At 54.8% G+C, this 56,026-nt stretch carries 56 protein-coding genes, 2 pseudogenes, 1 riboswitch and 1 other annotated feature (2 of these 60 cut by a window edge); of the genes and pseudogenes, 33 read left to right on the plus strand and 25 right to left on the minus strand.

Annotated features, from left to right (window positions below; all coding sequences use genetic code 11):
* The 14 genes and pseudogenes from ABLV12_RS20155 to cobO all read left to right on the plus strand — a co-directional run.
* Window positions 1–866 carry the 3' portion of a recombinase RecT gene (locus ABLV12_RS20155; protein WP_348867286.1) on the plus strand. 46 nt of this gene lie to the left of the window's left edge, so the window shows 866 of its 912 coding nt (coding positions 47–912); its start codon lies off the left edge, out of view; its stop codon occupies window positions 864–866.
* Window positions 859–1,341: a siphovirus Gp157 family protein gene (locus ABLV12_RS20160; protein WP_064349284.1), complete on the plus strand. Its 483-nt coding sequence runs from the start codon at window positions 859–861 to the stop codon at window positions 1,339–1,341. Before ABLV12_RS20155 ends, ABLV12_RS20160 begins: the two co-directional genes overlap by 8 nt.
* A gap of 8 nt (window positions 1,342–1,349) precedes the next feature.
* Window positions 1,350–1,643 carry a sigma-70 family RNA polymerase sigma factor gene (locus ABLV12_RS20165; RefSeq protein ID WP_348867287.1) on the plus strand — a complete coding sequence of 98 codons (294 nt, stop codon included), beginning with the start codon at window positions 1,350–1,352 and terminating at the stop codon, window positions 1,641–1,643.
* Window positions 1,640–2,593 (plus strand): DNA cytosine methyltransferase, encoded by a 954-nt coding sequence (locus ABLV12_RS20170; RefSeq protein WP_348867288.1) that lies wholly within the window; start codon window positions 1,640–1,642, stop codon window positions 2,591–2,593. The genes ABLV12_RS20165 and ABLV12_RS20170 overlap by 4 nt, the downstream gene beginning before the upstream one ends.
* Entirely contained in the window at window positions 2,590–2,811 is a 222-nt protein-coding gene (locus ABLV12_RS20175) for a TraR/DksA family transcriptional regulator (protein ID WP_348867289.1), read from the plus strand. The genes ABLV12_RS20170 and ABLV12_RS20175 overlap by 4 nt, the downstream gene beginning before the upstream one ends.
* Window positions 2,811–3,149, plus strand: a complete 339-nt coding sequence (locus ABLV12_RS20180; RefSeq protein WP_348867290.1) for a hypothetical protein — start codon at window positions 2,811–2,813, stop codon at window positions 3,147–3,149. The genes ABLV12_RS20175 and ABLV12_RS20180 overlap by 1 nt, the downstream gene beginning before the upstream one ends.
* A gap of 35 nt (window positions 3,150–3,184) precedes the next feature.
* Window positions 3,185–3,442, plus strand: a pseudogene (locus tag ABLV12_RS20185) (DNA polymerase III subunit theta).
* Between the two features lie 18 nt (window positions 3,443–3,460).
* Entirely contained in the window at window positions 3,461–3,727 is a 267-nt protein-coding gene (locus ABLV12_RS20190; RefSeq protein WP_348867291.1) for a hypothetical protein, read from the plus strand.
* Between the two features lie 59 nt (window positions 3,728–3,786).
* The gene (locus tag ABLV12_RS20195) at window positions 3,787–4,161 is read left to right on the plus strand and encodes a hypothetical protein (RefSeq protein ID WP_348867292.1); all 375 of its coding nucleotides are present in this window, start codon (window positions 3,787–3,789) and stop codon (window positions 4,159–4,161) included.
* 32 nt (window positions 4,162–4,193) lie between these two features.
* Window positions 4,194–4,361, plus strand: coding sequence for a hypothetical protein (locus ABLV12_RS20200; protein WP_348867293.1), 168 nt, complete (start codon window positions 4,194–4,196; stop codon window positions 4,359–4,361).
* Between the two features lie 39 nt (window positions 4,362–4,400).
* Window positions 4,401–4,625: an excisionase gene (locus ABLV12_RS20205; protein ID WP_348867294.1), complete on the plus strand. Its 225-nt coding sequence runs from the start codon at window positions 4,401–4,403 to the stop codon at window positions 4,623–4,625.
* The gene (locus ABLV12_RS20210; RefSeq protein WP_348867295.1) at window positions 4,594–5,664 is read left to right on the plus strand and encodes a phage integrase Arm DNA-binding domain-containing protein; all 1,071 of its coding nucleotides are present in this window, start codon (window positions 4,594–4,596) and stop codon (window positions 5,662–5,664) included. The genes ABLV12_RS20205 and ABLV12_RS20210 overlap by 32 nt, the downstream gene beginning before the upstream one ends.
* 147 nt (window positions 5,665–5,811) lie before the next feature.
* Entirely contained in the window at window positions 5,812–6,573 is a 762-nt protein-coding gene (locus tag ABLV12_RS20215) for a YciK family oxidoreductase (protein ID WP_004112423.1), read from the plus strand.
* A complete protein-coding gene (cobO, locus tag ABLV12_RS20220; RefSeq protein WP_004101381.1) occupies window positions 6,570–7,160 on the plus strand; it encodes a cob(I)yrinic acid a,c-diamide adenosyltransferase in 591 nt (196 codons plus the stop codon). Before ABLV12_RS20215 ends, cobO begins: the two co-directional genes overlap by 4 nt.
* Here cobO and ABLV12_RS20225 read toward each other — a convergent pair.
* The 6 genes and pseudogenes from ABLV12_RS20225 to rnm all read right to left on the minus strand — a co-directional run bounded on the left by ABLV12_RS20225 (window position 7,132) and on the right by rnm (window position 14,807).
* Window positions 7,132–8,106 (minus strand): AraC family transcriptional regulator, encoded by a 975-nt coding sequence (locus tag ABLV12_RS20225; protein ID WP_004101380.1) that lies wholly within the window; start codon window positions 8,104–8,106, stop codon window positions 7,132–7,134. The genes cobO and ABLV12_RS20225 overlap by 29 nt on opposite strands.
* Before the next feature lie 26 nt (window positions 8,107–8,132).
* Window positions 8,133–10,481 (minus strand): glycoside hydrolase family 3 C-terminal domain-containing protein, encoded by a 2,349-nt coding sequence (locus ABLV12_RS20230; RefSeq protein ID WP_064398388.1) that lies wholly within the window; start codon window positions 10,479–10,481, stop codon window positions 8,133–8,135.
* A gap of 18 nt (window positions 10,482–10,499) precedes the next feature.
* Window positions 10,500–11,861, minus strand: a complete 1,362-nt coding sequence (locus tag ABLV12_RS20235) for an MFS transporter (protein WP_004101378.1) — start codon at window positions 11,859–11,861, stop codon at window positions 10,500–10,502.
* A gap of 165 nt (window positions 11,862–12,026) precedes the next feature.
* The gene (gene rluB, locus ABLV12_RS20240) at window positions 12,027–12,914 is read right to left on the minus strand and encodes a 23S rRNA pseudouridine(2605) synthase RluB (protein ID WP_004101377.1); all 888 of its coding nucleotides are present in this window, start codon (window positions 12,912–12,914) and stop codon (window positions 12,027–12,029) included.
* A gap of 392 nt (window positions 12,915–13,306) precedes the next feature.
* Window positions 13,307–13,928 (minus strand): annotated as a pseudogene (locus ABLV12_RS20245) (L-threonylcarbamoyladenylate synthase).
* Window positions 13,929–13,937: 9 nt separating this feature from the next.
* A complete protein-coding gene (gene rnm, locus ABLV12_RS20250) occupies window positions 13,938–14,807 on the minus strand; it encodes an RNase AM (RefSeq protein WP_004112415.1) in 870 nt (289 codons plus the stop codon).
* A gap of 227 nt (window positions 14,808–15,034) precedes the next feature.
* Window positions 15,035–15,130 (plus strand) — a sequence feature (Trp leader region).
* Between the two features lie 36 nt (window positions 15,131–15,166).
* On the opposite strand from rnm, the gene ABLV12_RS20255 reads away from it, so the two are divergent.
* The 5 genes from ABLV12_RS20255 to trpA are packed head-to-tail and all read left to right on the plus strand — an operon-like array spanning window position 15,167 to window position 21,698.
* Window positions 15,167–16,729 carry an anthranilate synthase component 1 gene (locus ABLV12_RS20255; protein ID WP_024274052.1) on the plus strand — a complete coding sequence of 521 codons (1,563 nt, stop codon included), beginning with the start codon at window positions 15,167–15,169 and terminating at the stop codon, window positions 16,727–16,729.
* Window positions 16,729–18,324, plus strand: coding sequence for a bifunctional anthranilate synthase glutamate amidotransferase component TrpG/anthranilate phosphoribosyltransferase TrpD (gene trpD, locus ABLV12_RS20260; RefSeq protein ID WP_004101369.1), 1,596 nt, complete (start codon window positions 16,729–16,731; stop codon window positions 18,322–18,324). Before ABLV12_RS20255 ends, trpD begins: the two co-directional genes overlap by 1 nt.
* Window positions 18,325–18,327: 3 nt before the next feature.
* On the plus strand, window positions 18,328–19,686 hold the full coding sequence (gene trpCF / locus ABLV12_RS20265; RefSeq protein WP_325905795.1) for a bifunctional indole-3-glycerol-phosphate synthase TrpC/phosphoribosylanthranilate isomerase TrpF: 1,359 nt from the start codon (window positions 18,328–18,330) through the stop codon (window positions 19,684–19,686).
* Window positions 19,687–19,695: 9 nt separating this feature from the next.
* Window positions 19,696–20,889 (plus strand): tryptophan synthase subunit beta, encoded by a 1,194-nt coding sequence (gene trpB, locus ABLV12_RS20270; protein WP_004101367.1) that lies wholly within the window; start codon window positions 19,696–19,698, stop codon window positions 20,887–20,889.
* On the plus strand, window positions 20,889–21,698 hold the full coding sequence (gene trpA / locus ABLV12_RS20275; protein WP_004101366.1) for a tryptophan synthase subunit alpha: 810 nt from the start codon (window positions 20,889–20,891) through the stop codon (window positions 21,696–21,698). Before trpB ends, trpA begins: the two co-directional genes overlap by 1 nt.
* A gap of 584 nt (window positions 21,699–22,282) precedes the next feature.
* Here the strand turns inward: trpA and ABLV12_RS20280 are convergent.
* Complete coding sequence (locus ABLV12_RS20280; protein WP_004101365.1) at window positions 22,283–23,137, minus strand: helix-turn-helix domain-containing protein; 855 nt, start codon at window positions 23,135–23,137, stop codon at window positions 22,283–22,285.
* 342 nt (window positions 23,138–23,479) lie between these two features.
* Here ABLV12_RS20280 and ABLV12_RS20285 point away from each other — a divergent pair, with 342 nt between their 5' ends.
* Both ABLV12_RS20285 and ABLV12_RS20290 read left to right on the plus strand, forming a co-directional pair.
* Window positions 23,480–24,100 carry a LuxR C-terminal-related transcriptional regulator gene (locus tag ABLV12_RS20285; RefSeq protein ID WP_064398396.1) on the plus strand — a complete coding sequence of 207 codons (621 nt, stop codon included), beginning with the start codon at window positions 23,480–23,482 and terminating at the stop codon, window positions 24,098–24,100.
* Between the two features lie 205 nt (window positions 24,101–24,305).
* Complete coding sequence (locus ABLV12_RS20290; RefSeq protein ID WP_004112403.1) at window positions 24,306–24,551, plus strand: YmjA family protein; 246 nt, start codon at window positions 24,306–24,308, stop codon at window positions 24,549–24,551.
* Window positions 24,552–24,672: 121 nt separating this feature from the next.
* Here the strand turns inward: ABLV12_RS20290 and ompW are convergent, their stop codons facing one another.
* Window positions 24,673–25,311, minus strand: a complete 639-nt coding sequence (ompW, locus tag ABLV12_RS20295) for an outer membrane protein OmpW (protein ID WP_004101362.1) — start codon at window positions 25,309–25,311, stop codon at window positions 24,673–24,675.
* Between the two features lie 312 nt (window positions 25,312–25,623).
* Here ompW and ABLV12_RS20300 point away from each other — a divergent pair, with 312 nt between their 5' ends.
* The 5 genes from ABLV12_RS20300 (at window position 25,624) to yciA (ending at window position 31,376) form a co-directional block, all read left to right on the plus strand.
* Window positions 25,624–26,367 (plus strand): YciC family protein, encoded by a 744-nt coding sequence (locus tag ABLV12_RS20300; RefSeq protein ID WP_004101361.1) that lies wholly within the window; start codon window positions 25,624–25,626, stop codon window positions 26,365–26,367.
* 51 nt (window positions 26,368–26,418) lie between these two features.
* A complete protein-coding gene (locus ABLV12_RS20305; protein WP_004101360.1) occupies window positions 26,419–26,958 on the plus strand; it encodes a septation protein A in 540 nt (179 codons plus the stop codon).
* A 93-nt stretch (window positions 26,959–27,051) separates the two neighbouring features.
* Window positions 27,052–27,113: riboswitch (Fluoride riboswitch) on the plus strand.
* Between the two features lie 79 nt (window positions 27,114–27,192).
* Complete coding sequence (locus ABLV12_RS20310) at window positions 27,193–28,509, plus strand: voltage-gated chloride channel family protein (protein WP_024274049.1); 1,317 nt, start codon at window positions 27,193–27,195, stop codon at window positions 28,507–28,509.
* A gap of 183 nt (window positions 28,510–28,692) precedes the next feature.
* A complete protein-coding gene (locus ABLV12_RS20315) occupies window positions 28,693–30,876 on the plus strand; it encodes a TonB-dependent siderophore receptor (protein WP_032734309.1) in 2,184 nt (727 codons plus the stop codon).
* Between the two features lie 101 nt (window positions 30,877–30,977).
* On the plus strand, window positions 30,978–31,376 hold the full coding sequence (gene yciA, locus ABLV12_RS20320) for an acyl-CoA thioester hydrolase YciA (protein ID WP_004101357.1): 399 nt from the start codon (window positions 30,978–30,980) through the stop codon (window positions 31,374–31,376).
* Between the two features lie 34 nt (window positions 31,377–31,410).
* On the opposite strand, the gene ABLV12_RS20325 is transcribed toward yciA, so the two are convergent.
* A complete protein-coding gene (locus ABLV12_RS20325; RefSeq protein ID WP_004112393.1) occupies window positions 31,411–31,947 on the minus strand; it encodes a YniB family protein in 537 nt (178 codons plus the stop codon).
* A 129-nt stretch (window positions 31,948–32,076) separates the two neighbouring features.
* On the opposite strand from ABLV12_RS20325, the gene hxpB reads away from it, so the two are divergent.
* The 4 genes from hxpB (at window position 32,077) to ABLV12_RS20345 (ending at window position 35,863) form a co-directional block, all read left to right on the plus strand.
* The gene (gene hxpB / locus ABLV12_RS20330) at window positions 32,077–32,745 is read left to right on the plus strand and encodes a hexitol phosphatase HxpB (protein ID WP_049593231.1); all 669 of its coding nucleotides are present in this window, start codon (window positions 32,077–32,079) and stop codon (window positions 32,743–32,745) included.
* Between the two features lie 148 nt (window positions 32,746–32,893).
* Complete coding sequence (gene kduD / locus ABLV12_RS20335) at window positions 32,894–33,655, plus strand: 2-dehydro-3-deoxy-D-gluconate 5-dehydrogenase KduD (RefSeq protein ID WP_004112387.1); 762 nt, start codon at window positions 32,894–32,896, stop codon at window positions 33,653–33,655.
* Between the two features lie 91 nt (window positions 33,656–33,746).
* Window positions 33,747–34,337, plus strand: coding sequence for a metal-dependent hydrolase (locus ABLV12_RS20340; protein ID WP_004101351.1), 591 nt, complete (start codon window positions 33,747–33,749; stop codon window positions 34,335–34,337).
* Window positions 34,338–34,471: 134 nt separating this feature from the next.
* Window positions 34,472–35,863 carry an L-cystine transporter gene (locus ABLV12_RS20345; protein ID WP_348867296.1) on the plus strand — a complete coding sequence of 464 codons (1,392 nt, stop codon included), beginning with the start codon at window positions 34,472–34,474 and terminating at the stop codon, window positions 35,861–35,863.
* 74 nt (window positions 35,864–35,937) lie between these two features.
* Here the strand turns inward: ABLV12_RS20345 and cedA are convergent, their stop codons facing one another.
* Window positions 35,938–36,177, minus strand: a complete 240-nt coding sequence (gene cedA / locus ABLV12_RS20350) for a cell division activator CedA (protein WP_024274048.1) — start codon at window positions 36,175–36,177, stop codon at window positions 35,938–35,940.
* A 196-nt stretch (window positions 36,178–36,373) separates the two neighbouring features.
* On the opposite strand from cedA, the gene katE reads away from it, so the two are divergent.
* On the plus strand, window positions 36,374–38,632 hold the full coding sequence (gene katE / locus ABLV12_RS20355; protein WP_016808509.1) for a catalase HPII: 2,259 nt from the start codon (window positions 36,374–36,376) through the stop codon (window positions 38,630–38,632).
* Between the two features lie 38 nt (window positions 38,633–38,670).
* On the opposite strand, the gene chbG is transcribed toward katE, so the two are convergent.
* The 7 genes from chbG to osmE all read right to left on the minus strand — a co-directional run bounded on the left by chbG (window position 38,671) and on the right by osmE (window position 44,617).
* Complete coding sequence (gene chbG / locus ABLV12_RS20360) at window positions 38,671–39,429, minus strand: chitin disaccharide deacetylase (protein WP_064372501.1); 759 nt, start codon at window positions 39,427–39,429, stop codon at window positions 38,671–38,673.
* A gap of 12 nt (window positions 39,430–39,441) precedes the next feature.
* The gene (locus tag ABLV12_RS20365; RefSeq protein WP_004101344.1) at window positions 39,442–40,788 is read right to left on the minus strand and encodes a 6-phospho-beta-glucosidase; all 1,347 of its coding nucleotides are present in this window, start codon (window positions 40,786–40,788) and stop codon (window positions 39,442–39,444) included.
* 102 nt (window positions 40,789–40,890) lie between these two features.
* Entirely contained in the window at window positions 40,891–41,730 is an 840-nt protein-coding gene (gene chbR, locus ABLV12_RS20370) for a transcriptional regulator ChbR (protein WP_071530309.1), read from the minus strand.
* A 12-nt stretch (window positions 41,731–41,742) separates the two neighbouring features.
* Window positions 41,743–42,090: a PTS N,N'-diacetylchitobiose transporter subunit IIA gene (chbA, locus tag ABLV12_RS20375; RefSeq protein WP_004101342.1), complete on the minus strand. Its 348-nt coding sequence runs from the start codon at window positions 42,088–42,090 to the stop codon at window positions 41,743–41,745.
* Window positions 42,091–42,144: 54 nt separating this feature from the next.
* Window positions 42,145–43,503, minus strand: coding sequence for a PTS N,N'-diacetylchitobiose transporter subunit IIC (gene chbC, locus ABLV12_RS20380; protein ID WP_064398406.1), 1,359 nt, complete (start codon window positions 43,501–43,503; stop codon window positions 42,145–42,147).
* A gap of 168 nt (window positions 43,504–43,671) precedes the next feature.
* Window positions 43,672–43,992, minus strand: coding sequence for a PTS N,N'-diacetylchitobiose transporter subunit IIB (chbB, locus tag ABLV12_RS20385; protein ID WP_004101340.1), 321 nt, complete (start codon window positions 43,990–43,992; stop codon window positions 43,672–43,674).
* A gap of 286 nt (window positions 43,993–44,278) precedes the next feature.
* Window positions 44,279–44,617 (minus strand): osmotically-inducible lipoprotein OsmE, encoded by a 339-nt coding sequence (osmE, locus tag ABLV12_RS20390; protein WP_004101339.1) that lies wholly within the window; start codon window positions 44,615–44,617, stop codon window positions 44,279–44,281.
* Between the two features lie 230 nt (window positions 44,618–44,847).
* On the opposite strand from osmE, the gene nadE reads away from it, so the two are divergent.
* A complete protein-coding gene (gene nadE, locus ABLV12_RS20395; protein WP_004112373.1) occupies window positions 44,848–45,675 on the plus strand; it encodes an ammonia-dependent NAD(+) synthetase in 828 nt (275 codons plus the stop codon).
* 103 nt (window positions 45,676–45,778) lie between these two features.
* The gene (cho, locus tag ABLV12_RS20400; protein WP_032728115.1) at window positions 45,779–46,639 is read left to right on the plus strand and encodes an excinuclease Cho; all 861 of its coding nucleotides are present in this window, start codon (window positions 45,779–45,781) and stop codon (window positions 46,637–46,639) included.
* Window positions 46,640–46,819: 180 nt separating this feature from the next.
* On the opposite strand, the gene ABLV12_RS20405 is transcribed toward cho, so the two are convergent.
* The 8 genes from ABLV12_RS20405 to ABLV12_RS20440 all read right to left on the minus strand — a co-directional run.
* Window positions 46,820–48,862 carry a DUF2207 domain-containing protein gene (locus ABLV12_RS20405; protein ID WP_224239637.1) on the minus strand — a complete coding sequence of 681 codons (2,043 nt, stop codon included), beginning with the start codon at window positions 48,860–48,862 and terminating at the stop codon, window positions 46,820–46,822.
* A 4-nt stretch (window positions 48,863–48,866) separates the two neighbouring features.
* Window positions 48,867–49,409: a LemA family protein gene (locus ABLV12_RS20410; protein WP_023329575.1), complete on the minus strand. Its 543-nt coding sequence runs from the start codon at window positions 49,407–49,409 to the stop codon at window positions 48,867–48,869.
* 222 nt (window positions 49,410–49,631) lie between these two features.
* Entirely contained in the window at window positions 49,632–50,114 is a 483-nt protein-coding gene (gene spy, locus ABLV12_RS20415; protein WP_004101331.1) for an ATP-independent periplasmic protein-refolding chaperone Spy, read from the minus strand.
* Window positions 50,115–50,466: 352 nt separating this feature from the next.
* A complete protein-coding gene (gene astE / locus ABLV12_RS20420; RefSeq protein WP_004112364.1) occupies window positions 50,467–51,429 on the minus strand; it encodes a succinylglutamate desuccinylase in 963 nt (320 codons plus the stop codon).
* Between the two features lie 9 nt (window positions 51,430–51,438).
* On the minus strand, window positions 51,439–52,764 hold the full coding sequence (gene astB / locus ABLV12_RS20425; protein WP_016808499.1) for an N-succinylarginine dihydrolase: 1,326 nt from the start codon (window positions 52,762–52,764) through the stop codon (window positions 51,439–51,441).
* Window positions 52,761–54,239 (minus strand): succinylglutamate-semialdehyde dehydrogenase, encoded by a 1,479-nt coding sequence (gene astD / locus ABLV12_RS20430; RefSeq protein WP_064398411.1) that lies wholly within the window; start codon window positions 54,237–54,239, stop codon window positions 52,761–52,763. Before astD ends, astB begins: the two co-directional genes overlap by 4 nt.
* Window positions 54,236–55,270: an arginine N-succinyltransferase gene (gene astA, locus ABLV12_RS20435; protein ID WP_004112343.1), complete on the minus strand. Its 1,035-nt coding sequence runs from the start codon at window positions 55,268–55,270 to the stop codon at window positions 54,236–54,238. The genes astD and astA overlap by 4 nt, the downstream gene beginning before the upstream one ends.
* Window positions 55,267–56,026 carry the 3' portion of an aspartate aminotransferase family protein gene (locus ABLV12_RS20440; protein WP_004112342.1) on the minus strand. It continues 461 nt past the right edge of the window, so only the last 760 of its 1,221 coding nucleotides appear in the window; its start codon lies beyond the right edge, outside the window; it ends in the stop codon at window positions 55,267–55,269. Before ABLV12_RS20440 ends, astA begins: the two co-directional genes overlap by 4 nt.

Here is a 56,026-nt window from a genome sequence, read left to right on the forward strand (position 1 = left end):
GCGGCGCATTAACAGACCAGAGCGTAACGTGGGCCAAGGAAAGCCAGTTTGCAATTCAGTACTTCCAGAAAAATGACTTTCTGGCAAAAACAGCGCTGGGAAATCCAACTAGCGCGCAGAACGCCATTATCAACGTGGCAGCCATTGGCATCACGCTTAACCCGGCCAGCAAGCTCGCTTATCTGGTACCTCGTGACGGTATGGTGTGCCTAGATATCAGTTATATGGGCCTTTTACACCTGGCTCAGTCAGCTGGCGTCATCAAGTGGGGGCAATGCAAGTTGGTTCACGCCAGCGACGCGTATGAAAATCTCGGCCTTGATAAAGCCCCGGCGCATAAATACAACCCATATGCCACGCCTGAAGACCGTGGTTCAGTTATAGGTGGATATTGCACAGTTAAAACTGCCGATGGTGACTACCTAACAGAAGAGATGAGCCTCGCAGAGATTGAGGAAATCAGAAAAGTAAGCAAGGCAGGCACCTCACCAAAAGGCCCTTGGGTAAATTTTTGGTCTGAGATGGCTAGAAAAACCATCGTGAAGCGAGCTTATAAATACTGGCCTCGTTCTGAAAGGCTGGACAATGCAGTAAATATCCTGAATGAAACTGAAGGCGTTTTCCCGGAACCGGTGATGCCACATAAATCAGAGGAAGATATTCGGGAAGATGAGCGCCGTCGCCAGCAGGAGATTATCGATCATGTACAGAAACTCTGTGATGACATGGCTCAGGCAGAAACCATGGATGACCTCAAGCGGGTATTTGCCGATGCTTATAAGCGCACATCAGGAATGAAGTTGCAGCAGAACGTGCAAGCCATTTACGCAGAGTGCAAGGCAAAACTGGAGGTAACCAGTGAGTAAGCTTTACGAAATAGCCAATGACTACGCGAAGTTACTGGATGAAGACCTGGAGCCTGAGCTGATTGCCGACACTCTGGAAGGAATGGAAGGCGAGTTAAAAGATAAAATTGAGCAACTGCTTGCCATCTGCAAAAACGAAACCGGGTACGCAGAACGCCTCAAGGAAGAGGCTAAGTCACTCAATGAGAGGGCAGCGGCAACCCTGAATCGAGTAGAGAGAATTCAGGAATACATCTCCCTCGCTCTATCAACTGCCGGCCTTAAGAAAATCAGAGCCGGGATTCATCAGGTGACAATCAGATCGCCAGCTGAATCTGTAGAAATTGTAGATTCAAGCGCCCTACCAGCTAAATTCGTCGAATACGAAACCACCATCAAACCCGACAAACTGGCAATTAAGCATGAGCTTAAAGCAGGGCATCAAATCCCCGGCGCGCAATTAAAAATTGGCAAGCCTTCTCTCCTCATTAAGTGATTGTCGCAATGCAAAAACAAAATATCTCACCGGAGGAGCTTCGCAGCGTCTCCGGGAAAATGGTTGCGTGCCGCGCAGCTGAGAAACTTGGAATAACCGTTGCTCGCTTCTACTACCTTGCGCAAAGGCACCAGGTTAGTACCGCCTATGTCCGGCCGCTGTGGAGTGATGGCGAAACGCAGAGGCTGATTACAATGCGCAAGGGCGGCATGACTGTTAAGCGCATAGCCACAGAACTGAACCGTACCGAGTGGGCCATCAAAAAGAAATTGGGCTATTTGCGAAAGGATGGGCTGATATGAGTGCTTACTACAACGAAATCGACCCATACGCAGCGCAATGGCTGCGTAACCTCATAGCCGCCGGGCATATCGCCCCGGGAGAAGTTGACGAACGGAGTATTGAAGATGTCACACCTGACGACCTCAGAGGATTTACCCAGTGCCACTTTTTCGCCGGAATTGGCGTCTGGTCTCATTCCCTACGCCTCGCCGGATGGCCAGATGATCGCCCGGTCTGGACTGGTTCCTGCCCGTGCCAGCCTTTCAGCAAGGCAGGCAAAGGAGATGGGTTTGCTGACGAGCGGCACCTTTGGCCCCACTTCTTCCACCTCATCAGCGAGTGCAGACCTCAGCATGTCTTTGGCGAACAGGTTGCAGCAGGTAACGCAAACACATGGTTCGACCTTGTACAAGCAGACCTGGAAGGAGTGGGATACGCATTCGGGCTTGTGCCGTTTACGTCAGCGGGCATCGGTGCGCCGCACATCAGAGAGCGGGCTTACTGGGTGGCCCACGCCAGTAGTGGGAGATATGACAGGCGGACCGAGGCCGCCGGACAAGAAGCGCGGGCCGGCGCCGGGATTGCAATCGGCATCGGCATTGGCGGGCTGGGTAACGCCAACGTCGCGCGACTGGAAAGACTCGGTGGGAATGACTGCGCAGCGGGAAGGAAAGGACAGACTCGATCAGCTACCGCGCCAGGCATACACATGCGGGCCCTTGAGGTTAACGGTTTTTGGCGAGATGCGGACTGGCTCTTATGTCGAGATGGAAAATGGCGTCCAGTTGAACCCGGCCTTGAGCCGCTGGTTGATGGGGCTACCGCACGAATGGGACGAGTCGAGCCCGGGGTGGCAAGAGTGGCAAGCAGCAACCGCGCCGGCCGCCTGAAAGGGTACGGCAATGCCATAAACGCACAGGCAGCAGCCGAGTTTATTCGTGCTTACATTGGAGTTACGGAGGCAGCATGAACGCAGATATTTCAGACCAGGCCAGCGAGCTTGAAGAGCTTCTCCGCAATAACGCTATACAGGCCCACCGCATTAACCACAACGCAGTATCAGCAACACACTGCTGTGATTGCGGTGATGACATTCCAGAGTTGCGCCGGGTTAAAGTGCCAGGCTGCCAGCGATGTGCCAGCTGCCAGGGTGATTTTGAGTTGTTGAAGAGACAAGGGAGGATGTGATGGATTACAGCAAACTGAGTGATGGTGAAATTAGCGTAAGACTTGCGTACTTTCTAAAACCCAAATACACCGCAACAATTAATCCCTATGACGATTCTGGCGCACAGCTTTCATGGAACTGTCTTAATTCGGTACAGACCACCGGCTACTTTCCATTGAGACGCGCAGGAGAACTTTTCCCTGCATTGAAGAAGCTCAGAATAGCCATTGAGCCAGCAGGGAAAACGGTATGGAAAGCAAGTCATGAATCTGGCGCTAACGCCACTCACAGAAATCCACTTCGAGCTTTAGCTATTGTCTTCCTAATGATTCAGGAAGCCAAGCTATCATCCTCCTGATGTATACTCCCCTTCATAAACCGAGAGGGGGATTTATGTCACAGTGGAACATTGCAGCCAAATAGAAAGAAGAGCAGGACAAGGTCAACGTTGATCTTGCCGCGTCCGGAGTCGCTTACAAAGATCGCCTGAACATGCCGGTAGTCGCGGAAGTGGTAGCCAGAGAACAGCCAGAAGACCTGCGTGAGTATTTCATGGAACGCGTGCGCTACTATCGCGAGCAGAGCATCCAGCTACCGCGGGCAAGTGACCCTCGGTATATTGAAATGGCTGAGCAGAACGCCAAGAAGTAAATAACCGGGGGAGACACAATGAATCACGTACTTGTTTTTGGTGGTGGTTACAAAGGAGCCAAACGCTCAACACGCTTTAGTGCAGGTGAAACAATGGAACTGGCATCGCACCCGGTACAGTCTGCAGGAGAGCCTGTATACCAACCTATAAACTATCTGTTCTCATTACATCGATTTGCACATGAAGACGGCAAAGAATACCTGATTGCCATTCATGGAGATGAACCAGATGCTGCATTGATAAAAGATTGCATCTTCAGGGAAAAGCCTGACCCTTTGAATTAATCACCAACCATCGAATGAACATAACCCGCCGAGTGCGGGTTTTTTATTGGGAGTAAATCATGAGTGATTTAGCCATGAAGGTTATGCAGTGGCAAGCAAGCGGTCATGTGGGAGTCAGTAGTGCAACAATGGCATCTATTGCGCTTGGGCTTAAAAGAAATATCTATGGTTCACGCTTTGATGCGCCAAGTGACCCGTCTGACTTAAAGCGCTGCATGTTGCTTGTTGAAGAAATACCGGAAATAAAAGACGCATTCCCGGCAATAGCTGAAGAGTGCAAACAATTCGCGCCAATTATTGACGAATGGGACTCTCTTATATCTCTACTAAAAAAGGAAATAAGTCTCGATACAGGGAGGGCACCTGAAACATATAAGCGCATGAAGGAGTTGCTCGGTCATTCTGGCGGCCCTCGCATTGTATTTGGTCAATAGCCGCCTCCGGGCGGTTTTTAGTGGAGACAGACATGAAATTTAGAGTGACTGGTGAATGGAATGGAGAGCCGTTCAATCGCGTCATTGAGGCAGAAGACTGGAATGACTGCCATGACCACTGGATGATGTGGGCGCAAATCGCACATGCAGATGTGACAAATATACGCATTGAAGAAATTAAATCTGAAGCCGCCCGCTGAGGCGGTTTTTTTATTGCGTGATATTGCGGAGGTAAAAAGATGTACTTAACGCTTCAGGAGTGGAATGCCCGGCAGCCAATCCCGCGCAGCCTTGAAACTGTCCGGCGCTGGGTGCGGGAGTGCCTGATATATCCAGCCCCGAAGAAGGTTGGTCGTGATTATGTGTTTCATGAGAAAGCAAGGCGTGTTGAAAGACCAGCTAAAGCCAACTCAATAATTAAGAGAATAAACGATGGGAAGAAGAAGGAGCTACGAAAGGCGTGATTTGCCACCTAACCTCTATGTTCGCAAAAATGGCTACTACTCATACCGTGACCCGCGCTCAGGGAAAGAGTTCGGGTTAGGCCGCGACAGGAGGGTGGCAATTACGGAAGCAATACAGGCCAATCTTGAGTTTTTCAAAGGAGAGGAAAGACAGCCGTTATCCACTCGCATAGCTGGCATTGACAGCATCACTTTTCATCAATGGCTGGTTCGATATGAGGTCATTATCGCGGGGAGAGGACTGAAGGAGAAAACACTCAGGGATTACGCCAGCAAGATAAGAACACTCCGCGAGAAAATTGATGATTTACCGCTACCGCAAATCACTACGCGATTTATAGCATCACTTCTTAATGACTATGCTGATGAAGGGAAAGCACCTATGGCGAGGCTTCTACGCTCCACGCTGAGCGACATTTTCCGCGAGGCAATAGTTGAGGGGCATATCAGTGAAAACCCCGTCACAGCTACGCGCACAGCTAAATACACGGTAAAGCGCTCACGACTTACGTTTGATGAATATCAGGAAATCAGAAAGGCAGCAGACAAATTTCCGGCATGGGTTGGAGTAGCTATGGATTTGGCTTTGGTTACAGGTCAAAGGCTGGGCGACCTGGTAGAAATGAGGAGGCCGAATATCAGTAATGGGCTGTTGCACATCGAGCAAGGCAAGACCAGCTCAAAGGTCGCTATTCCGCTCAAAATAAAACTGGCTGCTGCTAACCTATGCCTGTCTGATATAATAGAGCGCTGCGTGAAAAGCCACTCAACAAACCAACTACTCACCTCTCAAAAGGGAGAGTCAGTATCAGCAAAATCGCTGTCCAGATACTTTCTACTGGCAAGAGAGGAAAGCGGGTTGAAGTTTGATGGCGTCCCGCCCTCTTTCCATGAGATAAGAAGCCTGTCAGCAAGGATGTACGATAAGCAGGAAGGTAAGGACTTTTCCCGAAGATTGCTGGGCCATAAGTCAGATACAATGGCTTCTCAGTACCGGAATGACCGAGGAAGGGAGTGGGATGTTATAGATGTGGGGTAGTGAAATTGTTTAGGATTATTTTGAACCCTTCCCGCTAACTTAATGAGAAATAAGGTTAATTTTAGATTGTCGCTTTCAGGCATAAAGCGCAAAAGTGAGATACCGAACAGCAAGCGCGATCGTCAGCAGATCGCCCGAGGAGTCGCCGTGCACTATCAACCGCAACGTCACCTGTTACAGGACCGCATCATCCTGGTTACTGGCGCCAGCGACGGCATTGGCCGTGAAGCCGCCCTGACCTATTCCCGCTATAGCGCCAGCGTTATTCTGGTCGGACGCAATGAAGAGAAACTGCGCGGCGTCGCGCAAGAGATTGAGCAGGCTGGCGGCATTCCCGCCCGCTGGTTTACTCTCGACCTGTTAACCTGCACGCCGCAGGAGTGCCAGCAGCTGGCGCAGAAAATAGCCATCCACTACCCGCGCCTCGACGGAGTGCTACATAACGCGGGTCTGCTGGGCGACGTTTGCCCGATGGATCAACAAAAGCCGGAAGTGTGGCAGCAGGTGATGCAGGTGAACGTGAACGGCACCTTTATGCTCACCCAGGCACTGCTTCCTTTATTACTCAAATCCGAATCGGGTTCGCTGGTCTTTACCTCTTCCAGCGTCGGCCGCCAGGGACGTGCGAACTGGGGCGCTTACGCCGCGTCGAAATTTGCTACCGAAGGCATGATGCAGGTGCTGGCCGAGGAGTATCAAAACCGCCATCTGCGGGTCAACTGCATTAACCCAGGCGGCACCCGCACCAAAATGCGCGCCAATGCGTTCCCGACGGAAGATCCGCAAAAATTGAAAACCCCCGCTGATATCATGCCGGTATACCTGTGGCTGATGGGCGACGACAGTCGTCGTAAGACGGGAATGACTTTTGACGCCCAGCCGGGCCGCAAACCAGGAATCGCACAATGAGTGATGAACGCCACCGCGAACGCCAGCAGCGGGTAAAAGACAAAGTTGACGCTCGCGTCGCCGCCGCGCAGGAAGAGCGCGGTATCGTGATCGTTTTTACCGGCAACGGTAAGGGTAAAACGACTGCCGCCTTCGGTACCGTCACCCGCGCCGTCGGGCACGGTAAGAAAGCTGGCGTCGTGCAGTTTATTAAAGGCACCTGGCCGAACGGCGAGCGCAATCTGCTCGAACCCCACGGCGTCGAGTTTCAGGTGATGGCGACCGGTTTTACCTGGAATACGCAGGATCGCGAAAGCGATACCGCCGCCTGCCTCGCGGTCTGGGAGCACGGGCGCCGCATGCTGGCCGATGAAAGCCTCGATCTCGTTTTACTGGACGAGCTCACCTATATGGTGGCCTACGACTATCTGCCGCTGGAAGAGGTGCTTACCGCGTTACGCAACCGTCCGGCGCAGCAGACGGTGATTATTACCGGACGCGGCTGCCACCGTGAAATTACCGAACTGGCCGATACCGTCAGCGAACTACGTCCGGTGAAACACGCGTTTGATGCCGGTATCAAAGCGCAGATGGGGATCGACTACTAGCCACCAGCCGCTCAAGCAGCGCATGGTTGAGCGGCAGACACAGGCAATCCTCCCCCGGCGCCAGTTCGCTTTCGACAATATTTTGCCGTGAAACGAAGCGCTTGCGATATTCAGTCGGCGTAACGCCGCAGTATTTATTAAAGGCGGCAATCAGGTATTTATGCTCCTGAAATCCGCAGCTGTGGCTAATCTCGGTAATCGGCGTACGGGTATCGCGCAACAGCGTGCGGGCTTTGTTTAGCCGCACCAGCGTCAGATACTCTTTAAAATTATAGCGACTCACCTTTTTAAACAGCCGCGAAAACCAGGAGTAGCTCATCCCGCTATGGCAGGCGACCTCGCTCAGCGTCAGCGGCTGGTCAAAGTGTTGATTGATAAAATCTATGCCTTTTTTGATCATCGCCTCGTCGCGCAGCGAACTTTCGCCGCGCTGCGTCGGCTTGCCGGCGGAGACTAATGCATCCAGTAACAGATAAATGGCGGCGATACGCTGAAACGGCGCAGGGTTGTCGATCAGCTGTTTCAGTAACCCCGCCAGCCGCTGATGCACTTCACTGTCCGCCGCAGTGTAAGATCGTCCGCAGGTACTCCATTCCAGCTGCGGCGAGGGGTGAAGTTCGTCAAACAGGCCGGGCGAAAACTGAACGGTGACCAGTTGGCTGCCCGCCGCCTCCGCGTTGAGGGAATGAACCTCTTCCGCATTGATGTACAGCATGTCCCCCTGCGCCAGCTCCAGGCTCTGCTGGCCGACGGCGAGCGTAAACCGCCCCGCCAGTACGGTAATCAGCTCAGGAGCCGGATGCCAGTGCGGCTCGCAGTAGCGAACCTCCGCGGCAAACACGTTCAGCTTCTCGGCATCGAAGGCAATCAGCTCGTAGCCGCTGTTCGCCGTCTGTCGTCCGCTCTGCGTGAGCGAACCGGGGTGAGTCACTGAAAAAGGAAACATGCGCACTCTCCTGTCATTGGCAACGCTCAGCGCCCTGTCAGCACGGCGTTAAGTTCGTCGCGCTCAATATCCAGCGCCAGAAACTCGGTCAGCGCAATCAGCAGCCCGCAGAACAAATCCGGCGCCAGGCGGATCAGTTTTTCACGGACCTGTTCCGCAGGCATCTGGCTCTTATCGGCAATCAACTTGACTACCCGGGCAAAAGCTTCCGGCTGCTGAATCAGCTGCTGCAGCGAATTATCATCGCGAAGCGGGACGTACCGCTGCGGGCAGTCCACTTCGATTTCCGCCGTCAGCGGCAGATCCCGCGATGAGCCGCCGACTCGGATCTGCCAGAGCCCCGGCGTCACGACCCAGTCGCCGAGGCCAGGATGATAGCAGGCCAGGTCGCCGATGGGCAGCTGCAGGCTGACCCGGCGGCACTCCCCTGCGGCCAGCGCCACTTTACTGAAGGCTTTTAATGACTGCACTTCGCGAATCAGCTCTCCCTGAGGCGCGCTCACGTACAGCTGAACTATCTCCTTGCCTGCATACTCTCCGCAGTTGGTCAGATCGAACGAAACGGTAAGCGTCTCGCTTGCGCCTACACGGGAGGCTGAGAGCGCAATATTATCGTAAGCAAACCGGGTATAACTTAAGCCAAAACCGAAGGGAAACTGCGGCGTCAGACAACGCTTGTCGTAATAGCGATAGCCGACAAAAAGCCCTTCTCCGTAATGATGGCGCAGGTTTTCGCCCGGATAGTGCAGCCAGGCCGGCGTTTCCTCCAGCGTATTGGGCACCGTCACCGTCAATTTACCGCAAGGGTTGCGCTGGCCGAAGAGGATTTCCGCAACCGCGCGCCCCATTCCTTGTCCGGCAAAAAACGTTTCCAGCAGCGCCTTGCACTCGCCAAGCCACGGCATCACCACCGCATCGCTATTTGCCAGCACCACTACGATATTCGGCTGGACTGCCGCCACTTCGCGAATCAACCGTTCATGCACCGGCAGAATATTCAGATCCTGACGATCGCCATTTTCACCATCTTCACCCACGGCGGTACTGACGAAAATCACCGCCACGTCGGCTTCCTGAGCGACCCGGCAGGCCTGCGCAAGCGCCTGTTCATCGCTGCGCAGATCGTCCGGCGCGCCTACGGCCCATGAGACGCTAAAATCGTCCCCGGCGAGATCGAAAATTTCATCCAGCGGGCGGTCGAGCAGATACGGCACCGTTGTCGCGCATCCGGACCCCTGGATCACCGGCTCCTGGGCTGGTTTACCCAGCACCGCAATACGCGGTGTTTTCTCCGGATGCAGCGGCAGCAGACTATCTTCGTTTTTCAGCAAGACAATGGATTCGCCGGCCAGGCGCTGCGCCAGCGCGTGGTGCGCCGGGAAATCGGCTCGCGTTTCCGGGCGGCGATGGCGCTGAACCTTGTCGAGCAGTTTCAGCATGCGTAGACAGGCGCGGTCTACCACCGCCATCGGCACCTCTGCGGATTCAATAGCCGCCAGCAGAGTTTGTTTATCGCGGCGGGTTTCCGGCATCGCCAGATCGTTACCTGCCATCAGCGATGCCGGGCGATCTTTAATACCGTACCAGTCGGACATGACCAGGCCGTCATATCCCCACTCATCGCGCAATACCTGAGTGAGTAAAAACGGATCCTGCGAAGTTTGTACGCCGTTAAGACGATTGTACGAAGACATGACCGTCCACGGCTGGGATTTTGTAATCGCCCGCTGGAAACCCGCCAGGTAGATTTCCCGCAGCGCCCGTTCTTCAATAATCGAATCCATTTCCGTACGGCGGTACTCGGAGTTGTTCGCCGCAAAGTGTTTCAGGCTGGCGCCGACGCCCTCCTGCTGCAGACCGTTGATCAGCGCAGCAGCAATGTCGCCGCTGACCACCGGGTCTTCGGCATAATATTCATAGCCTCGACCAGCCAGCGGCGTACGGCGGATGTTAATGCCCGGTCCGAGCAGAATCCCAACCCCCATATGCTGGCACTCTCTTCCCAGCGCCTGCCCCATCTGATGCACCAGTTCCACGTCCCAACTACAGGCCAGGCTGGAACCGTTAGGAAAGCAGGTCGCCGGGAGCGACGTGCTGAAGAGCGCCTCGCTTCCCCCTTTCGCGGTAGGTTCTTCCGCGCTGGCCTGGTCTGCTGTTTGGGTGATGACCGAAATAAAATCATCCATGCTCCACTTTTCCCGGCCATCAATCTGCGCGCTGCTGTAGCGAACGCCATAGGTACCGTCGGTCATAATGATATCTTCGATACCGTGCTGCGGCAGCGATGCGGTACGCCACAGGCCGCTGCCGGTCAGTAGCGCCACTTTATCTTCGATGCTCATCGCGGCGAGGGTGGTATTAAAATCGTTATTCATCTCTCTGGCTCCCTGAGGTTAAAGCGCGTTCTGTTTACGCAGGCTGATTTTTTGCACAATATCGCGATAGGTTTTTTCATCCAGCGAATAGCACGCGACAAATATGGCGCTGAGAGCAAACATCGCGCCGGGGAATAGCGTCATCAGTACGTTAATACCGTTAATTGCGCTGGCAGTAATGTTACCCGCGTCATAGTGATAATAGTCCAGCATCCATCCCGCACAGCCGCCGCCGATAGCCATTGCTATTTTGGTGATAAAATTAAAGAAGCCGTAGATGGCGCCTTCGGTACGCACCCCATGGTGCCACTCGGCATATTCCACGGTATCGGCAATCATTGACCACATGGAAACAAAGCCCATCCCCAGCGTAATGCTGTACAAGCATACCCCAGTCATAATCAGCCAGATATTGTCGCCAGCGATAAAATATTGCATAAGTACGCCGACAATGCCGATCAACAGCGCCACCAGAGTCATTTTCTTTTTACCTATCAGCGCAATGATTTTTTCCGAAATAACGGTGCCGACAATATACGCTGCGGACTGAATCATAAAGAAGGTCGACGTAAAACCTTCGCTGCCAATAATGTATTTAATGAAGTAAATAGCAATCGCCATCCACACGGTATAGGCAATATAAAAAAAGACGGTAAACATCGAGAGGTTAATAAGCGGCGCATTGCCTGCCACCGCCTTCAACATTTCCCGCAGCGTCGGCGCGGGAGTTTCCTCTTCCTCGCCAACGCGCTCTTTGGTCATTCCGAAACAGGCAAGGAACAAAAAGGTCGCCAGCAGCGCAAAGCAAGAGACCGCAAAGACGTAGCCCAGTTGCTTATCACTAAACGGGGAAATCAGCATATCGGCAGTAGTGGAAACAATCAGATAGCCAACAATCGCCAGCACAAACCGGTATACCGATAGCGATGAGCGGGAGGCTTCATGCTGGGTCAGACGATTAGTCAGCGCCGAATAAGGCGTATTCACCGCCGTATACGCCAGGCAATAAATGGTATAGGAGATCAGCGCAAAATAGAATTTTGCCTCACCGCCGAATGGCACAAAGCAGAGCACCGTTAAAAAGCCGAGCGGAATTGAGCCATATAACAACCACGGGCGTAGTTTACCGTAACGGCTGTGGGTTTTATCGATGGCAAAGCCAATCAGAATATTAAAAGCGGCATCAACCACGCGCGCAATAACAAAAATCAGGCTCGCCTGTACGGCGCTAATGCCGTAAATGTTGGTATAGAAAAAGAGTAAGAACAGAGAAACAAAACCGAACGATAAATTAGAGGCAAAATCACCAAAGCCATAACCTATTTTTTCTTTAACGCCGATAACCACATAGCTTGCCGATAGTTTTCCTGCTGTATCCATTTTAGGCTACCTGTTTTTGTAATCAGTGGCCTCAGTATATGGCGTTGCCTGGCGCACCGCTTTGCGTTATTTGTCCGGGGATTTCCTGTTTTTTGTCTTTATGCAGAAGTGTGAAAGGAGTCACAGGAGGAAGAATTCCGGCGGTAACCGCCGGAACTGAAATTATTAACCGTTACCGTTATTACGGCTGCTGGAGCGACGGTTGTTATTATTATTGCCCATCTGACTGTGGCGCTTAACCGCACGGCGAATCTGGTTCGCTTTCATACGGCGACGGTCTTTTTCAACCGCAACCTTAGAGCTGGTTTCCGGCGCAAGTTCGACCAGCTCGCGCAGGTAGTTGGTCTGCGCCAGGTCCAGCTCGGTATAGCCGCCGCGCGGCAGGCCTTTCGGCAGCAGAATATCGCCATAGCGCACGCGGATCAGGCGGCTGACCTGCACACCAACGGCTTCCCACAGGCGGCGAACTTCGCGATTACGGCCTTCCGTAAGGGTGACGTTGTACCACTGGTTGATCCCCTCGCCGCCGGTGAACTTGATAGTTTTAAACGCCGCCGGGCCGTCTTCAAGCTGCACGCCGCGAGCCAGCTGGCGCAGCTTGTCATCATCGATCTGCCCGAACACGCGCACCGCGTACTCACGTTCCACTTCGCGGCTCGGGTGCATCAGGCGATTCGCCAGCTCACCGTCGGTGGTAAACAGCAGCAGACCGCAGGTATTAACGTCCAGTCGGCCGACGGCAATCCAACGCGCGCCGCGCAGCTTTGGCAGGCGATCGAACACCGTCGGACGTCCTTCCGGGTCATTACGGGTACAGAGTTCGCCTTCCGGCTTATAGTAAGCCAGCACGCGACAAATCTGTTCCGCAGACTCTTTCACCGAAATCAGGTGACCGTCGATGCGAATTTTTAAACCCGGGACAATTTCAACGCGATCGCCAAGGGTGGCGATTTTGCCATCGACGCTGACGCGGCCAGCTTCGATTTTGGCTTCGATTTCACGGCGGGAGCCGTGGCCAGCGCGGGCCAGCACTTTTTGTAATTTCTCGCTCATTGAGCTTCCTTAAGGTGTCGCCTTCCCAGGCGTCTGGTATACTTCGAAAAACAGGGAGTCGGATAGAATTCAACCTAACACCCTGTTCTGTAAATAAATGATGCATCGGCTCGTGTCGTTTTTTTATGTCACCGCAGCAGACATAACAGAGACACGCCTCTCGCGTGGCCGAACATGGTACACGAACTTGAGGATGAATGCTTCTTTGCATTACGCACATAGCACAACTTACCACGCGCCTCGGTGCAGGCGCATGGCAAGCAGACAGATGCCAGGCGGCATCATAGCTTCTTTTAAAGTGGATAAAACATCAGGCAGCGCTGAATGTCAGTATAAAGCAAACGGCAAAATGGTGTTCGCTGTATCCCCTTCCTTCCCTGGAAACAGGGCCATTACAGGAACGGCGTCACGTCACCCACGCCTTCACGCACCACCACCGGTACGTCTTCAGTAAGATCGATAACCGTGGTCGGCTGTTGTCCCAGATAGCCGCCGTGAATAATCAGGTCTACCTGCTTCTCCAGACGATCCTTGATCTCTTCCGGGTCGGATTCGGTAAAATCACTGCCCGGCAGCATCAACGAGGTGGAAAGCATCGGCTCGCCGAGCGTTTCCAGCAGCATCTGGGCAATCGGATTTGACGGTACGCGCATACCGATGGTTTTACGCTTATCCTGCAGCAGACGGCGCGGGACTTCTTTGGTGCCTTTAAGGATAAAGGTGTAATTACCCGGCGTATTATTTTTTAATCAGACGGAAGGCGACGTTATCGACGAATGAATAGGTCGACAGCTCGGACAGATCGCGGCACATCAGGGTAAAGTTGTGGCCGTTTGGCAGATTACGAATTCGGCAAATCCGCTCCATCGCGCCTTTATCTTCAATTTTGCAGCCTAAGGCGTAGCCGGAGTCGGTCGGATAGACGATAACCCCGCCTTTACGCACGATGTCCACCGCCTGGTTAATCAACCGCGCCTGTGGGTTTTCCGGATGGATATAAAAAAACTGGCTCATACTTCCCTCTCAATTTTGTTCTACGGCCACTTCCCAACTGCGCCAGATCCCTTCTACGCCAGCGGGTAGCCAAAGTTTGCGGCCCAGCTCGATCCACGGACAGGGCTGATGAAAATCAGACCCCTGCGAGGCATGAAGGCCATACTGCACGGCGTAAGCGGCAAGCTGAGCCCGCTCGTGCGGCGCCTGCTGACACTGGGCGACTTCCATCGCATCGCCTCCCTGCTCGCTAAAGTGGGCCAACAGTCGTTTCAGCCACTTGGCAGAGAGGTCGTAGCGTCCTGGATGGGCAATGACCGCTTTACCGCCGGAATGATGAATGACATCAATCGCTTGTTTTATTGTACACCACTGAGGCGGAACGTAACCGGTTTTCCCGCGCGCCAGATACTTCTTAAAAACGTCAGCCATATTGTTGGCATAGCCGGCCTCCACCAGAAAGCGGGCGAAGTGGCCGCGGGTTACCGCGCCGCCGTCAGCCAGCTTCAGCGCCCCTTCCCAGGCACCAGGGATCCGCGCTTTTTCCAGCCGCTCTGCAATCTGCTGTCCCCGCATCTGGCGGCGCGCTTTCTGCTCATCGAGCAGCGCGGTCATCGCCGGATGGGCGATATCAATATTCAGCCCGACAATATGGATTTCATGGTTTTCCCACAGCGTGGAGATTTCCACTCCGGATATCAGCGTCAACGGTAAACCGGCGCGTTCAATCTCCGCCCGGGCCGCGGGGATCGCCGCCACGGTATCGTGATCGGTTATCGCCAGGGTGCCGACGCGCATCTGATGCGCGCGATGGACAAGTTCTTCTGGAGTCAGTCGCCCGTCAGAGGCGATGGTATGGCTGTGCAGGTCGTAAATTACTGCGTAGTTGGTGTTGCTCAAGATGACTCCTGCTGGACATGAACCTGTACCCGTCATACTTTAAGTCACAAGCAGATTGACTGATGTTCTGCAGCTTAAGGGATTAAGGATAGTAATAAGCGCATCATCATACCGACTGATAGAGAAAATCTGCAAACGGGGGTTGACTTTAATCTCTCGGACTAGTTAACTAGTACGCAAGTTCACATGAAGGGGTATCATCAATGAAAACGCAACTCATCACTCTGCACGGCTGGTGGCGCACCTCCTGTTATCGGGCGGCGTGATCGCGTTTTGCACTCAGCATACAGATACCCGGCCCGCCAATGAGCGGGCTTTTTATTGGACAAATTATTACAGCGAACAGGCGACAACAAACAATGCAAACATCAAAACCGGCACTCGAGCTTCTCACCAGCGACGCCATCTATCGGGAAAACCCGACGGCGCTATTCCACCAGCTATGCGGCGCGCGTCCCGCCACCCTGCTGCTGGAATCCGCGGATATCGACAGTAAGGATGATTTGAAAAGCCTGCTGCTGGTGGATAGCGCGCTGCGTATTACCGCACTAGGTGACACTGTCACTATTCACGCACTTTCCGCCAACGGCACGGCGCTGCTGGAGCTGTTGGACAGCGCTCTGCCTTCAGGCATTAATAACCAGCGTCAGCCAAACGGTCGGGTATTAACTTTCCCGCCGGTCAGCGCGCTGTTAGATGAAGATGCCCGTCTGTGTTCACTGTCGGTATTCGACGCCTTTCGCCTGCTGCAGGAACTGATTACCGTACCGCAGGACGAACGCGAAGCCATGTTCTTCGGCGGTCTGTTCGCCTATGACCTCGTCGCCGGCTTTGAAAACCTACCGCCGCTGGAAAGCGACACTGCCTGCCCGGATTACTGCTTCTACCTGGCGGAAACGCTGCTGGTTATCGACCATCAGACTAAAAACACACGCATTCAGGCGAGCCTGTTCACCCCGCTGGAAAGCGAAAAGCAGCGTCTGCTGCAGCGCATCGCTCAGCTTCGTCAACAGCTGAACGAGCCGCCGGCGCCGCTGCCGGTGACGACGGTAGCCGAGATGCGCTGCGATTGCGACCAGAGCGACGAAGAGTACGGCGCCGTGGTGCGTAAAATGCAGCGCGCCATCCGCGCTGGCGAGATTTTCCAGGTGGTACCTTCGCGCCGTTTCTCGCTGCCCTGCCCGTCGCCGCTGGCCGCTTATGATGTGCTGAAAAAGAGCAACCCCAGTCCGTACATGTTCTTTATGCAGGACAACGACTTCACCCTGTTCGGCGCTTCGCCGGAAAGCTCGCTCAAGTACGATGCCAGCAATCGTCAGATTGAGATCTACCCGATTGCCGGTACCCGTCCGCGCGGCCGCCGCGCCGATGGTTCGCTGGATCGCGATCTCGACAGCCGTATTGAGCTGGAGATGCGCACCGACCATAAAGAGCTCTCCGAACATCTGATGCTGGTTGACCTTGCGCGTAACGACCTCGCGCGCATCTGTACGCCGGGAAGCCGCTATGTTGCCGACTTAACCAAAGTCGACCGTTACTCCTTCGTGATGCACCTTGTCTCCCGCGTGGTTGGCGAGCTGCGCAGCGATCTCGACGTTCTGCATGCTTATCGCGCCTGTATGAATATGGGCACCCTCAGCGGAGCGCCGAAAGTGCGCGCCATGCAGCTCATTGCCGCTGCCGAAGGCAAGCGCCGGGGCAGCTACGGCGGCGCGGTGGGCTACTTCACCGCCCATGGCGACCTCGATACCTGCATCGTCATTCGTTCTGCCTATGTGCAGGATGGCGTTGCCACGGTGCAGGCCGGTGCCGGTATCGTGCTCGACTCCGTTCCCCAGTCAGAAGCGGATGAAACCCGCAATAAAGCTCGCGCGGTGCTGCGCGCTATCGCCCAGGCCCACCACGCGAAGGAGATTTTCTAATGGCCGACATTCTGCTGCTCGATAATATCGATTCTTTCACCTATAACCTGGCAGACCAGCTGCGTTCGAACGGCCATAACGTGGTGATTTATCGCAATTCCGTCCCGGCGCAGGCGCTGATTGAGCGCATCGGCACCATGGACAATCCAGTACTGATGCTCTCCCCGGGCCCGGGGACCCCGAGCGAAGCGGGCTGTATGCCGGAGCTGCTGACCCGCATGCGCGGTAAGCTGCCGATTATCGGCATCTGCCTCGGTCACCAGGCGATTGTTGAAGCCTACGGCGGCTACGTCGGCCAGGCCGGTGAAATCCTTCACGGCAAGGCTTCAAGCATTGAACACGACGGCCAGGCGATGTTTGCCGGTCTGAGTAATCCTCTGCCGGTCGCCCGCTACCACTCGCTGGTGGGCAGCAATATCCCGGCCGGACTAACGATCAACGCCCACTTTAACGGCATGGTCATGGCGGTGCGTCACGACGCGGATCGCGTCTGCGGCTTCCAGTTCCATCCTGAATCGATTCTGACCACCCAGGGGGCGCGTCTGCTGGAACAGACTCTGGCCTGGGCGCTGCAGAAGCTGGAACAGACGAATACCCTCCAGCCGATTCTGGAAAAACTGTATCAGGCAGAAACCCTGAGCCAGCAGGAGAGCCACCAGCTGTTTTCCGCAGTGGTGCGCGGCGAAGTGAAGCCTGAGCAGCTGGCCGCCGCGCTGGTCAGCATGAAGGTACGCGGCGAGCATCCGCAGGAGATCGCCGGCGCCGCTACCGCGCTGCTGGAAAACGCCGCGCCGTTCCCGCGTCCGGATTATCCGTTTGCCGATATCGTCGGTACCGGCGGCGACGGCAGCAATAGTATCAATATTTCAACCGCCAGCGCGTTTGTGGCTGCCGCCTGCGGCCTGAAGGTCGCCAAACACGGCAACCGCAGCGTGTCGAGCAAGTCCGGTTCTTCCGACCTGCTGGCAGCATTCGGTATTAATCTCGATATGAATGCCGATAAATCTCGCCAGGCGCTGGATGAACTGGGCGTTTGCTTCCTGTTTGCGCCGAAATACCACACCGGTTTCCGTCACGCGATGCCGGTACGCCAGCAGCTCAAAACCCGTACCCTGTTCAACGTGCTCGGGCCGCTGATCAACCCGGCGCATCCGCCGCTGGCGCTGATTGGCGTCTACAGTCCGGAACTGGTGCTGCCGATTGCGGAAACCCTGCGCGTGCTGGGCTACCAGCGAGCCGCCGTGGTACATAGCGGCGGTATGGATGAAGTATCGCTGCACGCGCCGACGGTGGTCGCGGAGCTTAGCAACGGTGAGATCAAGAGCTACCAGTTGACCGCCGCCGACTTCGGCCTGACGCCGTATCATCAGGAGCAGCTGGCAGGCGGCACGCCGGAAGAAAACCGTGACATTCTTACGCGCTTACTACAAGGTAAAGGTGAAGCCGCTCACGAAGCCGCCGTTGCCGCCAACGTCGCCATGTTGATGCGTTTACATGGACACGAAGACCTGAAGGCCAACGCGCAGCAAGTCATCGATGTGCTGCACAGCGGAGCGGCCTATGACAGAGTGACCGCATTAGCGGCAAGAGGGTAAATAATGCAGACCGTTTTAGCAAAAATCGTGGCCGACAAAGCGATTTGGGTAGAAGCCCGCAAACAACAACAACCGTTAGCCAGTTTTCAAAATGAAGTGGTACCGACGCAGCGCAATTTTTACGATGCCCTCGCCGGCACCCGCACCGCATTTATTCTTGAGTGCAAAAAGGCCTCGCCATCGAAAGGCCTGATTCGCGAAGATTTTGACCCAGCGGCCATCGCCGGCGTCTACAAGCACTATGCCTCGGCTATCTCAGTGCTTTGCGATGAGAAGTATTTCCAGGGCAGCTTCGATTTTCTGCCGATGGTCAGCAAGGTCGCGCCGCAGCCGATTCTGTGTAAGGACTTTACTATCGATCCTTATCAAATCTACCTGGCGCGCTACTACCAGGCTGATGCCTGTCTGCTGATGCTTTCGGTGCTGGACGATGAGCAGTATCGTCAGCTCTCCGCCGTCGCGCATAGCCTGAACATGGGCGTGTTGACCGAAGTGAGCAATGAAGAGGAACTGGGGCGCGCAATTGCGCTGAAGGCTAAAGTGGTCGGCATCAACAATCGCGATCTGCGCGATATGTCGATTGACCTCAACCGCACCCGCACCCTGGCACCCCGCCTCGGTCATGGCGTCACGGTCATCAGCGAGTCCGGCATCCATACTTATGCTGAAGTGCGCGAATTAAGCCACTTTGCCAACGGCTTCCTGATTGGTTCTGCCCTGATGGAGCATGACGATCTGAACGCCGCCGTAAAACGCGTGCTGCTCGGTGAGAATAAGGTCTGCGGCCTGACCCGCCCCCAGGATGCCCAGGTGGCATATGAATCCGGCGCGATCTATGGCGGATTGATTTTCGTTCCGACGTCGCCGCGAGCGGTGAACGAGGCTCAGGCGCAAGCGGTAATTGCCAGCGCGCCTCTGAGCTATGTCGGCGTGTTCCGCAATTCGCCGGTGGCGGAAGTGATTACCCGCGCGAAAAATCTGAGCTTAGCCGCTGTGCAACTCCACGGTAGCGAAGACCAGGCCTATATCGACGCCCTGCGCGCCGAATTACCGGGCAAGGTACAAATCTGGAAAGCCCTCAGCGTTGGCGAAACGCTACCGCCGCGCAATCTGAATCATGTCGACAAATACGTTCTCGACAATGGTCAGGGCGGCACCGGCCAGCGTTTCGACTGGTCTCTGCTGCAAGGCCAGGATCTGCGTAACGTTCTGTTGGCTGGCGGCCTCGGCGCCGATAACTGTGTGGAAGCCGCGAAAAGCGGCTGTGCCGGACTCGATTTTAATTCAGGCGTAGAGTCACAGCCGGGTATTAAAGATGCCAGCAAGCTGGCCTCGGTGTTTCAAACGCTGCGCGCATATTAAGGAGCAACAATGAGTACTTTACTGAATCCCTATTTCGGCGAATTCGGCGGGATGTACGTTCCGCAGATCCTGATGCCTGCCCTGCGCCAGCTGGAAGAAGCCTTCGTCAGCGCGCAGAAAGACCCGGCATTCCAGGCCGAATTTAGCGACCTGCTTAAAAACTACGCCGGTCGCCCGACGGCGCTGACCCAATGCCGTAACCTCACCGAAGGTACGCGCACGACCCTGTATCTGAAGCGGGAAGATCTGCTGCACGGCGGCGCACACAAAACTAACCAGGTGCTCGGCCAGGCGCTGCTGGCAAAACGCATGGGCAAAACGGAAATTATCGCCGAAACCGGCGCCGGTCAGCACGGCGTTGCCTCAGCCCTTGCCAGCGCCCTGCTCGGCCTGAAGTGCCGCATCTATATGGGCGCCAAAGATATCGAACGCCAGTCGCCGAACGTCTTCCGCATGCGCCTGATGGGTGCGGAAGTGATCCCGGTACATAGCGGCTCATCCACCCTGAAAGATGCCTGTAACGAGGCTTTGCGCGACTGGTCAGGCAGCTATGAAAAAGCCCACTACATGCTCGGCACCGCCGCTGGCCCGCATCCGTTCCCGACCATCGTGCGTGAATTCCAGCGGATGATTGGCGAAGAGACTAAAGCGCAGATCCTGGAGAAAGAAGGACGCCTGCCGGATGCGGTTATCGCCTGCGTTGGCGGCGGCTCCAACGCTATCGGCATGTTCGCTGACTTTATCGACGACACCGCCGTTGGCCTGATTGGCGTGGAGCCCGCCGGACATGGGATCGAAACCGGCGAACACGGGGCGCCGCTTAAGCACGGCCGCGTGGGCATCTACTTCGGTATGAAATCGCCGATGATGCAGACCGATGAGGGGCAGATTGAGGAGTCCTACTCCCTCTCCGCCGGTCTGGATTTCCCGTCCGTTGGCCCGCAGCATGCTTATTTAAACAGCATTGGTCGCGCCGATTACGTGTCGATTACCGATGATGAAGCGCTGGATGCTTTTAAAGCGCTCTCCCGCCATGAAGGGATTATTCCGGCGCTGGAATCCTCCCATGCCCTGGCGCACGCGCTTAAAATGATGCGCGAAAACCCGGAAAAAGAGCAGCTGCTGGTGGTTAACCTCTCCGGCCGCGGCGATAAAGACATCTTCACCGTACACGATATTTTAAAAGCGCGAGGGGAAATCTGATGGAACGTTATGAGACACTGTTTGCACAACTGAAAGCTCGCCGGGAAGGCGCGTTTGTTCCCTTCGTCACCCTCGGCGACCCTAATCCTGAGCTGTCGCTGAAAATTATCGATACGCTGATTGAAGCCGGTGCCGACGCGCTGGAGCTGGGCATTCCTTTCTCCGACCCGCTGGCGGATGGCCCGACGATCCAGGACGCCACCCTGCGCGCTTTTGCCGCCGGGGTGACGCCCGCGCAATGCTTCGAGATGCTGACGGCGATTCGCCAGAAGCACCCGACGATTCCAGTCGGGCTGCTGATGTACGCCAACCTGGTGTTCAGCCCCGGTATCGATGAATTCTACGCCGCGTGCGAACGCGCTGGCGTCGATTCAGTGCTGGTGGCCGATGTGCCGGTTGAAGAGTCCGCGCCGTTCCGCCAGGCCGCGCTGCGCCACAACATCGCGCCGATTTTCATCTGCCCGCCGAATGCCGATGACGACCTGCTGCGCCAGATCGCCTCTTACGGGCGCGGCTATACCTACCTGCTGTCGCGGGCGGGCGTAACCGGTGCGGAAAACCGCGCCGCGCTGCCGCTGCATCATCTGATTGAAAAGCTGGCCGAGTACAACGCCGCCCCGCCGCTGCAAGGATTTGGCATCTCGGCGCCGGAGCAGGTTACCGCCGCGATTGACGCAGGCGCGGCCGGGGCGATTTCCGGCTCTGCCATCGTCAAAATTATCGAGCGCAACGTGAACGACCCGCAGGCCATGCTGGCAGAATTAAAGACCTTCGCCCGCAGTCTGAAAGCCGCCACTAAAGCCGCCTGATGATGCTTTCCGTCCGGCCCTGGGCCGGGCGGTTATTTCAGCGGTAAGCTGTCGGCGTATTTACGCGTCAGACGAAACCGCGCCATCACCTCTTCTTGCGGCCATCCGGCCAACATCATAGCTATCGGCCGTTTTTGCGCCCGAGAGACATCCTTTTATGAACGGGACGGCTTCAAGGGGGATAGCAGCCTGTAAATGCCCGATGAACACCTCAATGTAAAAAGATCGCTGCCGCACAAAAATTGGGGTTGATATCTTAAATGAGAAATATTATCTTTCTCATTACCGAATAGTTGAGTAAACAACTCAGGTATTCGGTACGACATTGCTCACATTGCTTCCAGTATTTTTGCCCGCACTTGTGCGGGCTTTTTTTATGGCCGACATCCAGTATGTCCCTCCCGATAGCGCGCCGGACGCGGCCTCCAGCCGCGATCCGAAACACCTATTACCAGGAAAGCTGTCAGCCTACCCTCCAACTCTGTACGAATGTGGATAGCTGTGGTCTCTCGTGTCAATGCAGGGTCTGACTGGGTCATACCTTGCGGGCACCACTAGTGGCGGCAGAGAGCGTGAGCCAATCGCTAAAGATAGGCCACCGGGACAAAATACTGGATGGTGTAATAAGGCCGATCGTTTCCTGACGTCACGTTTTGCGGCTGAACGAAACGTTCGATATCGTAGCCCTCGCGGCGATACAGCCCGAGCTCAGGAAGATGTTTCATATAAACATTATTTGACAGTAAAACATAATCCTCCCAGCTACCGCTAAATTCCATGCCCAGGTATAAACCCCGCTTAGCGACCCTTATCTCGCGGAAAGGGCGTTCCCGTGAGCTTACTGGTGCACCAATAAAACTGCCGATGGTCACTTTATAGAGATTATCGGCGGCAGGTGAGAATTCAGAGAGGATATAGATGTCTCGCTCGCCGCCCGGCATTTCCGCCGCGATTTTCCGCCTGGTGACATTTTTCCTGGCGCAGATACCCTCGGCCAGGGAGAGCGTATAGGTGAAGCCGTATCCAGAAAAGGTTTGCTCTTCGAGAAAACAAAGCCAGGGTACAGGCAGTCTGTCGCCCTGCGGCCCCACCTTCTGATAGAGCGCCGACATATCCCAGTATGCTGAATGTCGATACTGGCTGGGGCAGCGACCAAAGGCTTTTTTAAACTCGCGGGAAAAGGTTTGATGAGAGTCAAAATGCAGTGAGCAGGCTATAGATGAAATAGGTTGGTGAGTCAGCCTGAGTTTACCGGCAGCAAGCGTCATGCGGCGCATTCTGATATACTTGCCGACAGGCAGTCCGGCATATTCATGGAATATATTATAAACTGAACGCCGCGAATATCCCACGCCACGGGCGATATCTTCGACCGATGGATTTATTGTCAGGCGAGACTCAATCCATTCAACTATTTCATTAAAAACATTTTCTTTCATTGCGGTAAATGACATCCATATCAAATTTTAGCCCGTTGGTATTTTACCAGTAATTAAGTATTGACACTAAGCTTTTTGTGCATAATAAAAATTTATCGCGGAGCACATTCACAAAAATGGAGCCTGTAAACCCCAGCTATATGAAAAATAAGATTTTTCTTATAAAAAATATCTCAAATCTCATTTTGCAGACAAATGTTGCTTTTTTTGCAGACCTACAATATCTTATTTTAAACTTTAAAAGCAGATCGCGACTATTAAGCTCACTTTTTTAACAGCTATATTTTTACCGGCATTCTTTTAAATCAGAGTGCATATATTAATAACTATGTGAATCTATGTATGCTTAATATTTTGATCAATACCAAAAACGTCTACTCAAAACACGCTATAAAACAAATGGTTATGGACTCCATCACCACAGACGAAAACGTTATCTTTGAAGATAAGTACACTCAAAGCAACATTGCACAAGCACATATCATATTCACCGAAATGGAACCTGGAGAGATCTTTTTGTGCCATGATGAGTTGAAATATAAAAAAGAAAAAAGCTTGCTATTTATTCTTCAAGAGAAAAAAAGCGTATCTTCCAAAAGTGAAATCCCTAACTGCACAAAAGATTGTTTATTTTTATACAAATCCGATTCAATTCCTGTGATTACGGGGAAAATATACATTCATATAAATTTATTTTTATTAAGAGGATATGAAGATATTGCACCAAAGGTAAATCTTTGTATCAACTGCCCATGTAGATCAATAACCCATGCGCAGTCAAAAGTAATACATGCTCTCAGTCTTGGATTGAACCAAATGCAAATAGCCCGTGAGTTAAAAGTCAACTATAAAACCGTGTACTCGCATAAAAAAAACGTTATGCATGATTTTAAAATAAAAGGCATTCAGGATCTTAATAAATTCATGCATGTATTGAATAAAAGAAAACAATTTATTTCTTAGCTATCCACTTATCTGAGGGATCTTTGCAAAACCTGTAGCCACTAATAAGAGATCGTCAATACCGCTACGCCTGCCGTCACAGGCCGGCCAGGCCCGGTGCCGGCTATACAGTCTTTTTTCAGCGCGCTCCCGAGATAAAGCCCTACAGGAATGATAGTATTCAATGCAGTAAACGCAGGCACAACCTCTATCCCGGGAGCGATTTATGCACGAAGAAGTACCACTGAAATATTACGACATTGCGGATGAGTATTCGACGGAGTCCGCCGAGCCCGTCAGCGAGTCAGAACGTGAGCCCCTGGCGCGCTATTTTCAACTGCTGATTACGCGGCTGATGAATAACGAGGAAATCAGCGAGGAGGCGCAGGGAGAGATGGCCATACAGGCGGGGATTGATGAACAGCGGATCGATGATATAGCGGTATTCCTGAATAAATGGGGTAATGAGTAGCGGTTGACGCGGACGTTCCGCGGATTGATTGCGGCAAATGACGCATCGGCAATCGCGGCAGCGGACTTCGCGTCGGGACGTGCAATAAAGCTGGTCATGACGACCAGCTTTGAGCAAGAGTTTAGAACCGGTATCCCGCGGAGAACATAAACACCCAAGGATCCAGACGAATACTGTCGTGCTGCTGCGCGCCCGCCAGCTTATAGTTGGCGGTGGTGTCGATATCCATGTACCACACCGACATGTTAATCAGCCAGTCGCGGTTAATCAGATAGTCCATCCCCACCTGCCCCGCGGCTCCCCAGGAGTCTTTCAGGCTCAGGTCAGAAATGCCCGTCTTTTTACCCGTATCGTTCACGCTTTCGTCAAAGAAAGTCGTGTAGTTGATACCTGCGCCAATATACGGACGCAGCTTGCTGCTGGCGTCGCCAAAGTACCACTGTGCCATTAGCGTCGGTGGTAAATGATGAACGGTCGCAATATTGCCGGTTGCCGCCGTTCCGACTTTGTGGCGGAACGGCGTGGCGGCCAGCAGCTCTACGCCGATGTTGTCCGTCGCCATATAGGTGAACGTCAGGCCCAGTTGAGTATTATTGCTAACGTTAAAGCCCCCCAGACTGCCTAACGTTCCGCCCGCGCCTTCTGATGGTCTGACCGTAGCCGAACCCGCACGGATAAAGAATTCCCCAGCTTCATGCGCCCAGACGCTACCGGTGGAAAGCGTGCCCAGAATAACAACCGCCGCTGCTAACTTTTTCATACCCACTTCCTCATTATGGTTATTCAGCGCAAGAATATACCCATAATGAGTTATGTTTGATCCAACATAGATCACATTAAGTGGGCAAATTTAACATTTATTGATCCAGATTAATTTTCACTTTCTCAATGCAATCAGTGATAAACGAGATGTATCAAGTTCTCCCTTGTCGCTTCTCAACAGAGGTCATCACCGATTTCCCCTTCTATTTACAAAGATATACTTAGCGCACAGGAGCAGAGACTGCTACCCAGCCGCGATTTGCGGTACAATCGCCGGCTAGTTAATACCTGCAATACTCAAGGAGAATGCATGTCTATCACGGCGAAGTCCGTCTACCGTGACACCGGGAACTTTTTCCGCAATCAGTTCGTTACTATCCTGCTGATTGCGCTGTTATGCGCGTTCATTACGGTAGTACTTGGCCATGCCTTTTCACCCAGTGAAGAGCAGCTGTCGATTCTGAGTCAGGGCGATAGCCTGGCGGGCAGCGGCGGGCTGTTCGAACTGGTTCAGAGCATGACGCCGGAGCAGCAGCAAATTCTGCTGCGCGCGTCCGCAGCCTCGACCTTCTCCGGGCTGGTTGGCAACGCCATTCTTGCCGGCGGCGTTCTGCTGATGATCCAGATGGTCTCCGCCGGCCAGAGAGTCAGCGCCCTGCGTGCGATCGGCGCTTCCGCGCCGGTGCTGCCAAAGCTGCTGCTGCTGATCCTGCTGACGACGTTTGTTGTGCAGATGGGGATGATGCTGGTGGTGGTGCCGGGCGTCCTGCTCGCCATTGTGCTCTCTTTCGCGCCGATCATGCTGGTACAGGATAAAGTTGGTATTTTCAGCGCCATGCGTAGCAGTATGCGCCTGGCCTGGGCCAACGTACGCCTGGTGGCGCCGGCAATTATCGGCTGGCTGCTGGCGAAAACGCTGCTTCTGCTGTTTGCATCCAGCTTCGCGGTCCTGACGCCAAACGTTGGCGCGGTGGTAATAAATACCCTCAGCAATCTGATCTCCGCATTGTTGCTGATCTATTTATTCCGCTTGTATATGCTCATTCGTAACTAACTTAACCCGGGGCGGCGCGACCTGCCCCTACCTGAACGACGGAATCGATGTATGAAGCAGTTTCTGGATTTTTTACCGCTGGTAGTCTTCTTCGCATTCTACAAGCTTTATGATATCTACGCCGCGACGACCGCGCTGATTATCGCCACCGCTATCGTGCTGATTTACAGCTGGGTACGCTATCGCAAAGTCGAAAAAATGGCGTTAATTACCTTCGTGCTGGTCGCCGTATTCGGCGGCTTAACCATCTTTTTCCACAACGACGAATTTATTAAGTGGAAAGTGACGGTTATCTACGTCCTGTTCGCCAGCGCCCTGCTGTTCAGCCAGTGGGTGATGAAGAAGCCATTGATCCAGCGTATGCTGGGTAAAGAGCTGACGCTGCCGCAGCAGGTGTGGTCACGTCTCAATCTGGCCTGGGCGGTGTTTTTCATCCTTTGCGGGCTGGCGAATATCTACATCGCTTTCTGGCTGCCGCAGAATATCTGGGTCAACTTCAAGGTCTTCGGCCTGACCGCTCTGACGCTGGTATTCACCCTACTGAGCGGCGTGTATATTTATCGCCATATGCCGCAGGACGACAACCACTAACCTTTCCCCCACGGCGCGCCGCCCGGCGTGCCGTGTTATTCGTTTCCCCCTTGTATAAACCACTTCAGCTGAATCGATTCGTAATGTAAGATATTTCTCACAGGAGATGGCATTCCTCCTTGAACCGCCATGTGGCTAATGATGCCTGCTTTTTATTCCCGGACCGGGAATGGGCAGGCCTATCTGAATGGCTGGCACCGCGTCCGGGAAGATTCATCTTCTAAGGATCCGACGATGCGCGCATACCGCTTTTCATCACTCTCTTTGCTTTTATTCCTCGGGAAATGGCTGCTCCTCGCTTTTATCATTGCGGTGCTGGCGGGCACGGCCTCGGCATTTTTTCTTTTCTCACTGGAGTGGGCTACGGCAACGCGGGAAGCTCACCGCTGGCTTATCTGGCTCCTGCCGTTTGCCGGATTTGCCGTCGGCTGGATCTATCTGCGCTACGGTACCTGCGTGGAGGCAGGCAACAACCTGATTCTGGAAGAGATCCATGACCCTAAATGCATCATTCCCCTACGGATGGCGCCGCTGGTATTTTTCGGCACCGTTGTTTCTCATCTGTTTGGCGCCTCCGTCGGGCGTGAAGGCACGGCGGTACAGATGGGGGCCTCGATCGCCGATCGCTTCACGGCCATTTTCCGTCTTAACCACGATGCACGGTCAATGGTGCTGATGGCCGGGATCAGCGCCGGTTTCTCTTCGGTTTTCGGTACCCCGCTCGCCGGAGCGCTCTTCGGGCTCGAAGTTCTGGCTATCGGACGGATAAACTACAACGCCATTCTTCCTTGCCTGTTTGCCGCAATTATTGCCGATCGAGTCGGCATCATGTGGGGCGTGCAGCATACGCACTACTTTATTGCCAGCTTTCCCACGCTAACGCTCTGGACGCTGCTGGCAATCATTATCGCCGGCTGCTGCTTTGGCCTCGCGGCGCGCATTTTTGCCGACAGCACGCAGGCAATCGGCGCGTTGATGAAAAAACGGATTCACTACGCGCCGCTGCGGCCGTTTATTGGCGGACTGGCGATTGCCTGCGCGGTCTGGCTGCTGCACGGAGAGCGCTATATTGGCTTGGGCATATCGGTGATAGTGGACGCTTTCCAGCAACCGCTGGCACCGTGGGATAGCTTAGGCAAACTGCTCTTCACCGCCGTCTCTTTAGGTAGCGGATTTAAAGGTGGTGAAGTCACTCCGCTGTTTTATGTCGGTGCGACGCTGGGCAATGCGCTGGCGCCGCTGCTGCATATGCCGCTCGGCTTTCTGGCCGGAATAGGTTTTGTCGCCGTCTTTGCCGGGGCGGCGAATACGCCTGTTGCCTCAACGCTGATGGCGATTGAGCTGTTTGGTTCTGAAATCGGTATTTACGCCGCGCTGGCCTGCGTGGTGGCCTGGCTGGTCTCAGGCTATAGCGGTATTTATCGTTCGCAGCGTATAGCCTGCCGAAAACAGAGCGATGTGCCAACTGGCATCAGGCTGTCAGAATTCCCGGAGTGGTACCAGTCTCAAAAAAGCCGACAAAAGGCCGACAAAGAGACGCCCGCCTCCTGACAATCGCACCTGGAAGCCGGTGAGGGTAAGCCCCGCCGGTTTCTCCATGATGTCTGTCACATACCGGAAAGTTGCGGCAATTGTGAGGATTTGATGGAGATTATCTTCACTTTATTGAAATGATAATAATTATCATTGATATTCTCGATCTCAATTTTTCATGATTTGATATGGATATTTATAATGAGAACGCAGAAAAATCACATAGCAACGCCCCTGGCCCTGGCCATTGCAGGCTTACTCAGCCCAGGGGTCTTCGCCGAAGAGGTGGAACAGGATACGGAGACCATGGTGGTTCACGGAACCGCCGAAGAGGCGCTGAAGCAGCAGCCGGGCGTCTCGATCATTACCGCTGAAGATATTGCTAAGGACCCTCCGGTTAACGATCTGTCAGAAATCATCCGTAAAATGCCCGGCGTAAACCTGACCGGCAACAGCGCCAGCGGCAGCCGCGGCAACAACCGGCAGATCGACATTCGCGGGATGGGGCCGGAAAACACGTTGATTCTTATTGACGGCGTGCCCGTCACTTCCCGCAACTCCGTACGCTATAGCTGGCGCGGCGAGCGTGATACCCGAGGCGACAGCAATTGGGTACCGCCGGAAATGGTGGAACGCATTGAAGTTCTGCGCGGACCCGCCGCTGCGCGCTACGGCTCTGGCGCTGCGGGTGGGGTCGTCAATATTATCACCAAACGCCCCACCAACGACTGGCACGGATCGCTCTCGCTCTATACCAATCAGCCGGAAAATAACAAAGAAGGCGCCACTAACCGGGCTAACTTCAGCCTCAACGGACCGCTGGCCGGGGATGCCCTGACCATGCGTTTGTACGGCAACATTAACAAAACGGAACCCGATGCCTGGGATATTAACCGCGCGCAAAATGGCTCTTATGCGGCGGGCCGCGAAGGCGTGCGCAACAAAGATATTAACGCCCTGCTGTCGTGGAAAGTCACCCCGCAGCAGATCCTCGACTTCAGCTACGCCTACAGCCGTCAGGGCAATATCTATGCCGGCGATACGCAATACAGCAACAGCAATATGAGCCCAAATGGCCTGGTGGATACGCTGTACGGTCAGGAAACCAACCGGCTATACCGGCAGACCTGGGGCCTGACCTACAATGGGATCTGGGACTGGGGCCAGTCGAAAGCGGGCGTCTACTACGAAAAAACCAACAATACCCGTCTGCAGGAGGGCACCACCGGTCGCGTAGAAGGGATGATCAATAGCGATGTCTACGACACCAGCCGCCTGGAGTCTTGGCGCTCAACCGCTGAAGTGAATCTTCCCTTTAACTGGCTCGCAGAACAGACCCTGACTGTGGGGATGGAGTGGAACCGCGATGAACTGAACGATCCGGCTTCGATGCAGGCCACTACGACGACGGAAACGCTGCCGGGGATGTCCGGCGATCCTTCGCAACGCAGCCCTAAAAACAGCGCCACGCTGACCGGTATTTATCTGGAAGACAATATCGAAGCGACGCCGGGAACCAATATTATCCCCGGCCTGCGTTTCGACTATCATAACGACTTCGGCAGCAACTGGAGCCCGAGCCTGAACCTGTCGCAGGATCTGGGCGATATGTTTAAGGTTAAGGCGGGCATTGCCCGCGTGTTTAAGGCGCCGAACCTGTATCAGTCGAGCGAAGGCTACCTGCTCTCTACACGCGGTAACGGCTGCCCAATCAACATCGCCGGGAATACTAGTTGTTATCTTTTGGGAAACCCGGATCTTGACCCGGAAATCAGCGTCAACAAAGAGCTCGGCCTTGAGTTTAACCTCAACGGTTATAACGCGGGCATCACCTGGTTCCGCAACGACTACAAAAACAAGATCGTCTCCGGCACCGAGGTGCTGGGTAATACCGCCAGCGGAGCGAATATCCTGCAGTGGGAGAACGGCGGGAAAGCGGTCGTCGAAGGCCTTGAAGGCACGCTGCTGGTTCCGCTCATTGCCGATACGCTCAGCTGGCGCACCAACGCCACTTATATGATCAAATCGGAAAACAAAGATACCGGCAACCCGCTGTCCGTTATTCCGAAATACACCATCAATACCCTGCTCGACTGGCAGGTGACCAGCAAGTTCTCGGCTAACGTCAACTGGACCCTGTACGGTCGACAGAAACCGCGCGAATACGCGGAAATTCGTAACGAAAACGGGGTGCTGGCCACCAACGAAGTCGGCGCGTATTCTGTCGTCGGCGTCGGCGGCAACTATCAGCTAACCAAAGACCTGCGGCTGAATGCCGGGATTAGTAACCTCTTCGATAAGCAAATTTATCGGGAAAACGAAGGCGCTTCGACCTATAACGAACCGGGTCGCGCCTATTACGCTGGCGTCACGCTCTCTTTCTAACCCCCCTCACGCCCGCTATAGCGGGCGTATTCCCCTATTCTCTCAACCTCATTTTCATAGTAGCATCCGCCTGATCGTCTTTGACCAGTACAGAGTAGAGAATGACAACAACAGATCTTGCGCCGAAGGGCGAATTGGTTTTACGCACCCTGGCGATGCCGGCGGACACCAACGCAAACGGCGATATTTTCGGCGGCTGGCTGATGTCGCAAATGGATATTGGCGGGGCCATTATGGCCAAAGAAATTGCCCACGGTCGCGTCGTGACCGTGCGCGTCGACGGCATGACCTTTTTGCGCCCGGTGGCGGTCGGCGACGTCGTGTGCTGCTACGCCAACTGCGTGAAGCGCGGCAATACGTCGATAACTATCAATATGGAAGTGTGGGTTAAGAAAGTGTCGTCTGAGCCCATCGGCCAGCGCTACAAAGCCACCGAAGCGCTGTTTATCTACGTCGCGGTGGATAATCAGGGAAAACCGCGCGCACTGCCGACTCTGTGATTCAGCCGGCCCGGGGGGCATCCGGGCCGATTGTTTACAGAAAACCGAGTAAAGAAAAGAAGAAGTAGCCCAGCACAATAATAATTACCGGCAGGACGTACAGCGGAAAGTACTGCACAAGGATGGTGTGGCGCGGCACCACAACCCGTGCGGAAATTTGTTCGCGCGTCAGCCCTTCCGTTCCTTTAGCCTGTTCCAGAATCAGCTGATCCTCAACGCCTTCGCGCAGAAACTTCGCCTGGCGCCCCATCCGCGCCCCGGAAGCCTGTAGCGCCATGCCAACGAACACCAGAATATAGATGATCCAGAAACCGATATTCATGCCGTGCTTAAAATCCGGCAGCGGCGAGTTGTACCAGAAGAAATTGAGGAACGGCGTGTTAAAGCGCATCATCTCGATCATCACATGAGCAAAGTCCATCATCACCGCGTCGATGCCCGGTTTTTTCTCGCTGTGCTCGTACATAAACTTCAGCACGGAGATCAGCGTTGAGATAACCGCCGGGATAAATACCACCCATCCCAGAATTCGTTTAAGTACTGCAATGCGTCCAGCTTGTTGATACGTCATGGATTCCCCTTGTTAAGACGCCTATCCACTCTTAGTCTACCTTCGTCGGCGAATTTCGCCCAATAATGCGCGGTATGATATACCATGAGTGCCGATTCGTTATCTACTTACGCTACAGGAGAGGGACTTATGTCAGCCAGGCGCCAGATTCACGCCGCGATTTTTGATATGGATGGATTACTGATTGACTCCGAGCCGCTATGGGACAAAGCAGAGCTGGAGGTAATGGCCAGCCTTGGGGTGGATATTCGTCGCCGCAATGAAATGCCGGATATTCTCGGGCTGCGCATCGATTTAGTCGTCGACCTGTGGTTTGCCCAACAGCCGTGGCAGGGCCCGGACCGCGCGGAGGTCACCACGCGGATCATCAATCGCGCTATCCAACTGGTGGAAGAGGCGCGTCCGCTGCTGCCGGGGGCGCGGGAAGCGGTGGCGATGTGTAAAGCACAGGGACTGAAAATTGGCCTGGCGTCGGCATCGCCGCTGCGAATGCTGGAAAAAGTCCTCGCCATGTTTGAACTACGCGACCAGTTTGACGCCCTCGCTTCCGCCGAAATGCTGCCCTACAGCAAACCGCACCCGCAGGTCTATCTGAACTGCGCCGCCAGTCTCGGCGTCAGCCCGATGAACTGCGTGGCGCTGGAAGACTCGGTCAACGGGATGATTGCCAGCAAAGCGGCGCGGATGCGCTCTGTCGTCGTACCGGAAGCGGAAAATAGCCATGACCCGCGCTTCGTGCTGGCCGACGTCAAGCTTGCCACCCTTGAAGCTTTGACCCTGAGCGACCTGCTCGGCTAAAGGCATCGCTGATGATGGGGTTGCGGTATCGCCCCACTATCACAAAATTAAAACACTGTTTCATTTTTATTTGTCTTTTCTTCTCCCGCCCTCTATGCTTGTCCCAACGGCGTTATTTGACGCATAAAATCAGCATACAGAGGTGCATATGGTACTGAACGCCTTTGACCTTACGGGCAAGGTCGCTATCGTGACGGGTTGTGATACCGGACTGGGCCAGGGAATGACGCTCGGCCTTGCGCAGGCCGGGTGCGATATCGTCGGCGTGAATCGCCGGATCCCCCACGAAACCGCAGAGAAGGTTCAGGCGCTGGGCCGACGCTTTACCGCTATTCAGGCCGATCTGAGCCGTCAGGATCAGATCGCAGCCATTGTTACTCAGGCCGTGGCCGCCATGGGCCGGGTTGACATTCTGGTGAATAATGCCGGAACCATACGCCGCGCCGATGCGCTAACCTTTAGCGAAAAGGACTGGGACGACGTGCTTAACCTGAATCTGAAATCCGTTTTCTTTCTGTCTCAGGCGGTCGCCAGACAGTTCATCGCGCAGGGCGACGGCGGAAAAATTATTAATATCGCCTCAATGCTCTCATTTCAGGGCGGTATTCGGGTCCCGTCATACACCGCCTCCAAAAGCGGCGTGCTGGGCATTACCCGCCTGATGGCCAACGAATGGGCGGAACATCGTATTAACGTTAACGCCATCGCGCCGGGCTATATGGCTACCAATAATACCCAGCAGCTGCGCGACGATGCCGAACGCAGCAAAGAGATCCTCGACCGTATCCCGGCCGCACGCTGGGGTGTTCCGGAAGACCTGCAGGGACCGGTGGTCTTTCTTGCTTCCCAGGCGGCGGATTACATTAACGGCTATACCCTGGCGGTGGACGGCGGCTGGCTGGCACGCTGATGGTCTTGTGACAAAGAGTTACACCGTCACCTCTTCCGCACACTGTATAAAAACCCTATACTGTATGAATTGACAGTTTAGGGTGTTTATCATGACGGCGGAAGGCCACCTCCTCTTTTCTATTGCCTGTGCGGTATTTGCGAAAAATGCGGAATTAACCCCCGTGCTGGCCCAGGGTGACTGGTGGCATATCGTTCCGTCCGCCATCCTGACCTGTCTGCTGCCGGATATCGATCACCCCAAGTCGTTTCTCGGGCAACGATTAAGCTGGATATCAAAACCGATTGCCCGCGCCTTCGGCCATCGCGGCTTCACCCATAGCCTGCTGGTGGTCTTTGGCGCGGTGGCGATTTTCTCGTTGAAGGTTCCGGATAGCTGGATCGTCCCGGCGGATGCGGTTCAGGGCCTGGTGCTGGGCTACCTCAGCCATATTCTTGCCGACATGCTTACCCCTGCCGGGGTTCCGCTGCTCTGGCCCTGCCGCTGGCGCTTTCGTTTCCCTATTCTTGCGCCGCGCAAAGGTAATCAACTGGAGCGCGCGCTGTGCATGGCGCTGTTCATCTACGCCGTGTGGATGCCGCAAAACGTTGCCGAAAACAGCGCCGTTCGCTGGTCATCTGAGATGATAAATTCACTGCAAACTACCTTTCATCGCTTTATTAGTCACCAGACTGGACGATAAAGCAGCGAATTATTCAAATAGTTATAATCAATTCCATTTGAATATAAGGAACGGATTACGCCTTCTGCTACCCTTGCCGTCATAAGAGTTGGTTATTGACCAACCTGGTGATAAAAGATATCAGGAGAACGGGGATGAACTTTCCATTAATAGCGAACGTAGTTGTGTTCGCGGTTTTACTGTTGGCGCTGGCCCAAACCCGCCATAAACAGTGGAGCCTCGCTAAAAAAGTGCTGGTCGGTCTGGTTATCGGCGTTATTTTTGGCCTGGCGTTACAGCTAGTCTATGGCTCCGACAGCCCGGTGCTGAAGGACTCTATCCAGTGGTTTAATATCGTCGGTAACGGCTACGTTCAACTGCTGCAAATGATCGTCATGCCGCTGGTTTTCGCCTCGATTCTGAGCGCGGTGGCCCGCCTGCATAACGCTTCGCAGCTGGGTAAAATCAGCTTCCTCACTATCGGTACCCTGCTGTTTACTACGCTGATTGCGGCGCTGGTCGGGGTGCTGGTGACTAACATGTTTGGCCTGACAGCCGAAGGCCTGGTCCAGGGCAGCGCGGAAACCGCCCGCCTCAACGCCATTCAGAGTAATTATGCCGGTAAAGTCGCCGACCTGAGCGTCCCGCAGCTGATCCTCTCCTTTGTGCCGAAAAATCCGTTCGCCGATCTGACCGGCGCGAACCCGACGTCGATTATCAGCGTGGTAATCTTCGCTGCATTCCTCGGCGTCGCGGCGCTGAAGCTGCTGAAAGACGATGTCGCCAAAGGCCAGCGCGTGCTGACCGCTATCGATACGCTGCAGAGCTGGGTGATGAAGCTGGTGCGTCTGGTCATGCAGTTAACGCCGTACGGCGTACTGGCGCTGATGACCAAAGTGGTTGCGGGCTCTAACCTGCAGGACATTATCAAGCTCGGCAGCTTCGTTATCGCCTCCTATATTGGTCTGGGCATCATGTTCGTGGTGCACGGCCTGCTGCTGGCGGTCAACGGCGTGAGCCCGCTGAAATACTTCCGCAAAGTCTGGCCGGTTCTGACCTTCGCCTTCACCAGCCGCTCCAGCGCGGCGTCTATTCCGCTGAACGTGGAAGCGCAAACCCGTCGTCTGGGCGTGCCGGAATCCATTGCCAGCTTCTCAGCATCGTTCGGCGCTACCATCGGACAGAACGGCTGTGCGGGACTCTATCCGGCGATGCTGGCGGTGATGGTCGCACCGACGGTCGGTATTAACCCGCTCGATCCGCTGTGGATTGCTACCCTGGTTGGCATCGTCACCGTCAGTTCCGCCGGCGTCGCAGGCGTGGGCGGAGGCGCGACGTTTGCCGCGCTGATCGTCTTACCGGCGATGGGGCTGCCGGTCACGCTGGTGGCGCTGTTAATCTCGGTTGAACCGCTGATTGATATGGGCCGTACGGCGCTGAACGTTAGCGGCTCAATGACCGCCGGTACCCTGACCAGCCAGTGGCTGCGCCAAACCGATAAAGCTATTCTCGATAGCGATAACGATGCGGAGCTGGCGCACCGCTAAGTCGATACGCCCTTCGCGTAGTCAGAAACTAATAACCGCTGAATTTTCAGCGGTTTTTTATTGTTCCGGCTCATTCAGGCGTCGATTTCACCTTCCTGCCTCATTTGCGTCGCCCAGCGCTGCGCCGCTTCCGGCACGTTAAATGGCGGGGAGCGACGGAAACGTTCGTCGATCAGCACAAAGGCGACGTATTTACCCCGCAGAACCCAAACGTCGCGAAAACCATCCATTTTGACGGCGTGTTCCGGCGGCGCAGGCTCCACTCGAGGCACGTAGCTAATGACCTGACGATTTTGTTGGCGAAGTGGTTTCATGACAAATAAATTCACTAAATACGGCGGTAAACAGAAACCCCTATCATAGCCGAAAACGCCCGCTTTCGTCGCCCCCTGCTTGCGGTCCTTTAGTAGCAAAACTCTTATAAAAATATATTCTTGAAATGATGTTCTACAATTAGAAGGGTTTTGGTTTAGCAAAGACCATTTTCAGTAATGAAAGCAGGAGCGTGCAATGTCTGATAAACCCCATAACCCGAAATCCCATCAATCACCGGTGCATGATGACCGGGCGGCAAAACCTGGCCTGGGCGCATTAGCGCCAGAAGATCAGGATTGGCAGCCCACGCCGCACCCGACCGCGCCGGGCGAAGAGCCGACGGCGCCGGGTAGCATGAAGGCCCCGGATACGACCAGCGAAAAGCTCGATGCCCTCGAGAAACAGCGTAAAGGTGGTGAGAATGCTGCGCTTACGACCAATCAGGGTCTACGCATCGCTGACGACCAGAACTCGCTGCGCGCGGGTCAACGCGGCCCCACGCTGCTGGAAGATTTTATCCTGCGTGAAAAAATAACCCATTTTGACCATGAACGTATTCCCGAGCGCATCGTTCATGCCCGCGGCTCCGCTGCGCACGGCTATTTCCAGGCGTACAGCGATTTAAGCGACATCACCAAAGCGGCTTTCCTCTGCGACCCGCAGAAAAAAACGCCGGTATTCGTCCGTTTTTCCACCGTTCAGGGCGGCGCTGGCTCCGCCGATACGGTGCGCGACATCCGCGGTTTTGCCACCAAGTTTTATACCGACGAGGGCATCTTTGACCTGGTCGGCAACAACACGCCGATCTTTTTTATCCAGGATGCGATCAAGTTTCCCGATTTTGTCCATGCGGTGAAACCGGAACCGCACTGGGCCGTCCCGCAGGGGCAAAGCGCGCACGATACCTTCTGGGATTACGTCTCGCTGCAGCCTGAAACGCTGCATAACGTCATGTGGGCGATGTCGGACCGCGGGCTACCCCGCAGCTACCGTACCATGGAAGGTTTTGGCATCCACACCTTCCGCCTGATTAACGCGGAAGGTAAAGCGACCTTCGTACGCTTCCACTGGAAGCCGGTCGCGGGTAAGGCCTCTCTGGTGTGGGATGAGTCGCAAAAGCTGACCGGCCGCGACCCCGATTTCCATCGTCGTGACTTATGGGAATCGATTGAAGCCGGAGATTATCCTGAGTACGAGCTGGGATTACAGCTGATCCCGGAAGAGGATGAATTTGCTTTTGATTTCGATCTGCTGGATCCCACCAAGCTCATCCCGGAAGCGTTGGTTCCGGTGCAGCGCGTCGGTAAGATGGTCCTTAATCGCAACCCGGATAACTTCTTTGCCGAAAACGAACAAGCGGCCTTCCATCCCGGGCATATCGTTCCAGGAATAGACTTCAGCAACGACCCGCTGCTGCAGGGCCGACTCTTCTCCTATACCGATACGCAGATTAGCCGCCTCGGCGGGCCGAATTTCCATGAAATTCCGATTAATAAACCCACCTGCCCGTATCATAATTTCCAGCGCGACGGCATGCACCGGATGGATATTGATACCAACCCGGCAAACTATGAACCTAACTCCATCAATAACAACTGGCCGCGGGAGACGCCGCCGGCCGCTAAACGCGGCGGCTTCGAATCTTATGCCGAGCGGATTGACGGAGAAAAAATTCGCCAGCGTAGCCCTTCCTTTGGCGAGTATTACTCTCAACCCCTGCTATTCTGGCGTAGCCAGACGCCAATTGAGCAGCAGCATATTATCGACGGATTCAGCTTCGAGCTGAGCAAGGTTGTCAGAGAGTGGATCCGCGAGCGGGTGGTCGATCAGCTGGCGCATATCGACCTGCAGCTGGCTCAGGCCGTAGGTAAAAACCTGGGTATTGAGCTCACGGACGAACAGCGCAGCATTACGCCGCCGCCAGATGTCAACGGCCTGAAAAAGGATCCGACGCTAAGCCTGTACGCCATTCCCAGCGGCGACGTAAAAGGCCGGGTGGTGGCGGTACTGCTTAACGATCGTCCGGTTGCCAAAGAGCTGCTGACTTTGCTCAAGTCGCTGAAAGCGCACGGGGTACATGCCAAATTACTCTATTCACGAATGGGGAAAGTGCAGGCCGATGATGGCACCGAGCTGCCGGTAGCCGGAACCTTTGCCGGGTCGCCATCGCTGACCGTGGATGCAGTCATCGTTCCCGGCGGCGATCTGCAAAGTCTGAGCAGCAACGGTGATTTCAACTATTACCTGCTGGAAGCATACAAACACCTGAAGCCGATTCTGCTGGCAGGCGATGCACGGCAGTGCAAAGCGCCGCTGCAGGTTGCCGCTCAGGGCGAAGAAGGCATTGTTGAGACCGATGCCATTGATAGCCAATCAATGGATGAACTGATCACCCTGATGGCAGCGCATCGGGTGTGGTCGAGAAGCGCCAAAATCGCCGCGATCCCGGCGTAAAAAAAGCCCGGCAGAGATGCCGGGCTTCTCACTTCCCTTTATACATCGCGGTAGGTTCCAAGCCGGTAGCCGCGCTCGGCAATCGCATACTTCAGCGACCCGGCGGTCAGCACATCCAGTTCGGTCAGTCGCGGATAGCAGTAGGCGCTGCCCATTATCGTGTTATCCACGAACGCCGGGTGACACATCACCTCCAGCGATTTTTCCTCGCGCTGGACAGAGGCATCCAGGGTTTGCAGAAACAGCGCTTCCGAAACCCCTTCCCCGTAGAACTCGCTGGCAAATCCATCACTACTGCGCACGGCATCCTGCGCCAGGCCTGACAGCGTCGCTAGCTGGCGGTCGATCCGCAGCGCCACGCCCTTCTCGCGGGCAAACGCCGCGACGATGGGGTAGATCTGCGCGATCATATGGACATGATGATGGCTGTCGATATGCGTCGGTTCATGGCCAAACAGCTCGACAAAACGCTGATACTGACGCTCCAGTTCGTGGGCGATTTCGTCCAGCGGCAGGCTGCCCTCTTCCGCCATCTGCCAAATCCACTTTCCAAAGCGCCCTTCGCGGGTTAGCCCCGGCATCGCCGCCAGCGGCTCGCCCAGCGTCAGGACAAAGTGCATCCCAACAGCCAGCTCCGGGACGCAGCGGCTAAGCTGGGCAGCGTGGCTAATCGCCGCGCCGTTGACCAGCGCCGTCGTGGAGGTGACCACACCGTTCTTGCAAGCTTCGATAATGCCGTAGTTTTGCCCCCTGCTGAGGCCAAAATCATCGGCATTGACGATTAACACGCGTTCCATTAGCCGCTCCCGTTACTGTTTCAGTTTTTCGATAGTCGCCGCAAAGTTTGGCAGCCACTGCTCGTGCGCGAGGATCATCTCCCGCGCCAGCTTTTCAGCATCGCGATCGGAGTGGATCAGCGGGCTCAGATTAAGCGCCAGCAGCACATCGTCCAGTTTACCGCTGATAGCCGCTTCGCTGGCCGCAACTTCAAAACCTTTAATGGTGTAAATCAGCCCCAACACTTTCTCATCGAAATGCGTGATGCGCGGCGTTGGTTTCGCGCCGTCGCGGCCCAGCGTACAGGTCATCTCGACCGCCCAGTCTGCCGGGATGTTATCAACGTGACCATGATGCGGCACGTTCACGTAATGCTCGGCCTGCTTGTCATTATAAATGGCGTTAATCACTTCACAGGCCGCGTCGGAATAATACGCCCCACCGCGCTGTTCCAGTTCTTTCGGCTTAACGTTCAGATCCGGATCTTTGTACAGCTCAAATAGCTGTTTCTCAACCTTCTGCACTACCTGCGCGCGCGCGCCGCCTTTGTAGTATTCGCCCATTTCAATCGCCAGCATCTCTTTTGGCTTAAAGTAGTAGAGCAGATAGGAACAAGGGATCAGGCGCAGCGAACGAAGCAGTCCTTCGCTAAAGGGTAAATCAAAAATATTTTTCACCGAGTTAGCGCTCAATCGACCCGATGCCACGCCGTCCAGCAGCTCGTCAAAGCGTGAAACGCCGTTAACCAGTACATCGCGCACAAATACCAGATGGTTCAGGCCAAACAGATCGATATTGAGCTCATCGCTCGGGCTCAGCTGCAGAACGTCGGTGATAAACATCTTCATGCCAATCGGAATATTGCACACGCCGATAAAACGCTTGAAGCCGGTATGACGATAAACCGCTTCGGTGACCATCCCCGCCGGATTGGTAAAGTTAATGACCCAGGCATTCGGACAGACTTCCTGCACATCTTTCACAATGTCAAAAATGACCGGAATAGTGCGCAAACCTTTAAACAGTCCGCCCGCGCCGTTGGTTTCCTGGCCTAAATAGCCGTGGCTCAGCGGGATACGCTCGTCCTTCTCGCGGGCCTTGAGCTGGCCAACGCGCAGCTGGGTCGTTACGAAATCTGCGCCTTCCAGCGCCGCGCGGCGATCGAGGGTCTTGTAGACTTTCATCGGCACGCCGGCTTTTTCCACCATGCGCTGGCACAACGCATGGATAATATCGAGCTTTTCCTGCCCTTCCGCGACGTCGACCAGCCACAGTTCGCTAATCGGCAGTTCATGATAACGCTTCAGGAACCCTTCCAGTAATTCCGGGGTATAGCTGCTACCGCCGCCGATAGTCACTACCTTCAATTTCTGGCTCATCTTTTTCTCCCTTGCGGATAACGCGTATGCGACACCCGCTCTCCGTGTAAATACGGACAGTTAATTTGAATATTTAGACCGCGCGGATTATTCCGCGCCCGGTTAATTAATACTGGTGAGGTGTTTCCGATAGCTGCTGGGGGTAAAAGAAGTCAGCTTCTTGAATGTTTTAATAAACAAACTTGGGCTACTGTACCCCGACTCATAGGCAATATCGGTCACCGAGTAGTTGGTTATCTCTAACTGTTTTTTAGCGAAGTTGATGCGAATATCGTTAATCATCTGCATCGGCGTTTTGGCGTAATAACGCTGGGTTGCCCGAGTTAAGTACTCCTGGGTTTTCCCGGAAAGTTCAACCATATTCTCCAGCGCCCCCTCGCCAAACTTAAGCTTATCGTGCATCCCCTCCACGGTATTTTTCAGCCATTGCGGAATGACGTCTTCCGCAGGCTCTTCACGATAATGCCGGAGCCGATTCAGAGTATAAAAGGAGACCAGCTCGATAAATTCGTCAAATTCAGTTTCGCGAAAATTCAGTGATGCAATAACCGACTCAATATAACTGAGAAAAGTACTTTTAACGGCATAGACCTGAGAAGCAACCAGACCAAACGGCAGCAGCGGCAAATAGTGTTTTTCAAAGAAACTTTTGCTGATACCGACGTTCAGAATGCGCGTCGCGCCAAATTCATAAAAGCTTTGGTGGTGCGACCCCATTGGGATAAAAACGAAATCCCCGCGCTCCAGCAGCACCCGCTTGCCATTAATAACCTGATAATAGCGCCCGGTTAAAACGATGGTGTACTCGTAATAATCATGCTGGTGAAGCCCGCTTACGCTCTCCGTTTTGTTATAGATGACCACATGAAAGTTTTTGCCGTTAAAGAGTTGTTGCTCCCGGGCGGTACTGATTTCAGTGGTCATCATCTTTGGTTGCCTCATCGTGTCGATGACCTATTGTACCTTCTCGTGCAGCTCAATCAATTCGGCAACCAGCTCACGTGCCAGCATTGAGGTCATCAGATGATCCTGCGCATGCACCAGCACCAGGCTCACCTTCATTTTGCCTTCTCCCTCATCGCTCTCAATCAGCTGGGTCTGCACCAGATGCGCTTCGCTCAGCGCCATGCGCGACTGTTCCATCATGGTTTTAGCCGCCGCAAAATCTCCCTGCTTTGCCTGCTTCAGCGCGGCATAAGCCAGACTACGCGCTTGTCCGGAGTTGATAATCAGCCCCATCACCACCTCTTCGAGGTCGTTTACCGCGGTCTCTTCTGCTGCGATGTTATCCAGATCAAACATAATGACTCCCTTAATTTGCCAGACGGTACGGGAAACTTCCCGTACCGCTCGATATTAGAATTTCAGTGCGTTAGCGATATCTTCTTCGCTCTCTTCCTGCTCAATGACGCCCTGCGCTTTGTTGGAAATAACCACAAACGGCAGGTAGACCAGGGTCGATACAGCAAGGTTGAACAGGGCCAGCAGCAGAGCTGCGACGCTACCGTTAGTGTTAAAGAAGGCGCCTAAACCGGTCGGCATAGTCCACGGCGCGATGTTGGTAATCGGCGGGATGATGCCCAAGGTATACGCCGTCATGGTGATGGCCGCCAGCAGAGGCTGAATCAGAATGAACGGAATAAACATCACCGGGTTCATGATAATCGGCAGACCGAACAGGATAGGCTCGTTAATCTGGAAGATGCCGGACGGCAGCGCCAGTTTCGCCACCTGACGATGATCCTCGCGGCGGGAAGCGATAAAGATGGCGATGATCAAGCCCAGCGTCGCGCCGGTACCGCCGAGGAAAATGTAGGAATCAAGCATCGGCTTGGCCCACATATGGAAGCTCTTACCCGCCGCCAGCGCGGCTTCAACGGAGCCGTACTGCTGATAGGTTGCGATGTTTTCCAGCGCCCATGGCGTCATAATGCCGCTATCGAGCGCCGACAGCGCCAGCGACCCGTGTACGCCGAAGAACCACAGCAGCGAGGTGAAAATAACGTATGCCCAGCCTACCACGGCACCCATTGAGGCCAGCGGCGTGGAGATCGTGTCCATGATGATCTGGTGGAAGTTCGTTCCCCAGTGGGTCAGCGCCCAAGAGATAACCCCCATAATAGACAGGATAATAAAGGCCGGGATAACCGCTGAGAATGAACGGGAGACCGAAGCCGGCACGCTGGACGGCAGCGTAATCACCCAGTTGCGATGAACGATAAAGGTGAACATCTCGGCAACGACCAGACCGATTACGATACCAGAAATAATGTTGGCACCGCCTAACCAATTCGCGCCAACGGCGTAGGCTTCCCCGACGCTATAAGGCGTAACGGTCATAAATGCCGCAACCGCCAGCAACCCGGCCGCCATTGGGTCAACTTTACGCTCTTCAGCTAAAGCCGAACCAATAAAGAAAGGCGCCATCAGCGACATAATACCTAGCGTACCGTTATAAACGTTGCCGCCGATAGCTTTAAAACCATTCAGTGTTTCGATTGTCGAGGCATCCAGACGGATGCCCATTGAATAAAAGAATGAACCGTCGCCAAAGCTCAAAAATACGTTATTAATTAAAACAAACATGGCCCCGGCTAACGTCAATGGCATTAACTTAATAAAGCCGTTTTTAATTGCATTGACGTGAGGTTGCCTTCCTATTCTGACCGCAAACGGAAGGAGTACCTTTTCAAGCGAATCAATCACTTTACTCATAATAAATACCCTTTAAGGCCGCAATGTAATTATTGCGGCAATGATAGATGAAATTACTCTTTGACGGGAAAATAAACTCAGGGTATTTCGGACAGCAAACAGTTAAAACACACCCTCACGAAATTTTAACCATTGCCATCCGAAATATGTCGAGTTTTAAAATATAAATTATTGCGCAGCAGCTTTCTTAATGGCCGCAACGGCCGCTTTCAGAACACCTAAACCATCGATCTTACCGTACAGCACGGAATCAATAACTTCTACAGGTTTATTTGGTAGTAAACGTTGAATGTCCGGCAGCATATAGGAAATCTGTGGGCCTAATAATACGACATCAGCATCAGGTCCTTTTTCACCGGCCAGAGTCTCGGGAAATGCTTCAATAATAACCGGCACTTCATACTTCTCGGCCTGAGCACGCATTTTCGAGACCAGCAGTGATGTAGACATCCCAGCAGAACAGAACAGGTAGATATGTTTCTTTTCCATGAACGCTTCCTCAATTTGTGTGACCGGGTCTCCTGAGCGCATCGTTGATGCCGGAGAGGCGGTAAGAGATGTTTCTTTGAATTAGTATTGTTTATGCATTGAGTATACGGCATCGTTCATCGGCAGGATAATTCCTCCTTGAACAGAATTGTCTCTCATTGACCTCGCGTTTTGACTGCCCTCACATTTCCCTCAAATAATTCGCGCAATTAAATAAGCATCAGCACTCATAAAAAAGCCCGACCAATGGTCGGGCTTTCGTAGGAATCAGCACTATGGCGGGATGTTACTTACTGTTGCGCGGGTCGGTATCGTATTCAGCGCAGGTCTGATAACCAGAATTCATCACACGGCCGGTTTCATCCAGCGCGACGAAGTAGGTTTCAATTTTACCATCGCGTTGACCCAGGATGTATGTCTGACAGGTACCGCGTGCGTGGATCATCGTCACTTCTGATGAAGGTTTACCAGCAATTTGCGCAACCTGCGCGCGGGTCATGCCTTTTTTAACGTCTTTAACCACCGGCTGGGTGAACTGATCTTTAGTACGGTCATAGGCCGTACACCCTGCCAGCATGGTTAATACAGCTGCTGCGCCCAGAAATCCTGCAAAATGCTTGTTCATATTCCATCCTCTTTTTTTTGGCGTGTAAATAAGCCTGGAATAAATATCGTTATTTTTCAAGCCGAAGGTGGAAATGAAGCGAAATTAAGATCTTTCCAATAATAAAGCCCGTTCCGTTGAGGTTGCCTGCTTTTGCTACACTCAAAATTGTGATCCTTGTCGTTTTACCGTCAAAGAGGTAGGTTAAACCTCTGCTGATTGCCATACAGATTCACTTTCCGGAGGGCGCGATGACGCTACAACAAGAGATTATTCAGGCGCTGGGCGCTAAACCCCAGATCGATGTCGAAGCCGAAATACGCTGCAGCGTAGACTTTTTGAAGTCCTATCTGCAGAAATACCCTTTTATTAAATCACTGGTCCTCGGCATCAGCGGCGGCCAGGACTCCACGCTTGCCGGTAAGCTCTGCCAGCAGGCAATCAATGAGCTACGCGCCGAAACCGGTGACGACAGCCTGCAGTTTATCGCCGTTCGCTTGCCGTACGGCGTGCAGGCGGACGAGCAGGACTGTCAGGACGCCATCGCTTTTATTCAGCCGGACCGTGTATTAACGGTCAATATTAAGGGCGCCGTGCTGGCCAGTGAACAGGCGCTGCGCGAAGCCGGCATTGAGCTTAGCGACTTTGTTCGCGGCAACGAAAAAGCCCGCGAACGCATGAAAGCGCAGTACAGCATCGCCGGGATGACCCACGGCGTGGTGGTTGGTACCGATCATGCGGCGGAGGCTATTACTGGTTTTTTCACTAAATACGGCGACGGCGGCACGGACATCAACCCTCTTTTCCGCCTCAACAAACGTCAGGGCAAACAGCTTTTGGCCCATCTGGGGTGTCCGGAGCACCTGTATAAAAAACTGCCGACCGCCGATCTTGAGGACGACCGCCCCTCCCTGCCGGACGAAGTGGCGCTGGGCGTGACCTACGAGAACATCGACGACTATCTGGAAGGTAAAACGCTGGACGAGAAAGTCGCGAAAACGATCGAAGGCTGGTATCTGAAAACCGAGCACAAACGCCGCCCGCCAATCACCGTCTTCGACGACTTCTGGAAAAAATAACCCATCCCTCCCTCGCCCCGACTCCGGTTGGGGTGATTTATTGTCCTTTTCGCTCCGCTCTTCCCCTGCTATACTGGATAAATAAACAGCACCAGGAGCAATAGTGGCAAGAAGGCAATCCGCCCCGCGTCTCGAATTTGAAGCGGCGGCAATCTATGAGTATCCCGAACATCTGCGTCCGTGGCTTGAGGCTCTGCCCAGGCAGCCGGGGGTATATCTGTTTCACGGCGAAAGCGATACCCTGCCGCTCTATATCGGCAAAAGCGTTAATATCCGCAGCCGGGTGTTGTCGCATCTGCGCACCCCCGACGAAGCGGCTATGCTGCGCCAGTCACGACGCATCACCTGGCAACGGACGGCGGGCGAGCTCGGTGCACTCCTGTTAGAAGCGCAGCTCATTAAGGAACAGCAGCCTCTGTTTAATAAACGTCTGCGGCAAAACCGGCAGCTGTGCTCATTGCGCCTGGCTGACGCCCGACCGCAGGTGGTTTACGCCAGCGAGCTGGATTTCTCGCAACAAAGCGATCTCTATGGCCTTTTTGCCAATCGCCGCGCCGCGCTGCAGGCGCTGCAAAAAATTGCCGACGAGCATCGCCTTTGTTATGGATTAATGGGACTCGAGCCGCTCAACCGCGGGCGCGCCTGCTTTCGTTCGGCGCTGGGCCGCTGCGCAGGAGCCTGCTGCGGGAAGGAGAGCGTTGAAGAGCACCAGCAGCGTTTGGTGGAAAATATGCAAAAAATGCAGCTGGTATGCTGGCCATGGGCCGGGGCGATCGCGCTGGAAGAGCGCAGCGAGGATATGACGCAGTACCATATTATTCAAAACTGGCTATGGCTGGGCGCCGTAGAATCCCTGTCGCAGGCCTCATCGCTCACGCGCCTGGCGGCAAAATTTGACCATGATGGTTATAAAATACTGTGTAAACCGCTGCTTAGCGGCCGCTATAAGCTGCATCCGCTGTAAAACTGACCGCGGGCCACGCCTGTTCTGACGAACAGATCATATCGCATTCCCTGGTGATATGGCCTTGCCCGGTTTAAAAACTGCTGCCATACGCGTTTCCCGTCAGTCCGGTAAGACCTGCCGGGAAACGCACGATGCCAGCATAAGATCTCCAGTAGGTTATCGGGGCGTCTCCCTTAATTACCAGCCTCCTCCACCGCCTCCGCCTGAGCCGCCGCCGGATGAACCACCACCGGAAGAGCCGGAACCGCTATAGCCTGAACCCGATGATGAACCGCCCCCTGAACCGCTGGTCGGCGAGGATATAGAGGAGATTCGACAGGACTCGCTGAAATGATGCACGCTTTCCCAGCCGGCACCGGCAAACGCTTCCGACAGAGCGCCAGTACTACTCAGATAGTGGGCAAAGGTGTTCGCCCAGGTTTTCCCCACGCCAAGCGCCAACGCTACGGGCAGTAGTTCTTCAAAATGGGAGATCATCTGCGCAGGCGGATAAATAATCTGATAGCGGTTCTTTTCAGCGGTGCCAAGATACAGCTTCAGTCCTTTGGCGACGGCCAGCTCATCCAACCCGCGCTGCGTATAACGAGGCGTTTTCCAGCCAACAAAAACGCACAGGGCGAACGCCATCAGCAGCGCGCCAATATATCCGGCGGGAAGTTGGGTTATGGGCAACATTCCCAACAGAAAATTGCTTCCGCCGAGCATCGCTAAAATACCAAAAGAGGCACAAAACAGTACCGGGGCGGGGCCCCAGTCGCGCCACATCTCCCGAGGATGACAAAGAAACCGCAAGAAAAAAGCCAGCAGCGAACCGCCGATCAGCATAAAAACTGCGGCCGGTATCGTCAGCAGCGCGGCCTCCGCATTAACCCAAAGACCGCACGCTACCGGAACAAGCAGCGCAATGTAGATGCAGCGCCGCAGCGGTTGCCCCCATTTACGAAAGAGTTTAGCCCGCTGTTCTTCACAACGCGTCTCCTGACGTTTACGCGCACTCTGCACTGACCGCTGATGAGCCTTACTGAGATCGATATTTTTCTGTTTGCCTTTAAATAGGGTGCTTAATAGCTGGAGATCGTCTCTGTTTAACCGTCTGTTTCCCTCAACGGGGAGGCGGGTCAGCCGTTGTTTGATGCCGGAATTTAATCGCCACGGGCTGCGGGATGGATTTTTGTCGCTCGTCAGCGTCATCCCGCGTTTCGCGACCAGCGCTAATAAATCGCTGCTAAAAGCCACATCGTCATATTTACGCCGGGTAATAAAACGCAGGTGGCCTGGCGACATGGAGGCAGGCAGCGAAAAGAGCGGCACAACAGGCGGCATTCTCAACCCGGCCTGGGTGACGTTTTTCCGCCACCAGAGCAGATAATAAACGAGCATGAACAGCAGCGGCAGCCATATCACCCAGGTTTTCAGGTTGGGGAAAAGTAAATGCACCAGCGGCGAAGCGGCCTCCGGCGCCGGAGCGCGGGCAAGTATCTCCCGCGGCCAGGTATAAACAACCGTCAGCCCCTCCCCCTTTGCCAGCGGACGCAGAGTGCGCACGCTACCGTCGGGCAGAATCGTTGCGTTGTGCTCTTTCGCGCCAGCGATCCCGGTATAAACATCAATTGAGCGCAGCCTGGCATCTTTGGCGTCAGCGTTGAGATTTGCGGCGCTATCCGGTAGCGTCAGGCTAAAGCTGGCCTTGCTAATTGGCCAGGCCCAGCCATTGCCCGTCACGTTCCAGTACAGTTCATCCCACTGGGGAAATCGGCTGAAATGGTTGCTGATTTGATAGCGAATCCGATAGTGATAGATCCCTGGTTTTAATATCTTTTCGCCGCTGCCGATACGTACCGTCAGGCTTTTTGCTGCCTCATCAAGGCTAAATGGCTCAGAGATGCCATCGCGCGACACCGATTCGATCGTATAGTCAACACGGAAGATTTTGCCATCCTGGCGGTTCCACGTGAGGGGAAGCGTACGCAAAATCCCTCGCCGAATCTCCTTCCCCAGGGCAAGTACCTTGATATTCTCCTCAATCGCCATGCTGCCGTTCGGGCTAAAGCGCGCCCGGGAATCAAAAGAGAGGATATGTTCATACGCCGGGATAGCGCCAGCGGGGAGTTGAGAAGCATCTCTAATAATAATCGGGTTGTTTGCGGAGAATGCTGCGCTGGCAGGCAGCAGCAACAGCAATACGAACGCGCGCACTACCCGCAGAGTTATACAGAGCATTTAATCACTCCATCCGTGGAGATTGAGCTTCTTCCGGTGAGTCCAGTTCAAAGAAAGCTTCTGCTTTAAATTTAAATAGTCGCGCCAGCAGCAGGCTGGGGAAAGACTCGACCAGAATATTCAAATCGCGCACCGTACCGTTGAAGTAGCGGCGAGCCATCTGCAGCTGCTCTTCTATTTCATTAAGCGATTGCTGTAATGAGAGGAAGTTGTCGCTGGCTTTGAGTTCCGGCCAGGCTTCGCCTAGCGCGAAAATACGTCCCAGCGTAGCGGAATAGTGGCGTTCGCTGTCGGCTATCTGTTTGGTGCTGCCGACCCGTACGCTACGCTGGCGGCCCAGCTCTTCCAGCAATTCCTTTTCGTGCTGTGCGTAGCGTTTCACCAGACTCAGTAGATTGGGCGCCAGATCGTGGCGGCGCTTAAGCTGCACAGCGACGCCGCTCCAGGCCTCGTCTTTGAAACGACGCAGTGAGATAAAGCGGTTATAGGTCATGATAACCCAGACGAGGACGACAACGAGGACGGCGAGGCCGATATACATTTCCATATGCAAAATCCGAAGCGATAGCGGGCAGCAGAGTCAGGGTGACTGCGCCCATGATAACGGTTGAGGCCTCATCCTCGCATATTCGCCCCTGTCGGGTAAATCAGGTTTCACCGGCGTTTTGCCGTTGCCCCGCCGCAGATGCAGATAAAAAAACCGCCGGCCCTGCCCAAAGCCTGTTGGCATTCTTGGGCAAGACCGGCGGTCTTAAGTCAGCGCGCTGAATTATTCAGCTGGTGCAGGCATTTTACCTTCCGGCGCTTTACGATCTGTCAGATGCTTCTCAAAATTAGCATTGAACTGTTTTTTCTGTTCCGGGGTCAGAATGTTGTAAATCTTGTTCTGAGTTTCCAGTCGAGCCAGCGCCATTTCTTTATGCTGGGCTTCCATTTTATCAATCTGCGCTTCCGCTTTTGCCTTATCGAAGGTATCGCTGGCAACCAGTTCATGCATCGCGCGGCGCTCATCCAGGGACGGACGCTTCATATTGTCGCGCTGGCTCTTCATGATGTCGCGAATTTGCGTTTTCTGCGCGTCGGTCAGGTTCAGACCTTTAAACATCATTTCATGTGGGCCCGCCGGGCCGCGCTTATGATGCATCATCGGCGCGGTCTCGCCTGAGGTTGCCGTAGTATCAGCCGCGTGAGCCAGGTTAGCCGCGCCAAGAGCCAGAGTAGAGGCAACAAACAGAGCTGTAATCTTTTTCATCGTTCAATCCTTACTTTGCGTTATTCTTACGGCGCGTTGCCGTGTTGACGAGATTAACTTTACGACGTTTATCGTCAATTAGTCAGAGCAAGCGTAAAACATTGAAAGTATAAAAAACAGTTTCTGACCAATTATGGAGAAAATAAGGATTATGGGGAGATAATTGCAAGAAAAAATAATTAACAGGCTGTTTTATCGAGAAATTATGAAGACTATAAACCAGCGCAGATTAAAAACAAAGCATTTATCCAGGAATAATCCGCAATCAGCCGATAGCGCACAAAAAATTAAGATCTAAAGGAAAAAACAGCCGGCAAAATAAATGCCATCGCCCACCGGGGCGACAGCATATTCAGAAGCGTTCGAGCATCAGCCCGGCTCGCTGGCCAAAAGCTACGTCGGGGTTGGGAAACAGCACATATTCTGGCTCCTTAGCCGCGACATAGCGGGTTTCGCCATCTTCAGCCAGCAGCGTCCCGGCAGAAAAGGGGGTGAAGTTTAGCGTCTGCGCCGACATATGCAGCTGAAATTTGTCGCTGCTGCGGGTAATTTGCTGCACAACTCTGTAGCGCAGCGGCGAATCACCGGCAGCCAACGCCCTCTCGCCGGCCAGCAGACGCGCCAGCGCGCGCTGCGTCGCGGCAAACAGGCTGAGATCGTTGTCGCCAAAAGGAAGCGCTTTTCCCAGTTCCAGCGTGCAGGAGAGCGCGCCGAAACGTTCGCTACTGAAATGGGTAAAGGTGCCGCCCGGCTGCTGATGAAAGACCAGCGCTTCCAGGCCAGCCGCCCCCAACCAGCCCAGGAATGCTTCATCCCACGGCTTATCGCGCGCTGGCAGGACGCCAAAGCGCGTATGCAGCGATCCGCGAATAGCGGTATGTAAATCCAGGTGCCAGCGCTCACCGCTACCCGGCGCATAAAAGCGCGCCAGCGCATGCTCCAGTTGCCGGGCGCGAGCGGTTTCATCGCTGACGCTGAAAGCCCGCCAGCGCTCACCAAACATCCGATTAATATCGCTGTGCAGATAGCGTTTATTGGCCCTCAGCGCCGAAGGATTGCCGAAGACCACCAGCAACCGCCAGCGTAACGGCAACTCCCCGCTGAACAACTGACGCAGCAGTAAATCCGTGATTTCGACCGGCGCGGTTTCGTTACCATGGATCCCGGCGGACAATACCAGCGAGCGCTCGCAGGGCTCATGGGGAATGAGCTGCAGTATACCGCAGTCAATCCAGTGCCAGCGGAAGTGCGCCGTTTGGCCATGAAAATGGTGGGGCAAACGCCCAGCCAGCGTTAATGCCAGAAAGTCGTCCACGACATCTCCTTATTGCTGAAACGGATATACGGAGCCGAGGCGCAGGATTTGCGTCAGGCGGTCGAGCGCTTCGCGACCTTCGCGCAGCAGCTGCGGATCCGCAAGGTCGGCCTGGGTCAGGCGATCGCGATAGTAGCGGTCTACCCAATCATTCAAAGTGGCGAACAGCGCGTCGTCGATCATGACCGCCGGATTCACCGCTCGTCGCTCGTTCTCAGTCAGCACCACCCGAAGACGCAGGCAGGCCGGGCCGCCGCCGTTGGCCATGCTCTCGCGCAGGTCGTAAACCTGAAGCTCATCAATCGGGTTATCGCCCTCCACCAGCCGGTTCAGATAACGCCAGACGCCCGGATGCTCCTGCGCTTCCAGCGGCAGAATCAGCCGCATTCCGCCCTCGCGTTTGCTCAGCAGCTGGCTGTTGAACAGATAGGTCGCCACCGCCTCTTCTACCGATACCTGACCCGTCGGCACCACAAGCGGCGTAAAACCAGCAACCCGCTCCGTCAGCTGCTGCAGGAGCTGCGGCTGATCGACAAACGCCTGCTCGTGGCAAAACAGCACCTGCTGATTGCTTACCGCAATCACATCGTTATGAAATACGCCCTTATCAATCACCGCCGGGTTTTGACGGGCGAAAATCACTTGCCGGGGGTTGACCTGGTTGAGGCGGGCAACGGCCTGGCTGGCCTCCAGCGTCTGCCGCGCCGGGTAGCGCTGCGGGCTCTCTTCCCCACCCTGCTGACGACCGTAAATAAACAGCTGCACGCCAGGGGCGCCGTAGTCGCCGCCGAGACGGTTATGGTTTGCCGCCCCTTCATCACCGAACAGCGAGGCCTGGGGTAGCGCGCCGTGTACGGCAAACCGCTGCTCATCAGGGAAAATAGCCTTCAGCAAAGCCTCGGTGGTAGGCGCTTCGCTGGCGCGGTGGAATTTATCATTGAGGTTGGCGACGGTCAGATGCACCCGGCCGTCCAGCGAATCCGCTGATGGCGAGACCGTAGCGGCGTTGGCCACCCACATTGATGAGGCTGAACTGGCCGCCGAGAGGAGCTCGGGCGCCTGACGCGACGCTTTTTCCAGCACCTGCTCATCGCTACCGCTAAAGCCAATCTGGCGCAACAGGGGGATGTTTGGCCGCTCCTGCGGCGGGATGATCCCCTGCGGATAGCCCGCATCCGCCAGGGCTTTCATTTTTTTCAGCCCCTGCTTTGCCGCCAGCTGCGGATTTGACACCCGATAGCGGTGTTTGGTCGAAGCCTCGTTGCCGAAAGATAATCCCGCATAGTGATGGGTCAGGCCCGGCAGCCCGTCAAAGTTCACTTCCCAGGCGTTCATTGTGAGCTCTCCTGGCCAAAATCCAGACCCGGGCTGAGCGCGACCGGGAGCGACAGCTCCGGCGATTCCAGGCTGGCCATCGGCCAGGCGCAATAATCTGCGGCGTACCAGGCCCCCGGCCGATGGTTACCGGAAGCACCGGTCCCGCCAAACGGCGCGGTGCTGGCGGCGCCGGTGAGCGGTTTATTCCAGTTCACGATACCGGCGCGCGCCTCCAGCAGCAGCTGGTCGAACTTCTCGCGTTCAGCGGAGATCAGCCCGCAGGAAAGCCCGAAGCGGGTCGAGTTAGCAAGCGCAATCGCCTCATCGAAATGGTCGTAACGCCAGACGCAGAGCAGTGGGCCAAAAACCTCTTCATCGGCCACCTGCGCGACCTCGCTCATGTCGATAATACCCGGCGTCAGCAGCGACGTTTCGGCCTGTAGCAGACGCGGCTCCAGCAGCGTTTGGCCGCCGTTGGAGACGTGTGTCAGCCAGGCCTGATGCACTTTCTGCGCCGCCTGTGCTGAAATCAGTCCCCCGAGGAAAGGCTGCGGCTCTGCATCCCAGGCGTCAGGGATCAATTTTTGTGACACTGTCACCAGACGACGAAGAAACGCATCGCCAGCCTCACCGCGCTTCACCAACAGCCGACGCGCGCAGGTACAGCGCTGGCCTGCAGTAATAAATGCCGACTGAATGGTGAGATGAACGGCGGCATCGATATCTTGCGGCTCATCGACGATCAGCGGATTGTTGCCGCCCATCTCAAGAGCGAGTATTTTTTCCGGCTGGCCGGCAAGCTGGCGATGGAGCTGAAAGCCGGTGGCAGAGCTGCCGGTAAACAGCAGACCGTCGATATCTGACTGACCGCTCAGCGCTTCGCCGGTCTCGCGACCGCCCTGAAGCAGGTTAAGCACCCCGGGCGGCAGGCCGGCTTCTGCCCAAAGCCTTACCACCGCTTCGCCGCTCTGTGGGGTTAGCTCGCTGGGTTTGAACACCATGGTATTGCCCGCCAGCAGCGCCGGAACAATATGTCCGTTTGGTAAATGTCCGGGGAAATTGTAGGGACCAAACACCGCCAGTACGCCGTGCGGCCGGTGACGCAGAGTGGCTGCGCCGTCGGCCAGTGCGGTTTGCGCTTCCCCCGTACGACTATGGTAAGCGTTTACTGAAATCGCGATTTTGTTGATCATCGCGGTGATTTCCGTCGCCGCTTCCCAGCGCGGTTTGCCGGTCTCCTGAGCAATAATGGCGGTTAATTCAGCTTTGTTCGCGTCAAGTAAAGCAGCAAACTTTTCTGCTATCGCTTTGCGGGCGGCAAACGGCTGGCGCGCCCACGCGGGGAATGCCCGCCGCGCCGCGCTGACCGCCAGCGCAACCTGCTCAGCATCGGCATCCTGTCCCTGCCACAGTAGCGCCTGGCTTACCGGGTTATGTTTTTGTCGGGCCGGGCCGCGACCGCTTTGCCAGTCGCCATTGATCCATAAACTCATGATTTTTTCTCCTCAGGGCACAGGCGAACCAGGCGAATTTGTTCACCGGAATGGCATTTCAGGGCATCCAGCTCACGCGCGCTTAGCACCAGGCGGTCGCTATCCGGGTCCGCGTGAACGAGCATGGCGCGAAAGTGATGGTACTGTTCATTGGCGATCAGGCATGGCGGCCACTCTCCCGCCTCGGGTTCGCCTTCAACGACGGTAACCAGCCGACTTTTGCGGATGGCCCGCACCCGGTCAATTTCGCATTCCAGCGTCGGACCGCCGTCGAAAATATCGACGTAGTTGAGATAGCGGAATCCCTCTTTTTCCAGCACCGCGCGGGCCGGGGCGGTTTGCGGATGAACCTCGCCGATAACCGCCCGCGCTTCATCGCTTAAGAAGTCGATATACAGCGGGTGCTTCGGCATCAGCGCGGCGATAAACGCTTTTTGCCCGGTGCCGCACAGATAGTCGGCGCGGGAAAACTCCATCGCGAAGAAGCGTTTCCCGAGGCTCTCCCAGAATGGCGAGTAGCCGTGCTCATCAATTACGCCGCGCATTTCCGCCACGACCTTATCGTTGAAGCGTTCACGAAAGGCGGCCATAAACAGAAAACGCGACTTCGACAGCAGATAGCCGTTGCCCTCTTTTCGCCATTTTGGATCAAGGAACAGGGTACACAGTTCGCTGCTGCCGGTATGGTCGTTACTGAGAAACAGCGTCGGCAGGGCGTTATAGACGTTTAGCTCTTTCGATGCGTGGACCTGCGTACCAACGCGATAGTTGTACCAGGGGTCGTTAAGCCCTACGGCCACCTCAATGGCGCAAATTCCCGCCACCGCGCCGCTGGTGCAATCCTCCAGAACGAATACATACCCCTGTTCGCTTTTCGGCAGCTCGCCGCGCCAGGTCATCTGTGAACGTTCAATGCGCGCGGCCAGCGTGGCCTCATCGGCCGGCAGCGATGTCAGGCCGCCGCCGGTTTCGCCTGCCAGCGTCATTAACCCCGGCAGGTCACCTTTTTCTACTGGACGGATCACCATCATGATGAGACCCCCGAGAGAAAGCGTTTGCAGGCCAGCTCGAAGCGATCCAGGCCGCTATTGACTTCGTCTTCGCTGATAATCAGTGCCGGTGCGAAGCGCAACACGTTGGCGCCGGCAATCAGCATCATTAGCCCTTCCTCCGCCGCCAGGTTGCTGATGTTTTTCGCCTTGCCGGCATATTCATCTTTCAGCACGCAGCCAATAAGCAGCCCCAGACCGCGAACCTCTTTAAACAAGCCGTACCGGGCGTTGATGGCGTTGAGCCGTTCGCTAAACCACTGATGGCGCTGCTTAACGCCGTTGAGAACCTCACGCGTGTTGACGATGGCAAAGACTTCCCCCGCCACCGCGCAGGCCAGCGGGTTGCCGCCGTAGGTGGTGCCATGAGTACCCACGGTCATTACGCTGGCGCAGCGTTCCGTGGCCAGCAGCGCGCCGATCGGGAAACCGCCGCCCAGCGCTTTCGCGGTAGAAAGCACGTCCGGCGTCACGCCATAGTGCATATAGGCGTACAGCTCCCCGGTACGGCCGACGCCGGTCTGGACTTCATCGAAAATCAGCAGCGCATTGTGCGCATCGCACAGCTCACGCAGGCCGCGCAGGAATTCCACATCCGCTGGTACGACGCCGCCTTCCCCCTGCATCGGTTCAACGATCACCGCGCAGGTATTGTCGTCGATCAGCGCCTTTGCCGAGTCGAGGTCATTAAAGATAGCGTGCTGAATCTGCGGCGGCAGCGGCGCAAAATCCTGTGAA

Origin of the sequence: Klebsiella sp. CN_Kp100 (assembly GCF_040065315.1) — a bacterium.
GTDB classification, from domain to species: Bacteria; Pseudomonadota; Gammaproteobacteria; order Enterobacterales; family Enterobacteriaceae; genus Klebsiella; species Klebsiella oxytoca.

What these genes read in the sequence shown, in the direction of transcription:
- chbR (WP_071530309.1), bottom strand. Translation starts at nt 41,730, where the DNA reads ATGAGGCAACCAAAGATGATGACCACTGAAATCAGTACCGCCCGGGAG.
- ABLV12_RS20315 (WP_032734309.1), top strand. Translation starts at nt 28,693, where the DNA reads ATGAGAACGCAGAAAAATCACATAGCAACGCCCCTGGCCCTGGCCATT.
- ABLV12_RS20410 (WP_023329575.1), bottom strand. Translation starts at nt 49,409, where the DNA reads ATGGAAATGTATATCGGCCTCGCCGTCCTCGTTGTCGTCCTCGTCTGG.
- ABLV12_RS20365 (WP_004101344.1), bottom strand. Translation starts at nt 40,788, where the DNA reads ATGAGCCAGAAATTGAAGGTAGTGACTATCGGCGGCGGTAGCAGCTAT.
- osmE (WP_004101339.1), bottom strand. Translation starts at nt 44,617, where the DNA reads ATGAACAAGCATTTTGCAGGATTTCTGGGCGCAGCAGCTGTATTAACC.
- ABLV12_RS20165 (WP_348867287.1), top strand. Translation starts at nt 1,350, where the DNA reads ATGCAAAAACAAAATATCTCACCGGAGGAGCTTCGCAGCGTCTCCGGG.
- ABLV12_RS20290 (WP_004112403.1), top strand. Translation starts at nt 24,306, where the DNA reads ATGCACGAAGAAGTACCACTGAAATATTACGACATTGCGGATGAGTAT.
- ABLV12_RS20230 (WP_064398388.1), bottom strand. Translation starts at nt 10,481, where the DNA reads ATGAATAACGATTTTAATACCACCCTCGCCGCGATGAGCATCGAAGAT.
- ABLV12_RS20345 (WP_348867296.1), top strand. Translation starts at nt 34,472, where the DNA reads ATGAACTTTCCATTAATAGCGAACGTAGTTGTGTTCGCGGTTTTACTG.
- ABLV12_RS20210 (WP_348867295.1), top strand. Translation starts at nt 4,594, where the DNA reads ATGGGAAGAAGAAGGAGCTACGAAAGGCGTGATTTGCCACCTAACCTC.
- cobO (WP_004101381.1), top strand. Translation starts at nt 6,570, where the DNA reads ATGAGTGATGAACGCCACCGCGAACGCCAGCAGCGGGTAAAAGACAAA.
- ABLV12_RS20180 (WP_348867290.1), top strand. Translation starts at nt 2,811, where the DNA reads ATGGATTACAGCAAACTGAGTGATGGTGAAATTAGCGTAAGACTTGCG.
- ABLV12_RS20170 (WP_348867288.1), top strand. Translation starts at nt 1,640, where the DNA reads ATGAGTGCTTACTACAACGAAATCGACCCATACGCAGCGCAATGGCTG.
- ABLV12_RS20235 (WP_004101378.1), bottom strand. Translation starts at nt 11,861, where the DNA reads ATGGATACAGCAGGAAAACTATCGGCAAGCTATGTGGTTATCGGCGTT.
- ABLV12_RS20225 (WP_004101380.1), bottom strand. Translation starts at nt 8,106, where the DNA reads ATGTTTCCTTTTTCAGTGACTCACCCCGGTTCGCTCACGCAGAGCGGA.
- ABLV12_RS20340 (WP_004101351.1), top strand. Translation starts at nt 33,747, where the DNA reads ATGACGGCGGAAGGCCACCTCCTCTTTTCTATTGCCTGTGCGGTATTT.
- ABLV12_RS20200 (WP_348867293.1), top strand. Translation starts at nt 4,194, where the DNA reads ATGAAATTTAGAGTGACTGGTGAATGGAATGGAGAGCCGTTCAATCGC.
- trpCF (WP_325905795.1), top strand. Translation starts at nt 18,328, where the DNA reads ATGCAGACCGTTTTAGCAAAAATCGTGGCCGACAAAGCGATTTGGGTA.
- ABLV12_RS20405 (WP_224239637.1), bottom strand. Translation starts at nt 48,862, where the DNA reads ATGCTCTGTATAACTCTGCGGGTAGTGCGCGCGTTCGTATTGCTGTTG.
- nadE (WP_004112373.1), top strand. Translation starts at nt 44,848, where the DNA reads ATGACGCTACAACAAGAGATTATTCAGGCGCTGGGCGCTAAACCCCAG.
- chbG (WP_064372501.1), bottom strand. Translation starts at nt 39,429, where the DNA reads ATGGAACGCGTGTTAATCGTCAATGCCGATGATTTTGGCCTCAGCAGG.
- ABLV12_RS20310 (WP_024274049.1), top strand. Translation starts at nt 27,193, where the DNA reads ATGCGCGCATACCGCTTTTCATCACTCTCTTTGCTTTTATTCCTCGGG.
- ABLV12_RS20280 (WP_004101365.1), bottom strand. Translation starts at nt 23,137, where the DNA reads ATGAAAGAAAATGTTTTTAATGAAATAGTTGAATGGATTGAGTCTCGC.
- hxpB (WP_049593231.1), top strand. Translation starts at nt 32,077, where the DNA reads ATGTCAGCCAGGCGCCAGATTCACGCCGCGATTTTTGATATGGATGGA.
- katE (WP_016808509.1), top strand. Translation starts at nt 36,374, where the DNA reads ATGTCTGATAAACCCCATAACCCGAAATCCCATCAATCACCGGTGCAT.
- ABLV12_RS20255 (WP_024274052.1), top strand. Translation starts at nt 15,167, where the DNA reads ATGCAAACATCAAAACCGGCACTCGAGCTTCTCACCAGCGACGCCATC.
- ABLV12_RS20305 (WP_004101360.1), top strand. Translation starts at nt 26,419, where the DNA reads ATGAAGCAGTTTCTGGATTTTTTACCGCTGGTAGTCTTCTTCGCATTC.
- ABLV12_RS20190 (WP_348867291.1), top strand. Translation starts at nt 3,461, where the DNA reads ATGAATCACGTACTTGTTTTTGGTGGTGGTTACAAAGGAGCCAAACGC.
- trpA (WP_004101366.1), top strand. Translation starts at nt 20,889, where the DNA reads ATGGAACGTTATGAGACACTGTTTGCACAACTGAAAGCTCGCCGGGAA.
- ABLV12_RS20205 (WP_348867294.1), top strand. Translation starts at nt 4,401, where the DNA reads ATGTACTTAACGCTTCAGGAGTGGAATGCCCGGCAGCCAATCCCGCGC.
- ABLV12_RS20325 (WP_004112393.1), bottom strand. Translation starts at nt 31,947, where the DNA reads ATGACGTATCAACAAGCTGGACGCATTGCAGTACTTAAACGAATTCTG.
- ABLV12_RS20285 (WP_064398396.1), top strand. Translation starts at nt 23,480, where the DNA reads ATGCTTAATATTTTGATCAATACCAAAAACGTCTACTCAAAACACGCT.
- yciA (WP_004101357.1), top strand. Translation starts at nt 30,978, where the DNA reads ATGACAACAACAGATCTTGCGCCGAAGGGCGAATTGGTTTTACGCACC.
- ABLV12_RS20195 (WP_348867292.1), top strand. Translation starts at nt 3,787, where the DNA reads ATGAGTGATTTAGCCATGAAGGTTATGCAGTGGCAAGCAAGCGGTCAT.
- chbB (WP_004101340.1), bottom strand. Translation starts at nt 43,992, where the DNA reads ATGGAAAAGAAACATATCTACCTGTTCTGTTCTGCTGGGATGTCTACA.
- ABLV12_RS20300 (WP_004101361.1), top strand. Translation starts at nt 25,624, where the DNA reads ATGTCTATCACGGCGAAGTCCGTCTACCGTGACACCGGGAACTTTTTC.
- ABLV12_RS20175 (WP_348867289.1), top strand. Translation starts at nt 2,590, where the DNA reads ATGAACGCAGATATTTCAGACCAGGCCAGCGAGCTTGAAGAGCTTCTC.
- trpD (WP_004101369.1), top strand. Translation starts at nt 16,729, where the DNA reads ATGGCCGACATTCTGCTGCTCGATAATATCGATTCTTTCACCTATAAC.
- astB (WP_016808499.1), bottom strand. Translation starts at nt 52,764, where the DNA reads ATGAACGCCTGGGAAGTGAACTTTGACGGGCTGCCGGGCCTGACCCAT.
- astD (WP_064398411.1), bottom strand. Translation starts at nt 54,239, where the DNA reads ATGAGTTTATGGATCAATGGCGACTGGCAAAGCGGTCGCGGCCCGGCC.
- spy (WP_004101331.1), bottom strand. Translation starts at nt 50,114, where the DNA reads ATGAAAAAGATTACAGCTCTGTTTGTTGCCTCTACTCTGGCTCTTGGC.
- ompW (WP_004101362.1), bottom strand. Translation starts at nt 25,311, where the DNA reads ATGAAAAAGTTAGCAGCGGCGGTTGTTATTCTGGGCACGCTTTCCACC.
- chbA (WP_004101342.1), bottom strand. Translation starts at nt 42,090, where the DNA reads ATGTTTGATCTGGATAACATCGCAGCAGAAGAGACCGCGGTAAACGAC.
- trpB (WP_004101367.1), top strand. Translation starts at nt 19,696, where the DNA reads ATGAGTACTTTACTGAATCCCTATTTCGGCGAATTCGGCGGGATGTAC.
- astA (WP_004112343.1), bottom strand. Translation starts at nt 55,270, where the DNA reads ATGATGGTGATCCGTCCAGTAGAAAAAGGTGACCTGCCGGGGTTAATG.
- kduD (WP_004112387.1), top strand. Translation starts at nt 32,894, where the DNA reads ATGGTACTGAACGCCTTTGACCTTACGGGCAAGGTCGCTATCGTGACG.
- chbC (WP_064398406.1), bottom strand. Translation starts at nt 43,503, where the DNA reads ATGAGTAAAGTGATTGATTCGCTTGAAAAGGTACTCCTTCCGTTTGCG.
- rluB (WP_004101377.1), bottom strand. Translation starts at nt 12,914, where the DNA reads ATGAGCGAGAAATTACAAAAAGTGCTGGCCCGCGCTGGCCACGGCTCC.
- cedA (WP_024274048.1), bottom strand. Translation starts at nt 36,177, where the DNA reads ATGAAACCACTTCGCCAACAAAATCGTCAGGTCATTAGCTACGTGCCT.